Here is a 57,671-nt window from a genome sequence, read left to right on the forward strand (position 1 = left end):
GAACGTGTGGGCTACTTCTGCCCCGACACCGATTCGACCCCCGAAAAGCTGGTGTTCAACCGCACGGTGACACTCAAGGATTCGTGGGCCAAGATCAACAAATAACGCCCCTCAGGCATACGAGAAGAGACCCGGCAAATGCCGGGTCTCTTCTTATATCTCCGCCGCACTTTTCCGGACCGCAAACCGGTCTGTCCCGGCGGCACGAAGAGCCGCTTGCGAGACGCATCGGCGGTTACGGCCGTCTTCGCCGGAGGGGGAGGGTACAGACCTTTCCGTTCCGGCGCAGAGTAAGGATGCAGTTCTGCTTCTTCCACATCCCTTCGATCCAGTAGGCGTCCCAGCGCGTCGCCGAACGGAAAGCCTGCACGGCCGCCTGCAAACGCGGATCGGCAGCGTCCTCGATCTTCTCTCCTCCCGGCATCAACAACCTCGCCCGGTCGATCTGCGCGACCCGCCCCGTGGAATCGGGGGCAAAAACGACAGACAACGCCAACTGATCGGGCAACGTTCCGACATACAGGCTGTCGAACGCCGCAGCGACGCGCACGACATTGTCCATCATCTCCACACCGCACTTATACAGACGGTTCCGATAGGCTTTCGTACCTCTGCCCACACGCCCCTCGAATATCTCAGCGACCCACTCCCGCTCAAGATTCCGCTTGAATCCGTCGTGTTGATAATACACCAAAGCACCCGTGCCATAGCGGATTTCGCCGCTGAACCAGTCGGCCCGGGCCCGCGATCCTTCAGCCGATTTCGGGAACAACTCGGCACCCGTAAAAACCGGATCGCCCTTCGTGGTCTCCACCCGTTCGAGCCACAACCGCCCCTTATCCAGCCGCCAGACGCCGATATAGGCACGCCAGCACGCCGTACTCCACGGCGCGTCGATCTCCTTCAACCGTTTTTCGAGCCGGGCGAGCACAGTGGAATCCGCCTTCATCAGCGGCAAGGCATACAGAGACATCGTATCGCACCCGACGATCAGCCGCTCGGCAGTCTGCCCGGTCGCCGATGCCCCGGCAGGCAGCAGGAACGACACGGCCGCCAGGAACAAGGCAAGCACACGTTTCATAAGCGAAGTGTTTTCGGAAAGATAAGCAAAAACCGCGAATCGTGCAAGTCCCGCTGCGACAATGACATCGGCTCCGCATCAGCGCATCATGCCGCCGAACGTGCGCCGCCCGAAAAGGTAGCGCAGAACCACCGAACTGCGGTAGATATGCCCGGCGGCGGAGCCTTTGCGGTTCCCGCGGATCGCGCGCCGCTTGCGGGCCAAGTCCTTGTGCCAGCGGAAAAAATCGCGATAGGCGCGGAACACCGCCCGGAAATTGTCCCCGCGGCCCTGCGCCAGGTAGGAGAAAGCCGCCAGCAGGTCGAGCGCCGGACGTGCCACGGCCACAAAAAGCCGCTGCGCGGGAGAGGTGCATTTGTAGAGCATCGCCAGATTGTTCCGGTGATTGTAAAAGACCTTGGCCGGAGAATCCGTCTGGAGCGTGCCGCCGCCGAGGTGGTAGACCGTGCTTTGGGGAACGACCCGCACGCGGTAACCCGCCAGCTGCATCCGCCAGCAGAGGTCGATCTCCTCCATGTGGGCGAAGAAATCGGCGTCGAAGCCCCCCAGCGCCCGGAACACGTCGGCCCGGCAGCAGAAAGCCGCGCCGCTCACCCAAAAGACATCGCGGGCGTCGTCGTACTGCCCCCGGTCCTCCTCCACGCAGCGCAGGATGCGGCCCCGGCAGAAAGGATAACCCAGAAAGTCGATGAATCCGCCCGAAGCCCCGGCGTACTCGAACGTCGTCCGGTCGGTACAGGAGATCAGCTTCGGCGCAGCGACCGCCACGTCGGGATTCGCGTTCAGGCAGTCGAGAATCGGCCCGAGCCACCCCGCGGGAGTCTCGACATCGGAATTGAGCAGCAGGTAGTAATCGGCCTCGATCCGCTCCAGCGCCCGGTTGTAACCGCCCGCAAAGCCGTAGTTGCGGTCCATGCGCAGCACCGAGACCGTAGGGAATTCGGCGGCGAGAATCGCCACCGAATCGTCCGTGGAACCGTTGTCGGCCACCACGACCCCGACGCCTTCGGGCGCCGCGGCCACGACCGACGGCAGAAAACGGCGCAGGTGTTCGGCGCCGTTCCAATTCAGTATGACGATTTTAGCGACCGGCATTTCGTTTGTGTTTCCAGCGACGGTGCGACCACATCCAGAGTTCGGGACGCCGGCGGATCTCCGCTTCCAGCATACGAACGTAACGCTGCGTGATTTCGTATTCGGCGACCTCCTCTTTTCCGTCGTAGATCAGTTCGAAGGACATCTCGTAACGGCCCCGCCGCAGGCGCTCCATCTTCACGAAATAGACCGGAAGCTGACAGCGCAGGGCCAGTTTCTCGCCCCCGTCGAAGAAGATCGTATCCTGATTGAGGAAGCGGAACCAACGGCTGTCGGGACGCCGCGGGGGATTCTGGTCGGCGATAAGCCCCATCACGAGATTCCGCCCCCCGATACCCCCGGCCCGGTTGCGCAGGTAGAAGCGCAGGCTCTCTTTCATCGCAACGGTCGTGGCGTAATCCCCGTTGCGGAGACGCTGGTAGAACGCCTCCACGATCCGGCTCCGCAGCGGATGGTAAACGGCGACGACGATCTGCGTCGGGTCGTACAACCCCCAGAACGAACAATATTCCCAGCAGCCGAAATGGGCCGTCATGGCGATCCAGTCGCGGCCGCCGACCCGCTCCTTCTGCTCCTCCAGCCCCTTTACGGTCAGCAGGGAACGCCCCTTTTCGGGCGTCAGTCCGGCCAGGTTGATCGTATCGACGAAAATCTCGGCCAGCGTGCGGTAGAACCGCCTCCGGATGACGGCCAGTTCGCGCTCGTCCTTCTCGGGAAACGAGTTCCGAAGATTGGTCTTCACGACCTTCATGCGGTAGCGCAGACAGTAGCGGAGCAGCACGAAGATCAGGTTCTCGACCACGTAATACTTGAACCAATACGGCATTGCGGCGAATACGCGCGCCCCCAGCCAGAGAGCTTCCAGCCCGATTCGCTGCATGGGGGTCAGTTCCGTCGTTTTCATGCCTGCCGTGCGGTTAGGGTTCCACGAAAAGTTTCACGTTCTCGACCTTGGTGCGGATCTTCAGCCAGCGGGAGAGCGTCTCCCGGTCAATCGGCACCGCAGGGTCCTTGGGCGTCACCACGCACACGAGCGTCGTATCGCCGGGCGTGCCCTTCACGTCGAAGGTGATGCCCTTCGTCAGCGAAATGGCCCCGATGTTCTCCATCATGGCCCCCACCTCGCGCGAAATGTCGTCCACCTCGACGTTCGTCACCCGGTAACGTTTCAGCTGCGAGGCCATCTCCCCGATGCGGCGGTTTTTCTCCTCCAGCAGCTCCTTGTAGCTCTGCTGCAACGACGCCACGTCGATCTTGTCCTCGGTGTTGGCCTGCCGGACGACCAGTTCGGTATTCTCCAGCCCGAAACTGCGCATCTGCGTCCGGGCGTTCTCGATCACCTCCCCGCCCAGCGGCTCGCCCACGAGCAGCAACTCGATCTGCGACGGGTTCTTGCCCTGCGCGTAGTGTTTGTTGTACTCGATCACGCGCGTATGCGGGAAATTGAAGACCTGCGACACGTATTTGTCGGCCACGGCCTCGAACACCGAGACCCGGACCATGTGGAAGCCGATGACGACGCTCGGGATGAAGGTCACCAGCGTGATGACCATCATCAGCCGCTTGACCGTGCGTTCGCGGCCCTTGTCGATGAAGACTTTCTTCTCGTATTTCAGGAAGCGCACCATGGCGTAAGTCGCCAGGGCGATGAAGACCGAGTTGATGAAGAAGAGGTAGAACGCCCCGAAGAAGAACCGGAACTGCCCCGTGGCCAGTCCGAAACCCGCCGTACAGAGGGGCGGAATCAGCGCCGTGGCGATGGCCACGCCGGGGATCACCGTCGAGGTGCGGTCCTGCCGCGTCTGCGCCACGATGCCCGCCAGACCGCCGAAGAGGGCGATCAGCACGTCGTAGGTCGTGGGAACGGTGCGCGCCAGCAGCTCGCTGCTGTTCGACGAGAGGGGCGAGATGAAGAAATAGACCGTCGAGGTGATGATCGCAACGATGAACATCAGCGTCAGGTTGCGCAGCGACTTTTTCAGCAGGTCGAAATCGTTGATGCCCAGCGACAGCCCGACACCCATGATCGGTCCCATGATCGGCGAGATGAGCATCGCGCCGATGATGACGGCGGCCGAATTGACGTTCAGCCCCAGCGATGCGATCATCGTGGCGAAGATCAGCACCCAGAGATTGACGCCGCGGAACTCGACGCCCTTCGAAATGGCGGCCACGACCTCGTCGCACTGCGCCTGGTCCTCTTCGAGACTGAATCGTCCCTTCATGAATTCGCGCAACTCCCCGATCCAGGCCGAAAACGAGCGGCGCACCTGTTGCGTATTATCCGTACGATTACTCTCCATAACCGGTTTTTCCGTTTGAATTACTCCTCCTGCGGCTCCTGCGCACGGCGTACCTTGGGCTTTCCGGCCACGACGATCACGAACTCCCCCTTGGGCTCGGTCGTGCGGAAATGGTCCAGCACCTCGGCGACGGTGCCGCGCACGGTCTGTTCGAATTTCTTGGTCAGCTCCCGCGACACCGAAACCCGGCGTTCGGGACCGAAAACCTCGGCGAACTGCTCCAGACACTTCACCACGCGGTAGGGCGACTCGTAGAAAACCATCGTCCGCTCCTCGTCGGCCAGCGTCTGCAACTGCTTGCTGCGGCCCTTCTTCTGGGGCAGGAAACCTTCGAAGCAGAAGCGGTCGCAGGGAAATCCGCTCTGCACCAACGCCGGGATCAGCGCCGTGGCCCCGGGCAGCGTCTCGACTTCGATCCCCGCCTCGACGCACGTGCGCACGAGCAGGAACCCCGGGTCCGAAATGCCCGGCGTACCGGCGTCCGACACCAAGGCCGCATCGCGTCCGGCGGCGATCGACTCGGCGACCAGCCGCACCGTCGCGTGCTCGTTGAACTTGTGGTGCGAACGGAGTTTCTGCTCGATGCCGAGATGCTTCAGAAGAAACGACGTTGTGCGCGTATCCTCCGCCAGAATAAAATCCACGCTGCGCAGGACATTCACCGCACGCAGCGTGATGTCGTCCAGATTGCCGATCGGCGTAGGCACGATATAGAGTTTGGCCATCGCTGTCAGGCAAATTTGCGTTCGAGCAGGTCCATCAGCAGTTTCACCCCGTCGGAATTGGGGTTCCACGCATAGTTCTCGGCGATATAGATCATGCAGTCATCGAAATCGGCGCAGTCGTTGAGCACCCCGATCGCCTTCTCGTAAGCCTCGCCGTCGCCCCCGAACAGGTCGCGGATCAGCAGGAATTTATCGTTGATGCCGATAGCCCTGCGCAGATCGGTGACAGGTTCGCTGCGGCGCAGTTCCGAAGCCCGGTCGCGCGGCGCGGCGAGCGTGTCGGCCAGCGTCTGCACGTCGTGGTTGATGATGTCGCCCAACACGGTTCCGGCAGGAGCGGCAGGTTCCAACGTGATCTCTTCGAAGCCGGGTTCGTCCTCCTCTTCCGGTTCGGGCACCGTTCCGAAGACGGGCTTGCGGAATTCGGGCGCCGCGGCTGAAACTTCCGGAACTGCGGCAGGCTTCCCGGCCGCGACTTCGGGTTCCGGAGCGGAAACCTCCGCGGGAACGGGAGCCCCAACTTCGGGGGCTGGAGTCTCCACGACGGGAGCGGGAGCCGGGGCTTCCGCAGGCGCCGGAGCGGGCTTCGGAGCCGGTTCCGGGCGGGCGGGCGTCTCGACAGCCGGATCGTAAAGCGACATGATGACACGCTGTTTGTTGCGGTGGCGGATGGTCTCCTCCTCCAAGCCGAACAGCGTAGGCGCCACATAATGAGATTTTTCGGATTCCTCCTCCGGTTCAGACGCCGGCTCTGCGGCTGCGACCGGCTGCGGGTCAGACTGCGGCTGCTGTTCCAATTCCGGCTCCGGGTTCGGTTCCGGTTCCGGTTCCGGCTCAGCAGAGAAAGGCTCCGAAACGAACTCCCCGGACAGCTCTGCGACCGGCTCCGGCTCGACAGGCGCGGGTTCGGCAGGTGCGGGCTCAGGCTCGGCAGGTGCAGGCCCGGCAACAAACTCGGGTTCAGGTTCGGGCTCTGCCTCGGATTCCGCAACCGGCTCCACGACGGGTTCCGGCTCCATAACAGGCTCCGGCTCGGCGACGGGTTCGGGATCCATTACGGGCCCGGATTCCGGAATCGCCTCTTCGGCGGCCGGTTCCGCGGGTTCCGGTTCCGGCTCCGGTTCCTCCTCCCCGGCGAAAGGATCGAGCGAAAGCACGTCGCCCAGGTCGATGACCTCCGCGACGGCCGTGTCCTCCTCCCCGGCGGGAGTCTCCGTAACAGGTTCCGAAGCGCCGAAACGCACCTTATCGTAGACCGAACGCAGCTTTTCGAGCGCCAGATCGCGTTCGAGGGCCGGAATGTCGTCGGCCTGCACCCACCCTTCGACGAGTTCCGAAAGCTGCTGCAATTCGCCTTGTATCGTTTTCAAATCCATAGTTCCATCCAATTTCGACCTCCAAAGATACGAATAAGCGAGGGCAAAAGCAAGTTCGCTTGCATTTTGCCGGGCGAAAGTATCTAAGACGCAGCCAAAGATAGAAAAAAATTCAGGAATGTCCAGCGTCCGCGGAAACCTTTTGTCCGAAACGGATGCGGAACGGACTTTTCTGGTGCCCGCACGCTCCGAAATAAAAAGAAATTCCTATCTTTGTGGACTGTTTTCAAGTGAGACGATTTTTATTAAACGAACAACGAACCAATGGCATTACAATGCGGCATAGTCGGTTTGCCGAACGTAGGTAAATCGACCCTTTTCAACTGCCTGTCCAACGCGAAGGCGCAGGCGGCCAACTTCCCGTTCTGCACCATCGAGCCCAACGTGGGCGTCATCACGGTCCCCGACCAGCGGCTGATCCGGCTGGCCGAGATCGACAACCCCAAGCGCGTGATCCCCACGACGATCGAAATCGTCGATATCGCGGGACTGGTGAAAGGAGCGTCGAAAGGCGAGGGACTTGGCAACAAATTCCTCGGCAACATCCGCAACACCCACGCGATCATCCATGTCCTGCGCTGTTTCGACAACGGCAACATCACCCACGTCGATGGCTCGATCGACCCCGTGCGCGACAAGGGCATCATCGACACGGAATTGCAGCTGAAAGACCTCGAAACCGTCGAAGGACGCCTGGGCAAGATCCAGAAGCAGGCCACCTCGGGCGGCGACAAGAACGCCAAACGCGCCGTGGAACTGCTGCTACAATACAAGGCGGCGCTGGAACAGGGCCTTTCGGCCCGCACGGTCGAACTGGAAAAAGAGGACCGCAAACTGGTCGCCGACCTGAATCTGCTGACCGACAAACCGGTGCTCTACGTCTGCAACGTCGATGAGAAGAGCGCCGCGACGGGCAACGTCTACACCGAGGCCGTCCGGGCCGCCATCGCCGGGGAGAAGGCCGAAATGCTCGTCATAGCCGCCGCCACGGAGGCCGACATCGCCGAGCTGGAGAGCTACGAAGAACGCCAGATGTTCCTCGAGGACCTCGGGCTGGAGGAGTCGGGCGTGGCGCGCCTGATCAAATCGGCCTACAAATTGCTTAATCTCGAAACGTTCTTCACCACCGGAGCCGACGAGACCCGTGCGTGGACCTACTCGCGCGGCATGAAAGCCCCGCAGACGGCCGGAATCATCCACACCGACTTCGAAAAGGGATTCATCCGCGCCGAGGTCATCAAGTACGACGACTACGTGACGCTGGGGTCGGAGAAAGCGTGCCGCGATGCGGGCAAGATCGGCATCGAGGGCAAAGAGTACGTCGTGCAGGACGGCGACATCATGCACTTCCTGTTCAACGTCTGACACACGGGAGAGAACCTAAAAAAACATACCGTCATGAAAAATTCGAAGTACATTCTTCTGGGCATCGCAGCCGTCGTCTGCGCCGTCGTACTCGCACGCGCCTACACCTATAAATATCGGTCGCAGGACACCATCGTCGTGACCGGATTGGGCGAAACCGAATTTTCTTCGGACCTGATCGTCTGGTCCGGAACCCTGACCGCCGAGGCGCAGAACGTCGCCGCAGGCTACGCCGAAATCGAACAGAGCAAGCAGAAAGTGCAGAAATACCTCGAAGACAAGGGCATACCCGCCGCAGCGGTGGTCTTCGAATTCGTGAACGTCGATAAACAGTACACCCCGGTCTACAACGCCTCGGGCAACTGGGCCGGACAACGTTTCACGGGGTACCAGCTGCGCCAGCGCTTCACGGTGGAGTCGCCGGACGTGGAGAAGGTGGAGACCGTCTCGCGCGAAATATCGTCGCTGATCGCCCAGGGCGTGTCGATCGAGGCATACGCCCCGGACTACTACTATACGAAACTCGACGACGTGAAGATGGGGCTGATCGAGAAGGCCTCGGCCGATGCCCGTCTGCGGGCCGAGAAGATCGCCGTGAACGCCGGGACGAAGATCGGCAGCGTCGCGTCGGCGCGCATGGGCGTCTTCCAGATCACGGGAGCCAACTCCAACGAGGAGTTCTCGGCCGGAGGATCGTTCAACACCGCCAACCGCAACAAGAAGGCCCGCATCACCATGCGGATCGAATACCGAATACGATGATCGCAGTCGTCATTGCGAGGCATCGCAGATGCCGCGGCAATCCGGCCGGAACGCTGTGACGTTACCATAACCATCGGATTGCCACGTCGTTTCAACGCTCGCAATGGCGGAAATACGGCAAAAACGAAACGGGAACAAACTGTCAAAAGCAAACAATATAATCATGGAAAGACCCGTTCGGGTGCGTTTCGCACCCAGCCCCACCGGGCCCCTGCACATCGGGGGCGTCCGCACGGCACTGTATAACTACCTGTTCGCCCGCCGGCACAAGGGCACGATGATCCTCCGCATCGAGGACACCGACTCGCAGCGGTTCGTGCCGGGCGCCGAGGACTACATTCTCGAATCGCTCAAATGGTGCGGCATCGAGATCGACGAGGGCGTCGGTGTCGGAGGCCCCCATGCCCCCTACCGCCAGAGCGAACGCCGCGAAATATACCTCAAATACGCCCTGCAACTCGTGGAGGCCGGATGGGCCTACTACGCCTTCGACACCGCCGAGGAGCTCGACACCCTGCGCAAGGAGGCCGAGGCCCGCGGCGAGGCTTTCGCCTACAACTATGCGGTGCGCGAAAAGCTGGCGACATCGCTGGCCCTGCCCGCCGAGGAGGTCAAGGCCCGCATCGACCGCGGGGACCAATGGGTCATCCGCTTCAAGATGCCCGAAAACGAGGTGGTCGGGATGGACGACCTGATCCGCGGCCACGTGGAGGTCAACACCTCGACGCTGGACGACAAGGTGCTCTACAAGTCGGCCGACGCGCTGCCCACCTACCACTTGGCGAACATCGTAGACGACCGTCTGATGGAGGTGTCGCACGTCATCCGCGGCGAGGAGTGGCTTCCGTCGCTGCCTCTGCACTACCTGCTGTACCGGGCTTTCGGATGGACGGACGTGCAGCCCGCATTCGCCCATCTTCCCCTGCTGCTGAAACCCACGGGAGGCGGCAAGCTCTCGAAGCGCGACGGCGACAAGATGGGATTTCCGATGTTTCCGCTCTTCTGGAAATCGCCCGCAACGGGCGAAACCGCCCGCGGATACCGCGAAGACGGCTATTTCCCCGAGGCGTTCATCAACATGCTGGCGCTGCTGGGATGGAACCCCGGCACGGAGCAGGAGATCTTCTCGATGCAGGAGCTGATCGACAGCTTCTCGCTCGAACGGGTTTCGAAATCGGGAGCCCGCTTCCAGCCCGACAAGGCCAAGTGGTTCAACGCCCAGTACATGCACCGCAAGACGGACACCGAACTGGCGGCCCTCTACCAGCCGATCCTGCGCGAACACGGCATCGAGGTGTCGGACGAAACGGCCGGCCGGGCCGCAGGCATCATGAAGGAGCGCGCGACGTTCACGACCGACCTGTGGGACCTCACGTCGTTCTTCTTCGTGGCTCCCGCGGAGTACGAGGAGAAGCAGGCCAAAAAGTACTGGAAAGGCCAGAATCCCGCCATCCTGCGCGAACTGCGCGGCGTATTGGAGGGGATCGACGACTTCTCGCTGGAAAACACCGAACGCATCGTCCACGCCTGGATCGAGGAGAAGGGTTACGGCATGGGACAGGTGATGAACACGCTGCGTCTGGCGCTCGTGGGGGCCGGAAAAGGACCGGGCATGTACGACGTAACGTCGTTCATCGGCAAAGCCGAGTGCCTGAAGCGTATCGACAACCTGCTGAACAATCTGAAACCGGCGGAATAATCCCTCCTCAAAGCCCCCGCCGAGGCGGGGGTTTGGGGGTGGGTCAGACTTGTATACGACGCCAAAGGCGGCGAACAACAACGACCGGAAGCCAACAGAGGTAGAAACACTAAAACTGCTATAGCTAATGGTAACTATCGAACAACACGTCTGGGGCATGACCCCGGAAGGCGAGGCGATCATCCTCTACACGCTGCGAAACGACTCGGGAGCCGAGGTCCGGCTTTCGAACTACGGCGCCGCGATCGTCTCGGCGACGATGCCCGACCGCGAGGGCCGCATGGCCGACGTGGTGCTGGGCTACAAGCATCCCGAAGGCTATTTCTTCGACGGCGCCGCCTCGGGCAAGAGCGTGGGCCGCTGCGCCAACCGCATCGCTTTCGGGCAGATGACCGTCGAGGGAAAGGAATACCGGCTGGAAGTCAACAACGGCGTGAATCACCTGCACGGCGGCACGAAGGGATTCGCCAACCGCATCTGGGAGAGCCGCGTGGAGACCAACCGCGTGGTGATGTCGCTCGTCTCGGAGGACGGCGACCAGGGCTATCCCGGAGAGCTGTGCGTCGAGGCCGTCTTCGACTTCGACGACGACAATGCGCTGGAGATCACCTATCTGGCCAAAACCGACAAGACGACGGTGGTGAACCTCACCAACCACGTCTATTTCAACCTCGCGGGCGACGGCAGCGGATCGGTCCTCGACCACGAACTGCGGCTCAACAGCTCGAAAGTGCTGGAGATGAACGACAAACAGATTCCCACGGGCAAGCTGCTCGACGCAGCCGGCACGCCGCAGGATTTTCGGGAGTTCCGGACGTTCCGCCCCGGCATCTCGTCGGAGTTCAACCACATCCGCGACTTCAAGGGGTACGACCACCCCTTCGTGATCGACAACTGGAAGCCCAACATCCTGGGCGAGGTCGGCGAACTGCGCGAGGCCGCGTCGGGACGTTCGGTGAAGGTGCTTTCGTCGCAGCCCAGCGTGATGATCTACACTGGCAACTGGCTCGCGGGCGGATGTCCCGAAACCAAGACGGGAGGTCGTTACGCCGACTACGACGGCGTGGCGATCGAGTGTCAGAACTACCCCGACGCCGTAAACCACCCCGAATTCCCCTCGCCGCTGCTGAAGCCCGGCGAACTCTACTGTCAGAAGATCGTGTTCCGCTTCGGAACGTTCTGAAAAAAAGCGGCGGCCCCGAGGGACCGCCGCTTCGCTTTTATTTTTCCGGCTCCGCGACGAGCTCCGCGGCCCGTGCCAATGCGGCGTGAATGTCGGGGCAAACATTCTCCCCGCCCAGCAGGGAGTAGATGCCCGAGCGTTCGAGCGCCGCGCGGACATCGTCCTTGACGCCCGAGAGCACTACCGTAATCTTGCTCCGGTGGGACATCTCGCAGAGCGTCGTGAGGTTGTGGATACCCGTGGAGTCGATGAACGGCACCTTGCGCATGCGGATGATCCGCACCCGGGGACGGTCGCCGATCTGGGCCATCAGCTCCTCGAAACGGGTGGCGATGCCGAAGAAATAGGGACCGTTGATTTCGTAGACCTCCACGCCCTTGGGCACCGCGAGGGGCTCTTCGTGCAGGTGCATGTCGAGGCCGGCCGAGGGGTCGATCTCATCGCGGATCACCGAGATCTCGGTGGTCTCCATCACACGCTTCATAAAGAGCACGCAGGCGATCAGCAAGCCCACCTCGATGGCGATCGTCAGGTCGAAGACCACCGTCAGGAAGAAGGTCAGCAAGAGCACCGCGACATCCGAGCGGGGATTGCGCAGCAGGGCCCGGAAGGTCCGCCAGCCGCTCATGTTGTAGGCCACGACGGCCAGCACGCCCGCCAGGCAGGCCATCGGAATATACTGCGCCAGAGGCATGAACAACAGCAGGATCAGCAACAGCACGACGGCATGGACGATGCCCGCGACGGGCGTGCGGCCGCCGTTGTTGATGTTGGTCATCGTGCGGGCGATGGCGCCCGTGGCCGGGATGCCGCCGAAGAGCGGCGTCAGCAGGTTGGCGGCGCCCTGCGCGATGAGCTCGGTGTTGGAGTCGTGGCGGTCGTCGATCACGCCGTCGGCCACCGTCGCCGACAGAAGCGATTCGATGGCGCCCAGGATGGCGATGGTGACGGCCACGGGGAAGAGGTTGCGGATCGCCTCCCAGTCGATGGCCGGAAGGGCGGCGGCAGGCAGTTCGGCATGGATGGTGAAGCGGTCGCCGATGGTGTCGATGCCCTCGATCCCGGCATAGGTGCGCAGGAGCCACACGGCGAGGGTCATCACCACGATCGCCACGAGCGACCCGGGAATGCGGCGCATGACGCGCGGCGTGAGGGCGATCAACAGGATGCTCGCAACGCTCACCGCCACCTCCCAGCCGTTCACCGAACCGAAATGGCGGAAATAGAGCATCCACTTCCCGGCGAAATCGCCCGGAACGGCCTCACCCCCGAAGTCGAGCCCGAGGAGGTCGGCGACCTGCGTGGTGAAGATCGTCACGGCGATACCGCTCGTGAAGCCCACGATGATCGGATAGGGGATGAACTTGATGACCGTGCCCAGCCGGCAAAGCCCCATGACCAGCAACAGAACGCCGCCCATGAGCGTAGCGACGAGCAATCCCGCTTCGCCGTATTGCTGGACGATGCCGTAGACGATGATGATGAAGGCGCCCGTGGGGCCTCCGATCTGCACGCGGCTGCCGCCCAGCAACGAGACGACGAATCCGGCGATAACGGCGGTGATGATGCCCTTTTCGGGCGACACGCCCGAGGCGATGCCGAAGGCGATGGCCAACGGCAGGGCGACGATGCCGACAATGACGCCGGCCATCAGATCGCGCAGGAAATCCGCGCGGGAATAGTTCTTCAGCGTATCGAAGAGCTTGGGTCTGAATGACATGACTTTCATTTGCAACGGGTAATTTTCAATGAAGCCGCAAAATTAAGCAAAAAAGGCGAGAAGTAAAAATCGAAACCCGACACGGGATATTTTTAATTTATAATTCCTAATTCTTAATTTATTTTCTACCTTTGCACCCGATATTTCAAAGGGGTGCCTTACTGTCAGGCTGAGATTATACCCATTGAACCGGAGACGGGTAATGCCGAGACCGGGACGAAGCGTAATCAACAACTCATACCCCTTTTCAGTCTATTAACTCAAAAAGTTTAACGATGAAAAGGATTTTTCTGTTTCTTGCGGCTGCCGCGCTCTGCCCGGCCGCACAACTGCACGCCGAAGCGAACTCCGAACAGAGCGGACGCGGAAATGCGGCTCCGAATGCCGACATGGCTCCGCAGCCCCGAAAAGCGGCCTCCGACGCCGACGACTCGGTGCGGATGTACCGTTTGCAGGAGGTCGAGGTGACCGCCACGCGCGCCACGCGGAACACGCCCGTGGCCTATTCGGACATTCAGCGCGAGGCCATCGCCCGCAACAGCTACGGATTCGACATTCCCTCGCTGATCGCCCTCACCCCCTCGGTCGTGGCGACGAACGAGACCGGCATCGGCATCGGCGGCACGGCCATCCGCCTGCGCGGAACCGACGCCACGCGCATCAACGTCACCATCAACGGCGTCTCGATGAACAACCCCGACTCGCACTCGATGTACTGGTACGACACCCCCGACCTGATTTCGTCGGTGGGCACCGTGCAGGTGCAGCGCGGCGCGGGCATCTCGACCAACGGCACGGGAGCGTTCGGAGGCGCGATCACGATGTCAACCGACGCCCTGCAAACCGAATTCGGAGGCGACGCATCGCTCTCCTACGGTTCGTACAACACCAACAAGCAGGCCGTGCACCTCTCGTCGGGCCTGCTGGGCGGCCACTGGACCCTCGACGCACGGCTGACGCACATCGGGTCGGAGGGCTACATCGACCGCGGAGCCACGGACCTCAAATCCTACATGTTCCAGGCGGGATACTACAACGGCAACACGATGCTCAAGCTGATTTCGTTCGGCGGCAAGGCCAAGACCGGCCTCACCTACACCGGAGTAACGAAGGAGGAGATGCGTCTCAACGGCCGGCGGTTCCAGACCGAGGGCATGTACTACACCTCGAACGGTCCTCACTCCTATTATTATATGAAGGACGACAAGGTGGAGCGCGCCACAGTCGGCTATTACGACGACCAGACGGACAACTACCTGCAAATCAATAACCAACTGGTGCTCTCCCACCGTTTCAACGAAAAGTGGACCCTCAACGCCACGGGATTCTACACCTACGGCTACGGCTTCTACAAGCAGTATAAGGACGGGCGCACGCTCTCCGAATACCTCAATATCCCGACCGACGTTGCCGCCGGAAAAGAAGCCGATCTGATCCGCGAGAAGATCATGCGCAACCACCTCGGAGGTCTGAACGCCTCGGCGGCCTACTCGGTGCGCAACCTCGACCTCGCCTTCGGCGGTTCGTACAGCTACTACTCCTGCCCCCACTGGGGTACGCTCGACTGGGTGGACGGACTGGAAAGCAGCCAGATCGGCGGCCGCTGGTACGATAACGACGTAGACAAGCACGACGCCAACCTCTTCGCCCGCGCGTCGTGGACCGTAGCCCGGGGGCTGCGCCTTTTCGGCGACCTCCAGTACCGCTATGTCAGCTATCAGGCATGGGGCGTCAACGACAACTTCGTTTCGGAGGAGGTCGGCATGCAGCCCATCGACGTGGACAAACAGTATCACTTCTTCAATCCCCGTGCGGGCGTAAGCTACACGCTCGCCGAGCGCAACAACTTCTACTTCTCGTTCGCCGTGGCCCAGAAGGAGCCCACGCGCGACGACTTCACCAACCGCTACATGTTCGCCGAAGCCAACACCTACCCTTCGTCGGAGAAGCTCTATGACTGGGAGCTGGGCTACCAGTACACGGCACCGCGCCTCTCGCTGGGTGTGAATTTCTACTACATGAAGTATAAGGACCAGCTGGTGCCCACGGGACGCATCAACGACGGTTACGACGCGCTGAACGACAACGTTCCGGACAGCTACCGCCGGGGTGTGGAACTGTCGGCCTCGTGGCGTGCAACGGGATGGTTCACCGTGGGAGCCAACGCCACCTTTTCACAGAACCGCATCGAAAACTACACGCACCGGGTGGTGGATTACGGTCTCACGGGCGACGTGGCCGGGTATTACGGCTACCACACCGTCGAGATGGGAACCACGCGGCTCTCCTACTCGCCCAAGACCATCGCCGCGCTGTTCCTGGATTTCCACCACAAGGGCTTCGAAGCCGTATTCCACACGCAGTATGTGTCCAAGCAGTATTTCACCAACTACGAGAATCCGAATATGATGCTCGACGCCTATTGCGTGACCAACCTCAACCTCGCCTACACATTCCGCACCCGCTCGGCGCGCAGCGTACGGCTGGGACTGATGGTCAACAACCTCTTCAACACCGAGTACGAGAGCAACGGCTACGGATGGTCGGAAGCCTATGAAGGCACGCAGACCGATCACGCTTTCTACTTCCCCCAGGCTCCGCTGAACGTGCTGGCGAACGTGACGGTGAAATTCTGACGAATTTCACAATTAAAAATGAAAAATTAAGAATTAAAAATTGGACTGGAAACTCATCCTGCAAATCGCAGGGGTCCTGCTGGGATTGCTCTACCTCTGGCTCGAATACCGCGCCGACATCCGGCTGTGGATCGTGGGCCTCGTGATGCCCGTGGTGCACGGCACGCTCTACTTCAAGGCGGGGCTCTACGCCGACTGCTCGATGCAGGTATACTACGTGCTGGCGGGGCTGTACGGCTGGGCCGTATGGCACCGCACCCGGCACACGACCCCGGAAACGCCGAAAAAGGCCCCTGCGGCTATCGTCCACACGCCCCTCAGGCAGGTTCCGGGGCTCGTGGGGGTCTACCTCGCGGCACACGCGGCCATCTACCTGTTGCTCGTGCACTTCACCAACAGCACCGTGCCCTTCTGGGACGCCGCGACCACGGCTGCGAGCATCGTGGCGATGTGGATGCTCTCGCGGCGGCAGGTCGAGCAATGGCTCGTATGGCTGGCCGTGGATGTCGTGACGGCAGGGCTCTATCTGTATAAGGAGATTCCGCTTACCGCAGGGTTGTACGCCCTCTACTCGGCGCTGGCCGTCGCGGGTTACCTCCGCTGGCGGAGGCAGGCCGCCCTGCCCGCGTAAGACGCTGGTTTTAGGGGCGATGGCATGTCGGAACACTCTCCGACCTCATCTGCGCCCGCCTAAGAAGCAGGATTTAGAAATCCAAAAACACAAGAAACACGGGAGTTCGTCCCGTGTTTCTGCGTTATTCGGGCAGACCGTGTTCCTCGATATAGCGCAAAATCTCCTCGCGGCGGGCCCGGGGCGTGACGCTCTGCCGCAGGACCAGCAGGTAGGAGTTGCGAATCTGCTCGCGGATGAAGGCGTCGGGCAGGTCGCCCGCGGTGCCGATGCCGTTCCAATGCACCTTGTTGAAATGGAACGCCGGATTCACCTCCTCATACTGCTCGCGCAGCGCGATCGCCTCGTCGGGGTCGCACTTCACGGCGATCCACTCGAAAGTCTCCATATCGGCGCAGGCATACATCTTGCCGCCGATCTTGTAGACCAGCGTCGTTTCGTCGAAAGGGGTCGTCTCCTCGGTCAGCGGCAGCGACAGACAGTAGTCGCGGAAACTCAGAACATCCATAACAAGCTATTTTGTGCGAATATAGCGATTTTTTTGGCACACGGATTGCGTTCCTTCAGAAGTAAAACCAAAATCAAGGTAAAAAATGAAAAAAATTCTCCTCTGTGTCCCCCTGCTGGCCCTGTTCGCCGCAGGTCTGATCGGCTGCTCGCAGCAACGCCAATGGAATCACGAACAGCGCAAAGCCATGCGCGAAGCGCTGCGAAGCTACCGCCAGATGGTTTATCTCGACGACCTGACCGACGCCGAATTCGTATTGTTCACCGACGACGTGGCCGGTCAGCTCGAAAACAGCTATCCCGTCTATGTGGAATTCGTCGAGATGCAGGGCGTGGACGACACGGTCGATATGGTCGTCGTATCGACCATCGTCGATGAACTCGACGCCGACGCCCACAACATGCGCCACATCTATCCGTACAGGGCCCTCGTCGCGCAAGGCGTGCTTCCGGCGGGTCTGGACCACTCCCAGCAAAAGGCTTTCTACACGTGCTTCGCCGGGAAGGTCAACGCGGCCTACGCCACGACGGAGCAGTTCTTCAACGCCATTCTGGCCGACACGACCGACCAGTCGCAAATCCGTCAAATGGAAAGCCAGTGCGCCAACGACCTTTTCAGCTGGGTGGTGACCGAGGTGGACATCACCGAAACGGTCCCTGCCGCCCCGGCAGCAGCTCCGGCCCAAAAGAAATAATCCGCATAAGACGCGGATTTTAGGGGCGGCGGTTGCTTCAGGACGCTCTCCATCCAGTCCTGCGCTTCCGATCCGCATAACGCCATAACATGAGGTACCCTCCCATGTTATGGCGTTATGATGTTATATCCATACCACAGTCGAAGCGGAAATAAGCTCCTGATCTGCAAAATGCCACAGCAGCCGCTAAATCCCAGCTCTTAGCCGGGCGTCATTCCGAGCGAACGAAGTGAGCGCGGGAATCCGATGAATGCGCCGTAAGGGTTCGACTTCTATTCAGATTGCCGCGTCGCTGCGCTCCTCGCAATGACAGATAGCGGAAGCGCAAACCTGGGCCGGAAACCAAATGGCAGACCGTCGCAGCTAAATCCCGACTTTTAGTCGGGTGTGTGCGCGCACACTTGCGATTTCAGAAAATTATGCGTAGATTTGCGGTAGAAATTCCAAACCCGCTGCCGAATCATGGCTGACAACGAAAATACGACGGTCCGCATCGTCGATATCGCCCGCATGGCGGGGGTGTCGGTAGCCACCGTTGACCGCGTGATCCACAACCGGGGCAAGGTCTCGGAGGAGAACCTCGCACGCATCAACGAAGTGCTGCGCGAGGTGAACTACCGCCCCAACCTGATCGCCCGTTCGCTGGCCTCCGGCCGCCAGTACACGCTGGCCGTGGTCATGCCCCGCTTCGCGCAGGGCGAATACTGGGCCGACTTCGACGCCGGGATCGTCCGCGCCGAGGCCGAGGCCCGGCGTTACAACATTTTGGTCCGCAAATTCTTCTTCGACCAGTACGACCGCGCATCGTTCGAAAAACTGCTTGCAGAACTCCGCGACGAAGCGTTCAACGGCGCGGTGATCGCCACGCTCTTCGCCGAGATGGTCACTCCCTTCGCACGGGAGCTCGACAAACGCGGCATTCCCTACGTCTTCGTCGATTCGAACATCCCGGAGTGCAACCAGCTGGCCTACTTCGGCACGTCGTCGTTCGACGCCGGGGTCGTCGCCGCAAGGCTGCTGTCCGACCGCCTCGACCCGGGCTCCGACATCGTCGTGGGCAACATCATCCACCGAGGCGACGGAGGTTCGAACCAATGCCGCAGCCGCGAGGAGGGTTTCCGCAGCTACCTCCGGGAGAAAGGGTTCCGGGGACAGCTCCACTACGCCGCGCTGAGGCTCGACGACGAGGGCTACAACCGCGAAGTGCTCGACGAGCTGTTCCTCAGACATCCCGCCATTGCCGGCGCCGTAACCTTCAACTCGACGTGCTACATCCTGGCGGGCTATCTCGCGGCACGCCGCCGCACGGACGTTCGGCTGGTGGCCTACGACGTAATCCGCCGCAACGGGCAGATGCTCGGCGCGGGTGTGGTGACGGCGCTCATCGCCCAGCGCCCCGAGGCGCAGGGCTACCGCGGAGTGATGGCCCTGTGCGAATGGCTGGTCGAAAGACGCCGCCCCGAAACGACGGTCAACCACATGCCGATCGACATCCTGCTGAAAGAGAACATTCAATACTATAAAAACAACCTTATCTGAAAACCATGAAAAATCTGTTTGACATCCGTGGCCGCGTCGTCGTCGTGACGGGCGGGGCCGGCATCCTGGGCCGCTCGATCTGCGAATACCTCGCCGAACAAGGGGCGAAAGTCGTCGTTCTCGACCGCGACGAGCAGTCGGGCGAAGCATTGGCGGCTTCGATCCGCGAAAAAGGCGGCGAGGCGCTGTTCCTCGTGACCGACGTACTGAACCGCGAAGTGCTCGTAACGAACCGCGAGGCGATTCTTGCGAAATACGGCCAGATCGACATCCTCCTGAACGCCGCCGGCGGCAACATGGGCGGTGCGACGATCGCTCCCGACAAGTCGTTCCTCGATCTGGAGATCGACGCCTTCAAGAAAGTCGTGGACCTCAACCTTTTCGGCACGGTGCTCCCGACGACGGTATTCGGCGAGGCCATGACGGCCCGCAAGAAGGGCGTGATCGTCAACTTCTGCTCCGAATCGGCCCTGCGTCCGCTGACGCGCGTGGTGGGCTACGGCGCCGCGAAGGCCGCCATCGGCAACTACACGAAATACATGGCAGCCGAACTGGCCATGAAGTTCAGCCCCGAAATGCGCGTCAACGCCATCGTCCCGGGCTTCCTGCTGACGAACCAGAACCGCACGCTGCTCACCAACCCCGACGGTTCGTACACCGACCGTGCGCGGACGATCATCGCCCACACCCCCGCAGGCCGTTTCGCCGAACCCGAAGAACTGCTGGGCACGATCCACTACCTGATCAGCGACGCTTCGTCGTTCGTGACGGGCGCCCTGGCAGTCGTTGACGGCGGTTTCGACGCTTTCTCGATATAACCCGCCAGTATATTGGGCGACGTCATTCCGAGCGAACGGCAGTGAGCGTGGGAATCCGATGGAGACGTTGTGAGGTTACGATTTCCGATCAGATTGCCACGGCATCTGCGATGCCTCGCAATGACGGAAAAGGCGCAGATGAGGATGGAGAGCGTCCCGACATCCCGTCGCGCCCTAAAACCCGGCTCTTAGCCGGGCCTCGCAATGACGGGAAAAGCGCGAACGAGGATAGAGAGTTTTTGGTACTTTTTGCGGAAAAAAGTACTGGTGAAATTGAATTTGAAAATTAAAAAACACATTCTGTCATGTATCTATGTAAGCAATCCTGGCGGTGGTACGGTCCCAACGACCCCGTATCGCTGGCAGATATTCGTCAGGCAGGGGCCACCGACATCGTGACCGCCCTGCACCATATCCCCAACGGCGAAGTATGGACCGTCGAGGAGATCCAAAAACGCCAGCAGACGGTCGCCGACGCGGGCCTCACATGGTCGGTCGTCGAGAGCGTCCCCGTCCACGAGCACATCAAGACCCGCACGGGCGATTTCCAACGCTACATCGAGAACTACAAGCAGTCGATCCGCAACCTCGCGGCCTGCGGCATCAAGGTCATCACCTACAACTTCATGCCCGTGCTGGACTGGACGCGCACGAACCTCGCCTACGAACTGCCCGACGGGTCGCGCGCCCTGCGGTTCGAGCGTGCGGCGTTCCTGGCCTTCGACCTCCACATCCTCAAACGCCCCGGCGCCGAGAAGGAGTACACCGAGGCTGAGCGCGCCATCGCCAAGGCCCGTTTCGAAAAGATGGACGCCGCGGAGATCGAGCTCATCACCCGCAACATGATCGCCGGTCTGCCCGGCTCGGAGGAGAGCTTCACGCTGGAGCAGTTCCAGCAGGAGCTGGACCGCTACAAGGGTGTCGATGCGGAGACCCTGCGCGGCAACCTGATCGCATTCCTCAAGGAGGTGGCCCCCGTCGCCGACGAGGCGGGCGCCGTGCTGGCCATCCACCCCGACGATCCCCCCTACCCGATCCTCGGCCTGCCGCGCATCCTCTCCACGGAATCCGATTTCGAGAAACTGGTCGCAGCGGTTCCCAACGCATCGAACGGTTTGTGCCTCTGCACGGGATCGTTCGGCGTGTCGGCGAAGAACGACCTGCCGGGAATGATGCTCCGTCAGGGCGACCGGGTGAATTTCGTGCACCTGCGCTCGACGCAGCGCGACGCCGAAGGCAACTTCTACGAAGCCAACCACCTCGAAGGCGACGTGCCGATGTACGACGTGATGAAAGCCCTGCTGGAGATTCAGCAGCGCCGCCGCATTTCGATCCCGATGCGTCCCGACCACGGGCACCAGATGATCGACGACCTGAAAAAGAGGACCAATCCGGGTTATTCGTGTCTGGGCCGCCTGCGCGGACTGGCCGAACTGCGCGGACTGGAGCTGGGCATCGCCAAATCACTCTACCCCGACCCCGCCTAAGAGGCAGGATTCAGGGGGGGGGCGACGAAGTTTCGGATGATTACCTATCCGCTCCGGCCCCCCCCCTCGATCGAAGTAATTATAGCAACGCCGGGAACAGGAACAATCTCTGTTCTCGGCGTTGCTATGCTATATTTCCGGGAATGGGCCCTATCCGCAAGTTTCCCCGAGGGTAGCCCTCTCATAAAACTCGCGCCCCACGACGATCCGGACGGCCTGATGGAGCACCGAAAATTCCAGGGGCGTATGTCCCAGCGGCTCGCCGTCGATCTCCACCGACACCTCGGGCGAAGACTCGATGCGGATGCGGCTGCCGCGCTCCTGCAAGATGTGGCGGATGCGGTAGATGCCCCCGTTGAAGAGGTAGTGGAAGCGGAACAGCAGGTGCCAGAAATGCACCGGGCGGATCAGCGAAAGGTCCAGCATGCCGTCGTCGGCGACCGCCTCGGGCAGCTGCTGGATGCCGCCGCCGTTGAACTTGCAGATGCCGACGGCCGCCGACAACAGCAGATTGTTGTAGACCAGCCGGTCATCGACCCAGACCTTGACGCCCGTGGATTTGTAGCGGAAGAAACTCCTCACCAGACACCACGTATAACGCCAGCGGCTCTTGTGCCCCTTCTTTTTCAGGTGCGAGAGCTTGCGCACGACGTGGGCGTCGAATCCGGCCCCGGCGACATTGGCCATGTAGCGGCTCTGGCGGTAGTGCGCCTCCTCGTAGGAGACCACCCCGACATCCTGCAGGAACGAATACCCCTCGCTGATGGCCTTCGCGGCATCCTGATAGCGGTTCGAGATGCCGAACGTGCGGACCCAGTCGTTGCCCGTGCCCACGGCCACCACGGCCAGCAGCACGTCGCTGGGACACACCTCCTGCTGGATGAACAGCCCGTTCACCACCTCGTGCAGCGTGCCGTCGCCGCCCACGACGATGATGCGGCGGTAGCCCTCGCGCACGGCCCACACGGTGAGTTCCGTAGCGTGGAACTTGTGCTCCGTGAAGACCGGTTCGCAGAGGATGTGCGCGTCGCGCAGATGCTTCGAGATCTGCGGAAAGTGGTCGAGCCCGCGGCCGCCTCCGGCCACGGGGTTGACGATGACGAACCAGGTTTCGGGATTGGCTGCCACGCTGCGCTTATTTTTCGGGAATGTTGCGCAGCGTGTCCACCAGGAAGTCGTAGAACTTGCCGACCGAAGCGATCTCCACCTTCTCGTCGGGCGAGTGGGGGTAACAGATCGTCGGACCGAACGAGATCATGTCCATCTTGGGGTATTTGCTGCCGATGATGCCGCACTCCAGTCCGGCGTGGATGGCCGTCACGGCGGGTTTCTTGCCGTAAAGCGCCTCGTAGGAGGCCGTCATGGCCTTCAGGATCGGCGACTCCATATCGGGGTTCCAGCCGTCGTAGGAGCCCGTGAGCTCGGTCTTGGCCCCGGCCAGCGCGAAGACGGCGGCGATGGCCTCGCCCAGCGCCTCTTTCTCCGTGCCCACCGAACTGCGCAGCAGGCACTGGAGCTTCACGGTCTTGCCGTCCGAGACCACGCGCGCGAGGTTCGTCGAGGTCTGCACCAGTCCGGGCATCGCCATCGACATCCTCTGCACCCCGTCGGGGCAGGCGACCACGGCCTTGATCAGATTCGCGGAAACCTCCTTCGGAAGCATCTCGGCGGGTTTCTCGACCTCTTTGACCTTGACCGACACGGCATCCTCGATGCCGGCATACTCCGCCTTGACGACCTTTTCATAGGCTTTCAGCGCCTTGACGAGCCCGTCGTACTCCTTGGTACGGACCAGCACCACGGCCTCGGCCTCGCGCGGAATGGCGTTCCGGAGGCCGCCGCCGTCCACCGACGCCAGCAGCACGTCGCACGGCGCAGCGTTCAGGAAGCGGAACAACACCTTGTTGGCGTTGGCGCGCTGGCAGATGATCTGGATGCCCGAGTGGCCGCCCTTGAGCCCCTTGACGGAGATTTTCGCCGCCGTGTAATTGCGGGCGGGCGTCGGCTCGGCCTTATACTTAAAGGCAATGTTGGAGTCGAGACCTCCGGCGCAGCCCACGTAGAGCTCGCCTTCCTCCTCGGAATCGAGGTTCAGCAGGATGTCGCCTTTGAGAAGCCCTTTTTTCAGTCCGAAAGCGCCGTCCATGCCGGTCTCCTCGGTGGCCGTGAAGAGCGCCTCCAGCGGGCCGTGCTTCAACGTCTTGTCCTCCAGCACCGCGAGGATCGCCGCCGCGCCGATGCCGTTGTCGGCGCCCAACGTCGTGCCGTCGGCCGTCACCCACTCGCCATCGACATAGGCGTCGATGGGGTCCTTCGTGAAGTCGAACTGCTTGTCGTTGTTCTTCTGCGGCACCATGTCGAGGTGCGCCTGTAAGATCACGCCCTTGCGGTTCTCCATGCCTTTCGAGGCGGGTTTCGAGACATAGACGTTGTGCGCCGAATCCTCCTTGCATTCGAGGCCCTGCGCGCGGGCGAAATCGAGGATGTATTTGCGGATCTTCTCCTCGTGGTGCGAGGGACGCGGAATGCGGACGATCTCCGCGAAATGTTTCCAGACGAGCGCCGGTTTCAGCGCAGCCAAATTCTTGTCCATAACGTAATTTTTAATTTTTATCGTTCAATTTTTCACAAATTTGCCTTAAATCCTTATCACGTCTCCATCCGGTTCTGCGCCTTCCCCGTCATTGCGAGGCATCGCAGCCGCCGTGGCAATCTGAGCGAAAGTCGTGACCTCACAACGCTTCCATCGGATTCCCACGCTCACTCACGTTCGCTCGGAATGACATGCCCCTCACCCGTCACCTTGTCGAACGCATCGACGATGTATTTCACCAGCGGGTGCCGCACGATGTCGCGTTTGTCGAACTCCACGATGCCGATGCCCGGAACGCTGCGCAGGATCTCCATCGTGCGCACCAGTCCGCTGTCGCTCCGGCGGGGCAGGTCGATCTGCGTCACGTCGCCCGTGACGATGAACCGCGCATTGCGGCCCATGCGCGTGAGAAACATCTTGATCTGCGACAGCGTGGTGTTCTGCGCCTCGTCGAGGATGACGAAGGCATTGTCCAGCGTACGGCCGCGCATGTAGGCCAGCGGCGCGATCTGCACGGTGCTGTCCTCCAGGAATTTCTGGAGCTTCGCGGGCGGGATCATGTCGTTCAGCGCGTCGTACAAAGGTTGCAGGTAGGGATCGAGCTTCTCCTTCATGTCGCCGGGCAGGAATCCCAGCTTCTCGCCCGCCTCGACGGCCGGGCGCGTGAGGATGATGCGCCGCACCTGCCGCTCCTTCAGGGCGCGGACGGCCAGCGCAATGGCCGTGTAGGTCTTGCCCGAACCGGCGGGCCCCACGGCGAACAGCAGGTCGTTCTTGTCGTAGAGTTTGACGAGCCGCTGTTGATTGACGGTCCGGGCGCGGACGATGTTGCCGTTGTTGCCGTAGACGATCACGTCCTTATCGACCGGAGCGTCGTCCGGCACGATGCCGCCCGAGAAACACTGGTCGATGACCTGCGACGAGATGTGCCCGTATTTGAGGTAATAGGCCACCAGCGAATCCATGCGTTTGGCGAAACGCTGCGTCTCGGCCTCGGAGCCGAGGACCTTGAGCGACGAGCCGCGGGCCACGATCTTCAACGCGGGATAGAGCGATTTGATCTGTTCGAGGTAGGCGTTCTGCGCCCCGTACAGCTCGCGGGGATCGACGCCTTCGATGAGAATTTCCTTTCCGACAGTTTCCGTCATAAATCAGAATAGATAGCCGAAGCTGAGCGCAACATTATAGGTACGGAGTTTATCGAGCTGGCTCCCGTCGGGCAGCACCACCTCGTGCTTCGAGCGGAACTGGCCGTTGTAACGCAAATCGATCAGCAGGTGGCGCATCAGCACCACCCCGGCCCCGACCGTGTAGGAGAGCGTCGGACGGACGCGCCCGAAGAAGTCCTGCAAATCGCCGCCCGACTTCTGCTTGCAGTCGTTCATCACCGTGAAGACCGGACCGGCATAGATGCGCACGGGATTCAGCAGGCGGAACGACGCCAGCACCGGCACGTCGATCGAATTGGATTTGAGGTTGATCTCCTTGCCGCCCTCGGGACGGATGCGGAGCCCCTGTCGGACGTAGAGTATCTGCGGCTCGACGGCGAAAGCCCCGAGATTGACGGCCGTGACGATACCGGCCTGCCAGCCCAGTTTGTTCTTGACATCGGTCTTGTCCATATTGGTCGTGTAATCGGGGATGTTGATACCCCCGACGACGCCCCACTCCACCCGGGTGCGGGGCCGCTGTGCGGCGGCGCTCAGCACGGCGGCCGCAAACAAAACGCTCAGCAGAATTTTTCGGGTCATAAGTAATTTTTAATTCTCAATTTTTAATTCTCAATTTGAAGGAGGCCCAGAGCATGTAGCCGATGCAGGCTGCGACGAACAGCATCCCCGCATGCGGATTGCCCGAGAGGCGGATGATCGCGCCGCAGACGGGTCCCGAGACGGCTCCGGCAGCGATGGCCATAATCATCAGCCCGGCCACCTCGTTGGCCTTTCCGGGCACGGCCTTGGTGGCCACGGCGTAGAACGTGGCGAAGACGCACGCCATGCCGAAGCCCAGCAGACCGACGGCGGCATAGATTGCCGCCTCGTTGCGCACGAACAGCAGCGCCGCGCACAGCGCCAGCGCCCCGGCCATGTTCCAGGAGAGGTATTTCACGTCGGAGACACGCACCAGCACCCAGGCGCCGACGATCGTACCGACGATGCGGCAGGCGTAGAATCCCGTGGTGGTGAGGATCGACGAGGGGTTGTCGATCAGCCGCACCGAGAGGAACCCGATGCCCACGTCGGCGGCGATGAAGCAGGCCACGCCGAGCGTCGAGAGCAGCACGGCGCGGTTTTTCAACAGCCGGAAGCAGTCGGCCAGCGACGCCGAGCGTCCCGTCTGCACGGGTTCCGGCACCGAGGTCAGTTGCAGCCAGACGCCGCCCGCGACAGTCAGTCCGGCGTAGATCGGCAGCAGAAGCCGCCACGAACCCGTCAGGGCGACCAGCCCGGTGACGATCGGGGCCAGCAGCAGGAGCGAGGTGTTGCGGAATATCTGCCCGACGGTCAGGTAACTGGTCATCCGCTCGCCGGGAACGATGGTCGCCAACAACGGGTTGACGGCCACCTGAATCGCCGTGTTGCCGATGCCCAGCAGGCCGAAACCCGCGAAATACCACCCCAGGGCGCAGTCGGCGCCCGCGGCGAAGGGCACCATCAGCCCCGCGATCGTGAAGCCGTAGCCGATGAGCGCCGTGGCCTTGCGCCCCCAGCGGTTCATCAGCGCGGCGACCGGGGTCGAGAGCACCAGGAACCAAAGGAAAACCATCGTCGGCAGGAAGCTCACGGCAGCCTGCCGGTCGGCCGGGAACTCGGCGGCGATGCGGCCCGTGATCGGCGCCACCATGTCGCAGAACCCCATGATGAAAAAGCCCGCAAGCACGGGACCGAGCAACTTTCTATCGACTTTGTCTACGCTCATCCGAGACGGAATTTCGGGTTTCAAATTTTTCAAAGTTACGTTTTTTTCCTTAAAAAACGCTTTCGGGACACCGATTATTTCCCGATTGCGTATCTTTGCAGCCGGCAATGAACAAAAAACGTGCAAGATACGCCCCGTCCGCACAAAGCCTCCCGTCCGTTTGGGAATAACCGCGGATTTTATTATATTTGGTGTCGTAACGACACTTTTATATATCAATCGGAGCGTTTCGCCGAACCGCACGCACCCCGGGTTTGGCGCTGTCCGTTCTTTTCGCTATATTTGATTCGTAACGACACTTTGACTTATGCCTATGCTGTTGCTCGCACATATAAACCTGACGCTGCCGCTCGAAGACCCGATCCTGAAATTCATGCTGATCCTGGTCATCATCCTCACGGCTCCGCTGCTGCTGAACAAACTCAAAATCCCCTATTTGCTGGGGCTCATCATCGCGGGCGCGGTGATCGGCCCCCACGGCCTGAACCTCGTGCTGCGCGACAGCAGCATCATTCTCTCGGGAACGGCCGGCCTGCTCTACATCATGTTCCTCTCGGGATTGGACATGGACATGTCCGATTTCAAGAAAAACAGCTGGCGAAGCCTCGTCTTCGGCCTCTACACCTTCTGCGTGCCGCTCGCCCTGGGCATCCTGGCCGGGCATTACGTCCTGGGATTCCCGATCTACTCCTCGATCCTGCTCGCCGGGCTCTTCGCCTCGCAGACGCTCATCGCCTACCCCATCGTCAGCAAACTCGGCATCGCCCGCGACAAGGCCGTCACCATAGCCGTCGGCGGCACGGTCATCACCGACACGCTGGCCCTGCTGCTGCTCACCGTGATCGTCGGCATGGCCACGGGCAACGTGGACGAGATGTTCTGGTGGCGGCTCGGCGGCTCGGTGCTCCTCTGCATCGCCATCATCGTCTTTCTCTTCCCGCTGCTGGCCCACTGGTTCTTCAAACAGTGCAGCGACAACGTTTCGCAGTATATCTTCGTGCTGGTGATGGTCTTTCTGGGCGCCTACCTCGCCCAGCTGGCGGGATTGGAGCCGATCATCGGCGCATTCCTCTCGGGACTGGCCCTCAACCGTCTGATCCCCCGCACCTCGCCGCTGATGAACCGCATCGAATTCGTCGGCAACGCCATCTTCATCCCCTTCTTCCTGATCGGAGTGGGCATGCTCATCGACTACCGCGCCTTCTTCCGCGACTGGGAGAGCCTCGAGGTGGCGGCCGTCATGATCGTGCTCATCACCACGGCGAAATTCATCGCGGCGTGGCTCACCCAGAAGACCTTCCGCCTCTCGCGCGACCAGCGGACGGTGATTTTCGGCCTGAGTTCGGCCCACGTGGCGGCGACGCTGGCCGCCGTGATGGTGGGCTACAACGTCATCCTGGGCCACACGCCCGACGGCGAACCGATCCGTCTGCTCAGCGAGAGCGTGCTCAACGGCACGATCCTGATGATTCTGGCCACGTGCACCGTCTCGACTTTCGCCACGCAGCGCGGCGCCCACAACATCGCCATCCGCAACACGCACGATCCCGAGGAGAAGAGCCCCAAACGGGAGGACCACATCCTGATCCCGGTGGCCGACGAAGGCACGGCCAACGAACTGGTCGGGCTGAGCGCCATGCTCAAACGGGCCAAGGAGCCCAACGGACTCTACGCCCTGCACGCGGTGGACAACCAGATCGAGGACCCCAACGTCGAAAAACGGGCCCAGAAGATCCTCGATGCGGCGGCCACGGCGGCTGCGTCGGGTGACATCTATTTGCAGGAGCTGCTGCGCTACGACGTGAACATCTCCAACGCCATCGTCAGCGTGGTCCGCGAACGCAACATCACCGACATCGTGATGGGCATGCACCACGGAGCGCCCGCCGTCCCGGGCATACCCGCGATTCCGGGCATCCACGGCGGCACGGGCCCGGGCATCGGCAAGATGGCCGCCGACGTGCTGGCGCGGAGCAACGTCACGACCTTCATCTACCACCCCGCACAACCCCTGACGACCATCAAACGCCACCTGATCGTGGTGCCCGAGAAGGCCGAGCAGGAGGCGGGATTCCAGATGTGGCTGCGCCGCATCCGTTATCTGGCCGAGAATTCGGGCGTCAAGATCGTGGTCTTCGCCCCGGCGACGACGATGGAGTACCTGCGTCCGAAAGGCCGCAAACGCACGGCGAACCTCGATTTCGTGCCGTTCGAACTGTGGGACGACCTGCCGTCGCTCGAACACGACCTGCGCGACGACGACTGTCTGTGGTTCGTGATGAGCCGCCGCGAAAGGGTCTCCTACCACCCCGCCATGAGCCGCATCCCGGCCATGCTCGAACACGTTTTCGCCGCATACAGCTCCGTGCTGCTCTATCCCGTGCAGGCGGGCGACACCGAAAGCCGGTATATCTGACGGAAATAAATTTGGCATTCCCCCCGGTTTGCGCTATCTCTTGGTGCCGTAACGGCACTTTTAGAAAGAGTAAGGGCGTTTTGCCTTATCTGTTTTTCGTATCTTTGGCTTCGCCTTAGATACTCCGCCTCGGAAAAAATGCAGGAGAGCTTGCTTTTTTCTCTCGGCTTATTCGTATTTTGGCTGCCGCCGAAGATACTTTCGCTCGGCAAAATGCAGGTAAACTTGCTTTTGCCCTCGCTTATTCGTATCTTTGCCGTAAAATAAAAAAGGAATATGAGCCTTGTAGCAATCGTTGGCCGTCCGAACGTCGGCAAAAGCACCCTCTTCAACCGCCTCGTGGGCGAGCGGAAGGCGATCGTCGATGCGACGGCCGGAACCACCCGCGACCGCCACTACGGCAAAACGGACTGGAACGGCAAAGAGTTCTCCGTGATCGACACCGGCGGGTACACCGTCAATTCGGAGGACATCTTCGAAGACGAAATCCGCCGTCAGGTGCTGCTGGCCATCGACGAGGCCGACGTGATCCTCTTCCTCGTGGAGGTCCGGACAGGCATCACCGACCTCGACATGATGATGGCAGACATCCTGCGCCGCACCTCGAAAAAGGTGATCCTCGTCTGCAACAAAGTCGATAACAACGACCAGATCTATTCGTCGCACGAGTTTTACGCACTCGGGCTGGGCGATCCCTACTGCATCTCGTCGATGTCGGGAACCGGCACGGGCGACCTGATGGACGCCATCCTGGCCGCCCTGCCCGCCGAAGCCGCCGCCGAGGAGGACGACGATCTGCCCCACATCACCATCGTAGGGCGTCCCAACGTCGGGAAATCGTCGCTCACCAACGCCCTGCTGGGCGAGGAGCGCAACATCGTGACCTCGATCGCCGGAACCACCCGCGACTCGATCCACACGCGCTACAACAAATTCGGGATGGATTTCTACCTCGTCGATACGGCCGGCATGCGCAAGAAGGGCAAGACGATGGAGGACCTCGAATTCTACTCGGTGATGCGCTCGATCCGGGCCATCGAGAATTCGGATGTCTGCATCCTGATGATCGACGCCCAACAGGGGCTCGAATCGCAGGACCTGAACATCCACAACCTGATCGTCCGCAACCGCAAGGGATGCGTCATCGTGGTCAACAAATGGGACCTGGTTGAGAAGGACAGCAACACGATGAAGGAGTGGACGGAGTTTCTGAAAAAGAAGTTCGCGCCGTTCAACGACATTCCGATCATCTTCACCTCGGTGCTGAACAAACAGCGCATCTTCGATGTGCTGCAAACCGCGATCCGCGTCCACCAATCGCGCAAACGGCGCATCCCGACCTCGGAGCTCAACGATTTCCTGCTGCCGCTGATCGAGAACTACCCGCCCCCCGCGACCAAGGGCAAATACATCAAGATCAAATACGTCACCCAGCTGCCGACGCCGACGCCCCAGTTCGCGTTCTTCGTCAACCTGCCGCAGTACATCAAGGAGCCCTACCGCCGCTTCCTCGAGAACAACATGCGGGAAAAATGGGATTTTTCGGGAGTGCCGATGCAGATCTACTTCCGACAGAAATAAGGCGGCCCCGCGCACGGGCAACCGTCAAAAACCTCTCCTGTCACGGGAGAGGTTTTTTCATGCCTGTTCCGTCCGGACACAATATTGGCTGTTATCAGCTTAAATCATTGTGCTATCGATCATTCGATTGCCATTCACAGAATCATGCCGTATATTTACACGAAACCATCCTGTCTCCGTTAAATGAAAAGCATTATGGACAAAAAGAAACTGACAGCCGAGAACGGCCGGCCGATCGCCGACAATCAGAACATTCAGACCGCAGGCGTCCGGGGACCCGTGACGCTGCAAGATCCGTGGTTCCTCGAAAAACTCGCTCATTTCGACCGCGAGGTCATTCCCGAACGGCGCATGCACGCCAAGGGTTCCGGTGCATTCGGCACCTTTACGGTCACGCAGGACATCACCCGATACACGCGCGCCTCGGTCTTCGCCCAGGTCGGCAAAAAGACCGAATGCTTCGTGCGCTTCTCGACCGTGGCCGGCGAACGCGGCGCAGCCGATGCGGAGCGCGACATCCGAGGCTTCGCCATGAAATTCTACACCGATGCGGGCAACTGGGACCTCGTGGGCAACAACACCCCGGTATTCTTCCTGCGCGACCCGCTGAAATTCCCCGACCTGAACCACGCCGTGAAACGCGACCCGCGCACCAACCTGCGCTCGGCCAACAACAACTGGGATTTCTGGACCCTGCTGCCCGAAGCGCTGCATCAGGTGACGATCACCATGTCGCCGCGGGGCATTCCGGCCTCGTACCGCCACATGCACGGATTCGGAAGCCACACATACAGTTTCTACGACAAGGACAACCGGCGCACTTGGGTGAAGTTCCACCTCAGGACCCAGCAGGGCATCAAAAACCTGACCGACGCCGAGGCCGAAGCCCTCGTAGGCAAAGACCGCGAATCGCACCAGCGCGACTTGTACGACGCCATCGAACGCGGCGATTTCCCGCGCTGGACGATGTACGTGCAGCTGATGACCGAAGAGGAGGCCCGCAACTACAAACTCAATCCGTTCGACCTGACAAAAGTATGGTATCACAAGGATTTCCCGCTGCACGAAGTCGGTGTCCTGGAGTTGAACCGCAATCCGGAGAACTACTATGCGGATGTCGAGCAGTCGGCGTTCAACCCCATGAACATCGTCGAGGGCATCGGTTTCTCGCCCGACAAGATGTTGCAGGGCCGTCTGTTCTCCTACGGCGACGCGCAGCGTTACCGACTGGGCGTGAACCTCATGGAGATTCCCGTGAACAAGCCCCGCTGTCCGTACCACGCGTTCCACCGCGACGGGCGGATGCGCACCGACGGCAACTACGGTTCGGCCAAAAGCTACGAACCCAACAGCTACGGCGAATGGCAGGACAATCCCGCCCTCAAAGAGCCGCCCCTGGCCGTGAACGGCGACGTATTCAACTACGACGAACGCGAGCTGGACGACGATTATTTCACCCAGCCCGGACTGCTGTGGCGCATAATGTCGCCCGAGGACCAGCAGGCGACCTGCGAGAACACGGCGCGCGCCATGAGCGATGCCGAACTGTTTATCAAACAGCGCCATGTGCGTCACTGCTACTACGCCGACCCGGCCTACGGCAAGGGCGTGGCCGAAGCGCTCGGGATCTCGCTCGAAGAGGCGCTCAAAGCCGAAGACCCCGCACATCCCGCGTGGGACCCCCGCCGGCGTAAGACGCCGGTATTAGAGGGCGAAGGACAGTATTAACGCTGGTCCACCTTCCTGCGCCACCGGCGTAAGACGCCGGTATTAGAGGGCAAAGGACGGTATTAACGCGGGGTTCACCTTTCTGCGCCACCGGCGTAAGACGCCGGTCTCAGAATAATCCCGCACCCGCAAAAAGAAATCGGGGCGGTCTGAAAATATCAGACCGCCCCGATTTTTACTGCTGCGAACTCTCGCCCCCTGAAACCGGCGTCTTACGCCGGCGGTTGCGTCCGCCGCGGTGACGACGGCGGTCGCGCGTGCCGCGGTTGCCCTCGCCGCGCCCCGAAGCGTGATCGCTGTCCGGGGAGGCAGGCTGTGCGGCGGCAGAAGCCGCGTCCCCGGCTGCCGGGCGTTCGCTGCGGCGGTTCCGGTCATTGCGCCCCGAACGGTCACCGCGTCCGCCGCGCCCACGCCCGCCGGAACGTCCCCCGCTACGTCCTCCGCGTCCGAAACGGCCGCGGTTCTCGTCGGGAGCGTATTTCGGTCCCTCACCCACGCTTTCAGGAAGCTCAGCCTTGCGGATGTCGCGCTCGATGAACTTCTCGATCTGATGGAACTTGCCCTGCTCCTCCTCGCTGACGAACGTCACGGCGCTGCCCGTGGCCGCCGCGCGGGCCGTACGGCCGATGCGGTGGATGTAATCCTCGGGATCGTGCGGCACGTCGTAGTTGAGCACCAGACCGATGTCCTCGATGTCGATGCCCCGGGCGACGATGTCCGTGGCGACGAGTATCTTGACCTTGTTGTTCTTGAAATTGAGCATCACCTCCTCACGCTGGGCCTGCTCCAGGTCGGAGTGCATGGCCGCCACGTCGAGTTTCATCCGTTTGAGCGTATGGGCCAGCTCCTTGACCTTGAGCTTCGACGACGAGAAGATGATCGTTTTCGAATCGGTCGGCTCGGCGAACAGTTCGCGGATGATGCCCAGCTTCTGATTCTCGTAGCAAATGTAGGCCGACTGGTCGATGGCCTCGTTGGGCTTCGAAATGGCGATGTTGACCTCCGCGGGATTGCGCAGGATGGTCTTGGCCAGCTCGCGGATCTTCGGGGGCAGCGTGGCCGAGAACATGATCGTCTGCCGCTCCCTGGGCATGTACGAAACGATCTTCATGATGTCCTCCGAGAAACCCATGTCCAGCATGCGGTCGGCCTCGTCGAGAATGAGGTATTCGACGTGCGAAAGGTCCACGCCGCTGTTCTGCAAATGGGCGATCATGCGGCCCGGAGTGGCGATCACCACGTCGGAACCGCTCAGCATGCCTTTCTTCTGGATGTCCCAGCCCTTGCCGTCGCCGCCGCCGTAGACGACCGTCGTCGAGATCGGGGCATAGTAGGAAAAACCCTGGAACTGCTGGTCGATCTGCTGCGCCAGCTCGCGCGTGGGCACGATGATCAGCGATTTCACCACATTGTCGGGATTCCCTTCCAACAGCAGTTTGTTCAGCAGCGGCAGCGTATAGGCCGCGGTCTTTCCCGTTCCGGTCTGGGCGCAGCCGATAATGTCGCGGCCATCCAGAATCACCGGAATCGTATGCTCCTGCACGGGAGTCATCTCGTGGAAGTTCATATCTTCGAGACCGTCGAGAATTTCATCTTCCAGATCGAGTTCATCGAAACGCATAAAACAGAAATTTTTAATTCTTAATCGTTTAATTCTTCACTGCGCTTTTCGGTGACGACATCCCCGAAAAGCGTCGCAGGCGTGCAGCCCGTGATGCGGACGTGAACATAGTCGCCGACCCCGTGGTCCCCGCGGTCGAACACCACCACCTTGTTCTGCGAAGTGCGGCCCGAAAGCTGGTTCCGGTCGCGCTTCGACTCGCCCTCGACCAGCACCTCGAACTCCCGGCCCACGTCGCGCAGGTTGCTCGCATGTCCCAGTTCGTTTTGCAGGGCGATGATCTCCTGCAAGCGGCGCGACTTCACCTCGTCCGGCACGTCGTCCGGCAGGTGCTTTTCGGCGAAGGTCCCGGGGCGTTCCGAATACTTGAACATATAGGCGAATTCATACCCCACCTCGCGCATCAGCGAAAGGGTCTGCCGGTGCTCCTCCTCGGTCTCGCCCGAGAATCCCGCGATCAGGTCGGTGGTGATCGCACAGTCGGGCAGATGGCGGCGGATGGCGGCGATGCGGTCGAGATACCACTCGCGCGTGTATTTGCGGTTCATGCGTTCGAGCATCGACGTGGCGCCCGACTGGGCCGGAAGATGGATCGAACGGCAGATGTTGGGCATCTCGGCCATGACTTCCAGCAGTCGGTCGCTCATGTCCTTGGGATGCGACGTGGCGAAACGCACGCGCAGCAGCGGCGAAACCTCCGCCACACGGCGGATCAGCTCGGGAAAGCCGGTCTCCCCGGCGCGATAGGAATTGACGTTCTGCCCCAGCAGCGTCACCTCGCGGTAGCCGTTCTCGAAAAGGCTCCGCACCTCGGCGACGATGGTCTCCGCATCGCGGCTCCGCTCGCGGCCCCGGGTATAGGGCACCACGCAGTAGGAACAGAAGTTGTTGCATCCGCGCATGATCGCCACGAAGGCGCTCACGCCGTTGCGGTCGAGACGCACGGGAGCGATCTCGGCATAGGTCTCCTCGGTCGAGAGCAGCACGTTGACGCCCTTGCCGCCGGCCTCGGCCTCGCGGACCAGGCGCGGCAGATCGCGGTAGGCGTCGGGCCCGGCCACGACATCGACGCCGTGGGGCCCTTCGACCAGCTTTTCGCGCAGACGCTCGGCCATGCAGCCGATGATGCCCACCACCAGCCCCGGACGTTCGCGCCGGTAGCGCTTCATCTCGGCCAGCCGGCCCCAAATGCGCTGCTCGGCGTTGTCGCGGATCGAACAGGTGTTGATGAGTATGACATCGGCCTCGCCGATCCGGTCCGTATAGACGTAGCCCTCGCGCTGCATGATGGCGACGACCGTCTCGGTGTCGCTGACGTTCATCTGACAGCCGTAGGTCTCGATGAACAACCTGCGTCCCGCTCCTTCGAGCGGCCTCAATGTATTGATATTAAACCCCAATTTTTAATTCTTAATTTTTCATTCTTAATTGCGAAGCCCGCTATTCCGCGTGTATCTCGTTCTTCTCGGGGAACTGCTTGAAGCCCTCCCCGAAGGTTTCATAGGCGTCCGTCACCACGACGAAAGCCTTGGGGTCGATCTCCCGGATCTTGTGCTGCACCAAGTGAACCTCCTTGCGGCTCACCACCAGGAAGATCATGTCGCGTTGCGAATCGGTGTACATGCCCTTCGACTTGATATAGGTGGCGCTGCGGTCCAGGTCGTCGATGATGAAGCGTTTCATCTCCTCGTGGTGGTCGCTGATGATGAACAGCAGCTTGTCGTACGACGCGCCGTCGAGCAGGTAGGCGACCACCCGCGAAGAGATATAGATCGTGATGAGCGAATAGAGCGTCAGCATCCAGCCGTTCGCGGCCGCCTCGTCCGTGCCGATGCCGAAGCCGATCACCGCCAGTCCCGACAGCACGACGAAGCCGTCGGCCAGCAGGATGCCCGTCGAGAACTTGATCCCGGCGAACTTCTGCAACAGCATGCCCACGATGTCGGTACCGCCCGTGGTCGCCTGCTGGCGCACGACGATACCCAGCCCAACGCCGATCACCACGGCGCCGATGACGCACGCCAGCAGCAGGTCGTTCGAAAGGTCCAGCCGTCCGCCCAGCAGCTGCGACGGGTCCAGCGCCTCGACCGCCTCGGGGCTCGGGTAGACCAGCCGCGTGAGGATGTTCATGAAGCCCGGCGTGTAGAGCGCCGCCAGCACCGTGCGCGTGCCGAACCCGCCGCCGAATACGAGCGCGGAGATCAGCATCAGCGGAATGTCGAACATGTAGCCGAACGTACCGACCTGGATCGAGGGGAAGATGTTGTGCAGCACGATGCCCATGCCGTAGACCCCGCCCGGCACCAGTTTATAGGGATTGATGAAAAGCACGAATCCCGTGCCCATGATCGAGCAGCCGAGAAAAATCAGAAACCACGAGCGCCACCACGCCCACGAGCCCATCGGTTCGAGCAAAGCCTTTGTGTTCATATCGTTGTCCGTTTATCCGGCAAAGACAGCGCAAGCCGAGAGCAGAGGCGAATTTATCCGAGCTATGCCGAGGCGCCGCCTGTCCAAGCGGAGATTTATCCCACAAAGATACTAAATTCTCCGGAAATGCAGGCGCCGGGGCAGGAATTTTCGGCCGCACGGTCCATATCTGAAATTTTTTATTACATTTGCATGAACAATCAACAGCCAAGAAAAAGATGATTCTGACTATTTATACGGCTACCACCATGATTATCATCGCCTATCTGCTGGGCTCGATTCCGAGCGCCGTGTGGATCGGCAAGAAATACTACGGCATCGACATCCGCGAACACGGCTCGAAAAACGCCGGAACGACCAACATGCTCCGCGTGCTGGGCCGCCGGGCCGCCCTGCCGGTCTTCGCGCTCGACTTCCTGAAAGGATTCGTGGCCGTGACCTTCATCGAACTGATGCAGTACGACGACCTGATCGGCATGAACGACATCATCAACCTCAAGATCGGAGCCGTCTTCGCCGCCGTGCTGGGCCACATCTTCCCGATCTTCGCGGGATTCCGCGGCGGCAAGGGCGTGGCCACGCTCGTCGGAGCCGTGACGGGCATCTATCCGCCGGTGGCGCTGCTCTGCTTCGGCGTCTGGTTCGTGATGCTGATGGTGTCGCACTACGTGTCGCTCTCCTCGATGGTCGCCGGATGCTGTTTCCCGGTCTTCACGCTCATCTCGCCCAAGGTCAACGGATCGACCCCCTTCGTGGTCTTCTCGTTCGTGATCGCCGTCCTGCTGATCTACACCCACCGCAAGAACATCGAACGCCTGAAAGCCGGCACCGAATCGAAAATCTACATCTGGAAGCCCCGGCGCATGAATCCCGGCGACGGAGCGGAACGGAAAGACAAGGACCACGGCCCGAAATAGCCCTGCGCCCGTTTCGGACGGAATCTTCGGTAAAACAGGATATTTTTTCACCGACGACATGCGTCAGGAACGTTTTTTTGCGTTATATTTGCGCCGCGATCGGCATTCATCAATGCAAGAGATATGTTACAGGAAAACCTGCTGAAAATATACGAAACGAGTTTTCGGGAAAACCGGGAAATGTCGGCCCTCACCGACTATTTCAAGAACGAAACCTTTTCGTATTACGAAATGGCCAAGGAAATCGCCAAACTGCACCTGCTTTTCAAGAAAGCCGGGATCAAACAGGGCGACAAAATCGCGCTGATCGGCCGCAACAACCCCCGCTGGTGCATCACCTACATAGGAACCATCACCTACGGCGCCGTGATCGTGCCGATCCTCCAGGATTTCACCCCCGCAGATGTCATCCACATCATCAACCACTCGGAAAGCCGCCTGCTGTTTCTGGGCGACAACTTCTGGGACGTGATCGAAGAGGACCAGATCAAACAGATCGAAGCCGTCTTCTCGCTCACGGACTTCCATGTGGTGTACGAGCGCGACGGGAAATCGCTCACCAAGTTCCAGCGCGACATCGTGAAGAACTACCGCGCCAAATATCCGCGCGGATTCAGCATAAACGACATCAAATACGCCGAAATACCCAATGACCAGGTCGTCCTGCTGAATTACACCTCGGGGACGACGGGCTATTCCAAGGGCGTGATGCTCACGGTGAACAACCTCACGGGCAACGTGGTGTTCGCCATGACGATGATCAACACCCAGACCGGACAGCACTATTTCCAGAAAGGCGGACGCACGCTGTCGTTCCTGCCGCTGGCCCACGCCTACGGCTGCGCCTTCGATTTCCTGGCGCCGCTGGCCGTCGGCGGGCACATCACCCTGCTGGGCAAAATCCCGGCGGCGAAGATCCTGCTCGAAGCGATGGCCGTCGTGAAACCCACGGTCATCTGCTGCGTGCCGATGATCCTCGAAAAGGTCTACCGCAAGCAGGTGCTCCCGATGCTGGAAAAGGGCCCGATGTCGATAGCCATGAAGATTCCGCTGCTCAACTCGGCCATCTACTCGGTGATCCGCAAGAAGCTGATGGACGCTTTCGGCGGCAACGTCGGGATTTTCATCGTCGGCGGCGCCCCCATGAACCAGGAAACCGAATCGTTCCTGATGAAGATCAAATTCCCGATCACCATCGGCTACGGCATGACCGAATGCGCCCCGCTCATCAGCTTCACCCCCGACAACGAGTTCAAGGCGGGTTCGTGCGGCCGTTATCTGAAAGGGCTGCTCGAAGTGAGGATCGACTCGGGGGACCCCGAGCACGAAGCCGGAGAGATTCTCGTCCGCGGCGAACACGTGATGAAAGGGTATTACAAGAACGACAAGGACACCCGGAAAGTTCTCGACGAGGAGGGATGGCTCCACACGGGCGACATGGCCACGATGGACCCCGACGGCACGCTCTACATCCGCGGCCGCTCGAAAACCATGATCCTGTCGGGCAACGGACAGAACATCTATCCCGAGGAGATCGAGGACAAGCTCAACAACATGTACCTCGTGCTCGAATCGCTGGTCCTCGAAGGCGACAACGGCCGCCTCAAAGCGCTGGTGGTCCCCGACTACGAACAGGCCGAGAGCGAAGGCGTGGACAAATCGGAACTGCCGCAGATCATGCAGAACAACTTGCAGGAACTCAACGCGCAGCTGGCCGCCTACGAACGGGTCGCGGAGATTGCGATCTACCCCACCGAATTCGAAAAGACCCCCAAACGAAGCATCAAACGCTACTTATACGCACCTTCGCTATTGAGCAAATAACACGCGCCGCAGGCAGGTAACCACTTGGATTCTCTATCCCAAATTCTTCATAGTCACTTGAATCCAATTTCTAACAAATGAGGCGTCACTGATTAGTTCGGTTACCTGCTTTTTCACTCCCCGGCTCCTGCGGAACCGGGGATTTTTTTGCTCCCGTCCGGCTTTTTTCCTATCTTTACCCCATGAAGATCCAGAAAAAACAAGCCATCGGCGAAAACCTGCTCTACGTGATGGTCTGGGCGGCCATCATCCTGGTTCCCGTGCTCAACTCCCAGATGATGTCGGAGATGCACGTCAATCTGGAAAACGTGCTGATCGCATGGCGGCAGATAGCCCCCTATCTGATCATCTTCCTCATCCACAACGCCATCATCGCTCCGCGCTACGTGCTCCGGCGCAAGTACGGAAAATACCTGCTGAGCAACCTTGCGCTGATCATCAGCGTCTTCTGGCTGGTGCAGATCTACGAGGCCCATCTCTCGGACCATCTCCCCCAACAGGCCGATTCCGAAACGCTCGACGCCTACCGCAAGGCGTCGTTCTCCAATCTGGAGATGTATTGGAACGTGGTGCTGGGCTTCTTCATGACCGGCGCCAACACGGGCATCAAGCTCATCTACCAGTCGATGCGCGACGAACAGCAGATGGAGGTGCTCAAACGCCAGAACCTCCAGGCCGAGATGGACTACCTGAAATACCAGATCAACCCGCACTTCTTCATGAACACGCTCAACAACATCCACGCGCTGATCGACATCGACACCGAGTCGGCCAAGAACGCCGTGATCGAGCTCTCGAAGATGATGCGCTACGTGCTCTACGACTCGGGGCGCGAGATCATCTCGCTGAACCGCGACATCCAGTTCCTGAAAAATTACATCGAACTGATGCGCATCCGCTACACCGACGACGTGGACATCCGCGTGGAGTATCCCCGCGACCTGCCCGAGCAGGTGTCGATCCCCCCGCTGCTGCTGATCGTGTTCGTCGAGAACGCCTTCAAGCACGGCATCAGCTACAACCGTCCGTCGTTCATCCACCTGCGGATCGAATATGCCGACAAGACGGTCACCGGCACGCTCTCGAACAGCCGACACCCGGCTGCCGCGGCCAAACAGGCCGGCATCGGGCTGGAAAACGTCCGCAAGCGCCTGGCCCTGATCTACGGCGAAAAAAACTACACGCTCGACATCCGCGAGGAGGAGCAGACCTATACCGTAAAACTCGTAATCCCGACGCTCAATGCTTAAATGTATCGCCATCGACGACGAGCCGCTGGCTCTGCGTCAGCTGACAAGCTATATCTCGAAGATTCCCTATCTGGAACTCGCGGCAACGTTCAACAACGCCCTCGAAGCGCAGCAGATGCTGACCGGGCAAAGCGTGGACCTGATCTTCGTGGACATCAACATGCCCGACCTGAACGGTGTGGACTTCGTCCGCGGGCTGATCGAGCGCCCGATGATCATCTTCACGACGGCCTATTCGGAGTACGCCGTCGAGGGCTTCAAGCTCGACGCCGTGGACTACCTGCTCAAACCCTTCGGATTCGCCGACTTCAACCGTTCGGCCGCCAAGGCCAACTCGCTCTACGAACTGCGCCACAACCAGCGCACGCCCCAGGAGGGCGAATCGGAAGCGCTGCCCAAGGACAAGGAATACATCTCCGTCAAGGCCGACTACAAGGTGTCGCTGGTGAAAATATCGGACATCGTCTACCTCGAAAGCGAAGGCGAATACGTGCGCATGCACCTCATCGACGGCTCGACCATCACCACGCTGTTCCGGCTCAAAAACATGGAAGCGGCGCTGCCCTCGGAACTGTTCATGCGCGTACACCGCTCGTATATCGTCAACCTGCGCATGATCAAAGCCTACGTCAAGGGGCGCATCTTCCTGAGCGACACGGAATACGTGCCGATCGGCGAGAATTACAAAGAGGCTTTCCAGGGGTATATCGACAAGAATTTCAAGAACCTCTGAGCGGGTTCGCGGACTACGGGCGGGAGGGCTCTCCGGAGAGGTCCGGGAATCCGTCGAGCTGGACGTATCCGCCGTCGCGGCACTCGCAGCAATAGTGCCGGAGGCCGTTGGTGAGGATGATATAACGGGCGCCGAGCACCGAATTGTAACGCACGGCCTGCGCGAGCGTCTGCCGCCCGACGGGGATGCCCGGAGCCTTGCACTCGGCCAGCAGCAGCGGCTCGGCCCGGTCGCCCACAACCACCACGTCGGCCCGCTGGGGCTGTCCGTTGAGCGCCACGGCATACTCCTGAACGACGCGCTTGGGCAGCACCCCGCAGTGCGAAACGAGATAGGCGATCAGGTGCTGCCGCACCCACTCTTCGGGCGTCAGCACGAGGTAGATTCCCCGCAGGGCATCCCACACCTCCACAGCGTCGCCACGGCGGCGGGCACGCAGCCGGATGGCCGGAAAATTGAGTTTAGGCAGCTCGGACATCGCAGTATCGAAAAATTTCCGTAACTTTACGCAGGACAAATATACGAACTTATGCGGACTATCCTTTCGACCATAGCGCTTTTTTCCCTCTGCGGACTCTTCGCCCAGGAGTATGTGCCCACGCACGGACGCGAACTGCCCCGCGGCGAACTGCTCGCATACCCCTCGGCCGAAGCGGCCACGGCGTCCGACGGCGGCGACAACCGCTATTTCACGCGGCTGACGGAGTGGAGTCTCGACGGCAACGTCTTCTCGACCGATTTCACCGTGCCTTTCGCATGGGCCAACCGGCAGGTTCTTTTCCATCTGGGATGGGCCTCGGGCGACTACGAACTGCGCGTGAACGGCCGTCCGGCAGCCTGCAACGCCGACGGCAACACCCCGGCGGAATTCAACCTGACCAAGCTGACGAAGGAGGGACGGAACTCGCTCGAAATCGTCGTCGCGCAACCCTCCCCCACGGCGCCGCTCGAAAGCTGGAAAGAGGCGCCCCGGCCCGCCATCGGAGGGGCCTGGGTGATGAGCCAGCCGACGCTGCATATCCGCGATGTCATTACCCGGACCCGGCTCGCCGAGGACGGCAGCGCCACGGCCGAAGTGGCCGTCGTGCTGAAAAGCGACGCCCTCAATCCGCGCACGTCGCGCATCCACTACGAACTGCTCGACCCGACGGGCGAACGCGCCGCCGCAGGCCACAAGGATTTCACCCTCGACATGCGGCGCGAAGATACGCTGCGTTTCCTGACCCGCATTCCCCTGAACATGCTGTGGTGCGCCGAACTGCCCACGCAGTACACGCTGCGGCTCAAAACCCAGCACGAAGGCCGCTATGTCGAGTTCCTCGAATTCCGACCCGGATTCCGCGCGGTGGAGATGCACGACGGCCGGATGTCGGTGAACGGACAGCCCGTGACGCTGCGCGTGCGCGAAGTGCCCGCCTCGATCACCGAGAACGAAATCGCCGCACTCCGCGAACAGGGATACAACACGCTCAAACTGCTTCCGGGTCCCGTACCCGAATCACTGCTGAATTTCTGCGACATGCAGGGACTCTACGTAATCGCGCAGGCCCCGATCGACACCCGCCGCAGCGGGGATTCGCGCCGCCGGGGCGGCAATCCGTCCAACGCTCCGGAATGGCTCGGAGCCTACCTCGAACGCACGGAGAACAGCTACCATACGACCAAGCGCCACCCTTCGGTAGTGGCGTTCTCGCTGGCCGTGAAGTCGTCCAACGGCATCAACCTCTACGAAAGCTATCTGAATATGAAGCGTTTCGACGATACGCGGCCGTTCATCTACCCCGATGCGGGCGGCGAATGGAACAGCGACAAGCTGACGCTGGAATAACCCTTTGAAACGGAAAAAGCGGAATCGCAGTGAAATTTTTCCGGCAAAATTTTTGGAGATAAAAAAATTATAGCTACCTTTGCACTCGCAATCGGATAACGATTGATGCCTCTTTAGCTCAGTTGGTAGAGCACGACACTCTTAATGTTGGGGTCCAGGGTTCGAGCCCCTGAGGGGGTACAAAACAAAAAGACTGATAATCACACGATTATCAGTCTTTTTTTATATACCAATCTCTGAAATTCCAGCTAAAACAGACCAAAAACAGGTATTTTCAATGATTTTGTGTTACCTATTGTGATACCTGTTTAGAGGTAACACAAACTTTCCTATTTCATCTGATAATCCGACAACATTATGATTATCAGCATTCAACCAATATGCAGAAAAGATAAGATCAGACAAGATGGAACAGTCTTGGTATATCTCCGGTTTACCCATAACCGGGAAAGGCGTTATGTAAGCACCGGAATCTATATCCAAGCTAAGGACTGGAACTCCGAGACCCAGCACTTTATAAATGAAAATTCAGAAAATGAAGAAATCCGGCTGCAAATCGAGAGCATCAGATATAAGTACATCAAGCGGCTGAAACAACTGGAGGTATTGGATAAAGAAATCACATTGGATGCCCTGCTCGACGAGAAAAAGATAAAGACTGCCGCATATACCGTGAAAGAGTGTCTGGAGCAAACTATCAAACGGTTGGAAACTTTGGGAAAATACAACTCTGCTTCCAAGCACAAAACAGCATTATCCCTATTCATGCAATTCAAATCCACCCCAACCCGGTTGGAAGAAATCAACTTTCAGCTTTTGGAAGAATTTGAATTATTCCTTATTCAACGGGGCAACCAAAGCAACAGCATTGCCACAAAATTCAGCCTATTGAAAGCAGCCTATAACAAAGCCGCAGAAGAAGGAAAATTCACGCCTAAAATCAATCCATTCATCAAATTCAAGGTAGGCAAATTGTGGACCTCCACCCATAAACGAGCTATTGCCAAACAACACATTATCCTCATAGAAAACTACTCCCCGCAATGCACCAACACAGAATACATCCTATTGGCCCGTGATATTTTTCTTTTCAGCTACTATACTGCCGGAATCAATTTCGGTGACATGGCACGGCTGAAACAGGAAAATATTGCAGGCGGGAGGCTCTATTACACGCGGCATAAAACCGGGAAATTACTTTCTTACAAATTGATGCCTAAAGCATTGGAGATAATACAACGATACCAGAATCCAGCTTCTGAGTATCTATTTCCAATCCTTAACAGCAGTCACAAAACAGAGTTGCAGAAATTCAACCGGATTCACAAAGCCCTTGCTAAAACCAACAAGGCCCTGAAACAAATCGGCGAGGAGTTGAAAATACCAAATAAACTGACCACTTATGTAGCAAGGCACAGTTATGCAACAGTCCTTAGAAGAGCTGGGGTTGCAACCTCTATTATCAGTAGTTCTCTGGGACACAGTTCTGAAAAAGTCACCCAAATTTATCTGGATAGTTTTGAAAATAAACAGATTGACGAGGCAATGCAACATCTTGTATAAAGTTAAGGGGAACGGCAATATTCCCCTTAACTTTTGCTATATTTGCTCAGATAGATAGGTTTTGTATTAAAATGTTAAGTGAGCAAATATGATTGATTTGGAAGATATGGATGATATCGCAGCAGAGGTTGCAGATATCATGGGAAATGGGAATTTAGACCTTTCCAATTTGAATTTTTCTGTTTTACAGGAGTTTCCTGATGAGGTCGAGATCAACGTACCAGCAGTAAAGGAGGAGGAGAAGACGATTTTAGTAGCAACACCTCAACTTTCTGCACCAACAGTTACAACCAAACAGTCTGTTCCTAATACTTATAAAGACCTGCATGATTCAGCGGATGGGTGGATATCACTATCCGCTGAGGATAAGGAGGCTCTTATGGATCAGGAGATAAATCAGCTATCAGACCTGCCCTTGGAGATAGGCTTCCCAGGCAATGTGGATGAAATAATGAATGCCCTTGAACAGGGAACACCTGTCCCCATTCCTGTTGGAAGCGATAGTGTACAGTTGAAGCTATCTTTTTATATGGATAAGATGCCTCACGGCATTGTGGATAAGCAGTTAGCAGGCATTGGAGCAACTTCATTGGAAATTGATTCAAAAAGAAATTCCATCATTGTATTTCCGACCAAGATTCTGGCCTACAACAAATGGCAGCGGAATAAGACCAAACTTCTTTATGTCGGAGGAAAAATCAATGACGAGAGAGATACGACGAGCATAAAAGAAATCCAAGATTATCTGTCCGACGATAAAGTAGTATACAAGAAATTCCTTGTAGTGGCTGACAGTCTATACAAACTATTGCAGATCATCGAAAAAGAGCGCTACAAGGATTATTTTCTGATGATTGACGAGGTGGACATGATTCAGTCGGAGAGTAATTACAGGCCCCGTTTGGAATCCCTTATAGACCATTACTTTGAATTTCCTCCCAAGAACAGATGTCTTGTGACTGCAACGATGAGGGAGTTTTCCAATCCCCGCCTGCAACAGGAGTGTCGGTTCAATATATCATGGAAAGATGCTCCCAAACGCAAGATACAACTCTATTACACGGATAATTTGGATGCTTTGACCGCACAGCAGATTCAGTCAATCGACAAAGCCGAAAAAATAGTGGTTGCATTTAACTCGATTCGTCATTGTAAGAACATCATAAAACTGCTTTCCGAGGAAACCCGAAAAGAGTGCACAATTATGTGTAGTGACTCCTCTCAAGACGAGGCAGGAGATTACTATGGAGAGTTAAGTTCGGGAAACAAACTACCTAACAGGATTAACTTTATTACGAGTTGCTATTTTGCAGGAGTAGATATTAAGGACTGCTACCACCTTATTACAGTTTCCAATGCACAGCAAAACTACCAGATGCTTTCATTGGATAAAATGACACAAATATATGGGAGATGCCGAATTACCGGAGGAATATTAAGTGATATTATTATTTTCAACTCTCGAGAAAAATGGAACACAGATACAGCAAAAGACTATCAATCCTCTTTACTGAAACAGGCATCTGCTATTCTCCGACTACAACAAATTGCAACAGAACTGGGAGAATCAGACCAAGATTTACAGGTTTTATTTGAATTGGTTAAATCAGGCATCCGGGAAAAGGGCGTGATTAACATACCTAAAGAAGAAGCTGTCAGATTGACCAGAAGAAATATCTTCAAGAAAGATGTTACAGCCTATATGAATATAGACTATCTGGTTGAGCGTCAAAAATTAGGAAATACTATTTATGATTCATACAATCATTTGGAATTTGCATTGAAAAAATTGGGACATAATGTTGAATTTCAATATAAATACGGCTCAATCCCTATTTCAGAGGAGCAGAAAAAAATAGAAACAGCAAGTAAAGATGAATTACATGCTTTCATTGATGCCCAACTCTCTGAAATGATAGAGGACCTAAGAGAGATTACCAAATCAAGACACCTTACAGGAGGAGAAAAGCAAGAACTTCAGTCCAAGAAAGGTTGTTCTACATTTGTGTATAGGTTCTATCAACTTCAAGAATATGCAGATGCCGACACCCTTATTAGCCATCTATGGGAAATCCGGCATAGCGATAAGAGAGCTTACAAAAATCTGCAAAATGCCGCTGTATTCTGGGCTTTAGATGATAAGCACCCATTCAAACGGGATTTACTCAGGGTATTCAAGATCGGCAGAAAATATAAAGCCTCGGAGATACACGAACTGATGGCTCCACTTGTCAAATATCATCTCCACAAGACTATTAAACAGCGGGCGGCAGTAAGTCTGCTTAAAGCCTTGTTCTTGATAGAAAGACCTAAAACTTACCTCATAAAGGGCAAAAATCCGGCAAGGTTTAAAAAACACGGGAGCCTGAGAATAGCAAAGACAGAAGAAAATCTGCTAAAATATTTTATGCTATAAAATGCTGATTATCTAAAAAATAGCCACCAAAATATTTGCAAAAATCAAAAATTTTACTTATATTTGTATTGTCTTTCAGGAGGTTATTCCCTCCGAAAATCCGAATATAAGTTTTAATTTTTAAGTGTGTTCGCATTTTATGCGAATCTATACTACCTACCTTTATTTACTATTAAATAATAATAGTAGGTAATATAGAACAGCCTAAAATACGGACACCATTTTTGCAATCTATGAAAAATTATACGGTTATACCCAATGAGGCAGCCGAAAAGTTGTCTTCAAATGATTTATTCGTCTTTACTGTCTTATCCCTGACAGCCCACGATGATAACACGACGGATGTTACCTATGAGCAATTAGCCGGATTTACTGGAAAATCCATCGGCTATATAAAAGATCATTTTGCCAAAAGATTGGAAAGTAGCGGACTTTGCACCATTGAGGGCTTTGTAAGAGCGGGTAACAGGCGGAAAAAATATACTCTGCCCTCTGTAACAGACAATTTCCGCATCATCCGCAGGGAAATATTGGAAGATAGTAACCTATCATCCGAGGAAAAGGGATTTCTGATAGCCCTCTATTGCATTTCTGTCAACAACACATTCAACATGGGTTTATCTGGAACACAAGCTATAAAGAAATTGGGTATTTCAAGAACTGCCTATTACAAGCATTTAAAGGCTCTGCAAGAAAAAGGTTATATAGATTTTGTCGGAGATTATCCCCAAAATCCTCAATTTGCCAATAACCCCGAGTCGTTAATGCTAACCTGTGATTGGTTAGGGCATCGGAATTATAAAGAGTGGTTACATGGGCATGAACCGTTTGAGCATGAAACATCTAAAACGCTATTTATCTTTTACCGAAATTGCTCAGATAACTTACCATATAATCATAAAACTAAGTGCGCATAAGGGCGGGAGTATCCAACTCCTGCCCTGTTTTTTAAGTAAATGAATCTGTTATAGTTGACAAACATTATTATTAACAAGACATTATTTCCTGACCTCTAAGTTATAACTATTTTATTTTTTAATTTTTTTCGGTTTTATCCGCATAAATCCGTTCCAATCCACTCTCGACCCCTCCCCGCCTTTGGCGGTGGGGATAGTTCCCCTGCACAACTATTCAAAATCAACTTTGTGATATGGAAAGCAATCTGAAATTCATTAAGACGTGGGAGGTAGCCCAGTTCAAGGCCCAGCAGGGCGTCGAGAAACTGGAGGTAAAACAGAATCCTCACACAGGCAAGGTGTTCTTTGTCTATGGCCTTGAAACAGGCCCTTGCAGTCGGAAAGTAGAGACAGGACAGCTGACAGACCCGGTAGTGTCTCAGGTGTGCAACTCCGAGACAGGAGAGATGTTTATGATGCTCCATCAGCGGGGCGAGGGAGGAGCACCTACATTGGCCGTGTTTTAGACTGATTCTCTTTTATACATTATACAGGCAGGAGGCTTTGGGGCTTTCTGCCTGTTTTTTATTCATCGAACCAATTAATACGCTATGTTACACATCCGCCCCTCTACAAGGAAACAGGCCAAGATCAAATTGGCTCTCCAAGGCTGTGCAGGTTCGGGCAAAACCTATTCAGCCCTCCTGTTAGCCTATGGCATGACCTCTGACTGGTCTAAAATTGCCGTCATAGATTCAGAAAATGGCTCTGCCGATCTCTATGCTCACCTCGGGGCCTATAATGTGGTCTCCCTCGGTGGTGATTATTCCCCGGAGAATTACATCGAGGCCATCACCTTATGTGAAAATGCAGGCATGGAGGTAATCATCGTGGATTCCATTTCCCAATGCTGGGACTACCTGCTGGATTTCCATGCAGGACTGCAAGGCAACTCCTTTGCAAACTGGGCCAAGGTCACACCCCGTCAGAATGCCTTTGTACAGAAAATCCTGCAATCTGCGGTGCATATCATCTGTACCATGCGCACCAAACAGGATTATGTGCTCAATGAAAAGAACGGCAAGATGGTCCCGGAGAAAGTGGGCCTTAAAGCCATGCAAAGGGATGGCATGGACTATGAATTTACCGTCGTTCTGGATATAGACCTCAAACACCATGTGCAGGCTTCCAAAGACAGAACAGGTCTGTTCATGGGCCGTCCCGAGTTTACCATCACTCCTAAAGTAGGCCAAGCCATCCTGAACTGGTGCAACCTCAATCCTCAATCAAACATCATTCAACCCCAAACCCCTCAAAACTATGGAAACAGCGCTCCGACTCCATCCCGTTAGACAAGAGATCATTCCTCTGCCGGCACAGCATCCTATCAACATTACACAGCCGCTCAGGACGGATAAAACCACACCCTTTATAGAGGCCAATACCAAAGAGGTTTCACTCCGCCACCTGCAAAGTGATTGTGTAGTCCCGGTTTTCTCCAAAGATAATGAGGTAACCATTTCTCACCCTGCCTTTGTGGAGACAGTCCATGAGGCTGCCCAGCAGTTCTTCCGGGGAGAGGCCATCGACAGCCCCGAAATAAGGGTGAGCCATATCATCAAGGGCCGAATCCCCGAGGCCATCCACAAACCCGTGAACCAGCTTTTGGAGACAGACAAGACCATCTACTATGAGCGAATGATGTTCTGCTTTGAAATCCCCACTATCCACGAGGACATCGACGGAAATCCCTTAAAGCTGACCATAGGAGGAGTAAGGGCCTACAACCATGAAAACCTCTACAACAAGAAATCCACGGAGAAATTCAAGGTCTTTGTAGGTTTTCAGAATAGGGTCTGCTGTAACATGTGTGTAAGTACGGACGGCTACAAGAGTGAGATCAAGGTAATGAATACACAGGCCCTCTTTCAGGCTGTCATGGAGCTGTTTCAGCTCTATAATCCCGAGAGACACACAAGGCAGATGCAAACCCTCGTGGACTCTTCCATGACAGAACATCAGTTCGCTCAGTTCTTGGGAAAGTCGAGGCTTTATCAATGCCTGCCCCAGGAGGATAAAAAGAGACTGCCCCAACTGCTGATAACCGACACCCAAATCAATCTGGTGGCAAGGGCTTACTACCAAGACGAGGCTTTCGGGGTGGATGCACAGAGCCGAGAGATTTCCATGTGGAAGGTCTACAACCTCCTGACAGGGGCCAACAAGTCCTCCTACATCGACAATTTTCTGGACAGGGCTCTCAATGCCTCGCAACTTGCTGAGGGTATCAACAAGGCTCTTTATGGAGAGTGCGAGTACAAGTGGTTTGTGGAGTAAGACAGACTGTCGGATTTTAGAGCCTGCACCTTATAGGGAAATGGGACAAAAAAATTCGACAGCTTGAAACTTTTCCGCACTTACTTTCTAAATAATTCAAAAGTATGTGCGGAATATTACTCGGGATATTCAATCAACAGAGGCAGCCCCGAAGTATTCCCATATTTTTATGGAATACAACTCTCTCTACCCCCCCCCTGCCTTTTTCCTCCATTATGATATGAAAGTTGAATGATGCGCACTTAGTTGCTTATATAACACAAACTATCTGCGCGGGAGTTGTACATCTATCTTCCTTTATATTATGGAAAGATAGGTGTACAGACTCTCTAAAAGAGCGCCGGGAATTATCTTTTGTCTGAAATTTGTGTATTTTTGTGCGTATGGATGACAAGTTGCAACAGATCGACACCCTTTTAGGTGAACTGAATCAATACAGGGCTAATGAGAATTACCGCATCACAGAGGCTCTGGAGATTGAGTATACCTATGACAGCAACCGCATTGAGGGAAATACCCTGACCCTCCATGAAACGGATATGGTGGTCAACAAAGGTATTACCATTGCAGGCAAAGGACTGAGGGAGCATTTGGAAGCTATCAACCATAAAGAGGCCATTGATTTTATCAAGGACATAGCCCAAAAGAAAGAGCCGATCTCGGAACGTGTGCTGTTGGATATTCATGCCATTGTCCTGCACAGCATAGATAAGGACAATGCCGGGAAATACCGCCGTGTACCTGTCATTATCAGCGGCAGCAAGCATATTCCTCCCCAGCCTTACCTGTTACAGCCCAAAATGGATGAGTTGTTTCAATGGTACGAGGCAAACAAGGATTCCATGCACCCGGTTGTATTGGCAGCTCAAATGCACGAGAAACTGGTGTCTGTCCATCCCTTTATTGATGGGAATGGCAGGACAGCCCGTCTGTTGATGAATCTGATATTGATGCAACATGGCTATCCTATTGCCAATATCAAAGGAGACAATGAGACGAGGCGACGCTACTATGAGACTTTGGAGGAAGCATCCTCGGGAGATAACTCGGCCTTTGTGGAGTTTATCGAAGATGTGGTAATTCAAAGTCTGACGTACTACCTGAAAATCATCCGGGGATAAACCGGAGATTTGAATACCAACGGGAGGTGTGGAAAAATCCATGCCTCTCTTTTTTTAATCATCCGGAAGTCACGAAGTAGAACTGTCTGAAATTTTTACATTATTCAATTTAATAATCCATGAACGATTTATGGCAAATCCTTATAATTTGGTTGATTATATGCCTTGTGATCTACATCCGGGCAGACCCCCGCAAACAAGAGTAAACATTTCTGAATTTCAATCTTGATTTTCTGAAACTTTAAGCCGAAATTTGTTTCTGCAACAGTCCTAAAAAGAAGGATGAGTTATTGCATTTTCCAAGTTAGTTTCCTACTTTTGTGAGACATACTAACTGACACGGAAAGTGTAAGTTTATTCCCATAAAGCGAATCTGGAAAATTCATTGATGGTGAGAATAAGCGGACTTATCCTTTCGTCGTATACTTACCCAAGTATATAGGCGTAGGGCTGTTGCTTGTTTTATCCATCGAGGTATTCCAGAACCCGCTTTAATAAAATAGGCTTTCAGTCCTGCGCTTTCTTTTTTACTACTAATCCATCTGTTAGGGACGGCAGAAGAAAAAACTACTATTATGGGATTGAAAGATTTACTCAACAAGTCAAATTCAACTTCACAAGAGAATAATGAGTTGCGATGCCGATTACGTGATTTACTGACATTAGCTGCTATTGATGGAGAAATTACAGATAAAGAATCCTTGTTTATATTTAATTTATGCCGTCAAGACGGAATCCAAGTTGAAACTATATCTGGAAATGTAATGAATGCTCCTGATGCTTATCCAAACGACTTTAACCTAAGAGGGAAACACTTGACACAAATGGTTGCTTTGATGATGATTGACGGGGAATGTGCTGAATCTGAAATTAAATACTGCAAGAAAATAGCATCAAAATTAGGCATTGAAGAACAGGCTATTAGTAAACTTGTCGCAGGAATTGCAAATGGTAAAAATAATCTATTAAATGAGTCAGAACGAGAAAGTGCAGTTATAAGTTTTTTATCAAATGGAGGATTTGAAGAATTTACAAAACCGCAAAATAATAACGAAGATACCATTAGACAGAAAATTAGAGCCGGATTTGACCAAAATGTAAAGATAATGACAACTCAATCGCAATACAACGATCCTCTCATGTTGGGATTGGTAGTGAAATCTGCTATCGCAACTTTTTATCAACAGATGAAAAATGATAGCACACTTTTATCTTTGTGTGAATTATATGGTCTTAATTATCAAAGCATATTGAAAGAGGAATGCAACTATGCCCTCCATCGGTACTTAGAGGAATAATCTTTTTCTTTAACACACATAAATAATTGAAAATGATTTGGATTTTAATCTTGGCTGTCATTGTATGGCTGTTGTTCAAATTTGTAAAAGAGCACAATGAACATATTCAAACTCGTGTGACGAATTATGGGGGCATGGATGAAAAATATAGCGTCCTAATAGAATTTTTACAAGGGGCAGGAATGCATATTACTAAATTAGGAACAAGCAGTATTGAATTAAAAAACAAAGCAGAATCCGCTAATTGTGTTATGTATTATATAGGTACACATTTAGAAATCTTGTTTATTACGAATATGCCGCTGTTAGGATACCAGAAAAAGAAATGGGTATTCCCTGACGGTTATCCACAAGAAAAAATGATTGAGGAAATAGATAATTATGCCAATTGGCAAGTTCAACAAATGATGAAAGTATCCGATAATAGTCAATATATAAATTATGATGAACGGGATTAAGGCGGGACTGGAATTGCAGAAGATTTCAATATCCATGGGAAAGGTATATAAAACTTTATCTACTCTTTCTGGGAAAATACAGGATAATTTAGATGTCTATGATAATAAAGAAGATTTCTATGTCCTTGCATACACTTGTCGAGTTGCAATATTAGACAGAATCCAAGCTAATGATTGGATTCAAATGCAAATCCCGATAAGGATTCCAACAAGTATGTTTACCTCCCGCAAGGAAACTATTGCGACGGGGTTGAATTTAACGATTGGAAAATTGAAAGAGTTGGCTTCATCTAATAGTACTGTAGCATATAACATTGAAGAAATTTTGCAGAAACGCAAGTTATTTTATGATTTTGAAAAAATGTTACCACCTAATATAAAAGATAAATTATAATTCCCCTCCCACTTACTTTTCTATAAACTACACAATCTAACTGCGCATATAGTATAGCTTAAAACGACACTGAGCGAAGATAATCCGGTATGTCCTAAATGTAGAGGAGTGATGCAGAAATTCGATAAATAAGATAGATCTACTCACTTACTTATAGTATATGTTCAAAAGGAAATGAGTGTAATGCACAATGTAAGTGCTATTACATTATAAAAAATAATCAAGATATGGTAGATAATAAGAATATAGCGACAGTAGCTCCAATCTTTGGTATTAATAGACTTCGGCTTGAAATTGATGGCCCTGGGATTACGACATTGGTAGCTTTCATGAAATGTCCGTTGAAATGTAAATATTGCATCAACGAGAAATGCCATGAACCATTATTAGAGCCGGAATCTAATCATTTATCGGGTGAAATTAGGTACCTTTCACCAATAGAGCTCTATGATGAAGTCAAAATCGACAATATCTACTTTCAAGCTACGAATGGAGGTATTACATTCGGGGGCGGTGAACCCGCTCTTTACAGCGATTTCATTACCGAATTTAGAAAAATATGCGGCGATAGCTGGGACCTAAATATAGAAACATCATTAAATGTAGATCTTAAACATATAAAAGCTATCTCTCCCGTAATAAATCATTTCATTATAGACATAAAGGATTTGAATCCAAGCATCTATAAAGAGTATACGGGAGTGAATATAGATCAACTTATTCAAAATCTACATTATCTAAAGGATATAGGTAAGGCCAAAGATATGATAATCCGAGTTCCGCATATACCCGGATTTAATAATCAAGAAAACATTACAGAAAATATCCATCAACTTAATTTAATGGGCTTTGAAAATATAGACGAGTTTGAATACAGGCCAGACTATTATTTATATGCTCAAGAGAGCCATCGACTAAATTGGGCGATAGGAGGGATGATGTGTAACATTTTATCGGCTATCCGAAAAGAAATTGCTTCCACTAATGGTATAGGATATGAACTGAGCAAATGCAATAACGAGAAATATTGTGCAGGAACATGCCCGAAATGTGATTGGGAATTAAAAAATTTACAAGAGCAACTTGACGCAAAATGCCTTAAAGGAGCAAAACTTAATTTTAATCTAATAAATAGTTTTCCAACGAAGGAAATAGCAGTAACTATAAATACGTCCTCCGAATGGCTCTTAGGAGTACTCGAGATCGAAGATGACGAAGAAATTTGAATACTAAAATACGTTTGTGAGTTCTCGAAATTTAGAAAATAATACCCATTTACTTATATACAATAAAAGGTAAGTGAGTAGGCAGGATTGCCCCTGGTTATATTACCCCTCCCCTCAGAGCCGAGTTCTTGTAGAATAGTAACATATATTGCTGTTAAGTAGTTTATTACAGAGATTTGAGTATCAAAAATGAGAAATGAAGAATACCTTATCCATATTTATTGCATTGCTGATATTCGGGCAGATATATGCCCAAAATTCGTATGAGACAAAAGCCTTAGAGCAACAAACTGATAATCTACTGCATATCACAGGCTGTAAAATGAAGCATTACTACGAGCCGATGTGTCAACTTTATACCTATGGTCCTCATCAGTTTTTAAGATGTGATGGCGGCGATTTTATGATTGGATGCCCAGTCTCTTATTTGGTACGACAAGATTCGCTTGGCACCCATAGAAGCTATCATGCGATATATTTTCAATCCCCAGATTCGAAAATAACTATTATCCCAGCTAATTATGCTGCTGTCTTTGATAAGGAAATAGGTTCAGTTTATCAGTTTGAAAGGCAAAGGTGGCAAGATGAGGGATGGGAACTATTAAATACTTCTTTACAAAGGGGTTTTTATTTGATTGAGGCTTCCAAGAACGGAAACAGGCTTTACAAAAAGGTAATTTGCACACAAGATACTGATTGCCTGTCATTGACAGAGGTAATTGTATATTATTTCAATGATAATGTTTTAGATGCACAACGAATTATTAAAACCTACGTATCAAAATTTCCGAATCAGCCTTTCTAACAGATTACACCAATGAGAAAATTACCTATAATAGGTTTACCCCAAGTAGGATTACCCCTCCTCATAGTAAAAGCACAGGTCAAAAGCTTGTGCTTTTTGCTTGATACGGGGAGTAACATCAATGTCCTTGATAAAAGAGTAGCTGAGTTCTTCCAGCTTTCGGGTGGAACAGCCCAACAGCAACAATTCGGGATAGATGGAACACTCCAAACCACAGATGTTGCTAAATTGACTTTCTCTCTGGAAGAACGGGAGTACAAAGCAGATTTCTCGGTGATGGATTTATCCTCGGCTTTTGGAAAAGTGGAGGAAGAATCGGGCATACAGATTCATGGTCTGTTGGGATGTTCTTTTATGGAGCAACAGAAATGGGTGCTTGACTTTGAGAAACTATGTCTATTCACCCCCTAATCCTCTACCCTCTCAACGCCCACTTAAATTTATTATTTATTAAAAAATAAGTGCGCAACTACCCTATTTCAATCACATTTTTAATCTCGGATGAAAAGGCAATTTGTGTTACCTGTTTGGTTACCTATTGAGTTTCACAGAGGCCCCAGCAATAATAAATATCTGATTTACTGATTGATGCCTCTTTAGCTCAGTTGGTAGAGCACGACACTCTTAATGTTGGGGTCCAGGGTTCGAGCCCCTGAGGGGGTACAAAGTAAAAGACTGATAATCAATGATTATCGGTCTTTTTGTTTTTGAGCGTCTGCCCTGTCGTCGGGCATTTTCGGGTGGGAAAGAGGGCGTTTTCGGGGAAATGTTTAACACTTTGTTTAACACTAAATCGGTTGGTTAAACTTGTTTGCGCAACAATGCAAACAAATGAATATCAGCATTAACGCCGTCTTTCGCAAAGACAGACTGAACAGCCAAAACGCCGCGCCCGTTCACCTGCGTTTAACACAAAACCGAAAACTTAAACACATCAGCACGGGTGTAACACTCAATATTAACGAGTGGGATTTTGAAAATCAGCGTGTTAAGGGCCAAACTCCCGAATTGCAGGCGTTACAACTCCGCATCGACACCAAAATCGACGAACTCCGCCGCAAAATCAAACGCTTGGAAGCATTAGAGGTAGAGGTTACTCTCGACAATCTTTTGGAAACCCACGGGCGGAAAATCAACTGCACGGTCGGCGAATATCTGAAACAGACCATCGAACGGCTGGAAACACTCGGTAAATACGGTTCGGCATCCAAACACCGCTCTTTGTTATCCCGTTTGTCGCAATTTAGGTCGCTGAATATCCGATTTGACGAAATAGACCTTGCATATCTTCACGATTTTGAACTGTTCCTGCGTAAAGAGGGCAACACAAACAACAGCATAGCCACCAAATACGCCATCTTTAAGGCCGCCTATAACAAGGCACTCGCCGAGGGTTTATTCGTGCCTAAAACTACCCCATTCACCAAATACAAGGTCGGGAGCCTATGGACACGGACAAGGAAGCGAGCCATCACGAAAGAGGATATACAGAAACTCGTTGCATTGGAGATAGCCCCTAATTATAGGACGGACTATGCCGAGTTTGCACGGGACATATTTCTATTCTCCTACTACACGGCAGGCATCAATTTTACAGATATGGCGACCTTGCGTTACTGCGATATTGTGGACGGCAGGATTTACTACTCCCGCCACAAGACACAGAAACTATTATCCTTTCAGCTCGTCCCGAAC

General features: G+C 55.8%; 50 protein-coding genes and 2 tRNA genes (2 of these 52 running past the window's edge). 35 read left to right on the forward strand and 17 right to left on the reverse strand.

Annotated elements, in window-relative coordinates:
• On the forward strand, positions 1 to 105 hold the 3' portion of the coding sequence (locus NQ519_RS00870) for a glutamine--tRNA ligase/YqeY domain fusion protein (RefSeq protein ID WP_019149957.1). 1,572 nt of this gene lie to the left of the window's left edge; 105 of the gene's 1,677 nt are visible here — the last part of the coding sequence; its start codon lies beyond the left edge, outside the window; it ends in the stop codon at positions 103 to 105.
• 130 nt (positions 106 to 235) lie between these two features.
• On the opposite strand, the gene NQ519_RS00875 is transcribed toward NQ519_RS00870, so the two are convergent.
• The 6 genes from NQ519_RS00875 to NQ519_RS00900 all read right to left on the reverse strand — a co-directional run bounded on the left by NQ519_RS00875 (position 236) and on the right by NQ519_RS00900 (position 6,580).
• A complete protein-coding gene (locus NQ519_RS00875; RefSeq protein ID WP_019149956.1) occupies positions 236 to 1,081 on the reverse strand; it encodes a hypothetical protein in 846 nt (281 codons plus the stop codon).
• A 78-nt stretch (positions 1,082 to 1,159) separates the two neighbouring features.
• Positions 1,160 to 2,176 carry a glycosyltransferase family 2 protein gene (locus NQ519_RS00880; RefSeq protein ID WP_019149955.1) on the reverse strand — a complete coding sequence of 339 codons (1,017 nt, stop codon included), beginning with the start codon at positions 2,174 to 2,176 and terminating at the stop codon, positions 1,160 to 1,162.
• On the reverse strand, positions 2,163 to 3,080 hold the full coding sequence (locus tag NQ519_RS00885; RefSeq protein ID WP_019149954.1) for a lysophospholipid acyltransferase family protein: 918 nt from the start codon (positions 3,078 to 3,080) through the stop codon (positions 2,163 to 2,165). Before NQ519_RS00885 ends, NQ519_RS00880 begins: the two co-directional genes overlap by 14 nt.
• 13 nt (positions 3,081 to 3,093) lie before the next feature.
• On the reverse strand, positions 3,094 to 4,479 hold the full coding sequence (locus NQ519_RS00890) for a TIGR00341 family protein (RefSeq protein WP_026076358.1): 1,386 nt from the start codon (positions 4,477 to 4,479) through the stop codon (positions 3,094 to 3,096).
• A gap of 20 nt (positions 4,480 to 4,499) precedes the next feature.
• Complete coding sequence (gene rsmI, locus NQ519_RS00895) at positions 4,500 to 5,204, reverse strand: 16S rRNA (cytidine(1402)-2'-O)-methyltransferase (protein ID WP_019149952.1); 705 nt, start codon at positions 5,202 to 5,204, stop codon at positions 4,500 to 4,502.
• Positions 5,205 to 5,209: 5 nt separating this feature from the next.
• Positions 5,210 to 6,580 carry a hypothetical protein gene (locus tag NQ519_RS00900; protein WP_019149951.1) on the reverse strand — a complete coding sequence of 457 codons (1,371 nt, stop codon included), beginning with the start codon at positions 6,578 to 6,580 and terminating at the stop codon, positions 5,210 to 5,212.
• Between the two features lie 264 nt (positions 6,581 to 6,844).
• Here NQ519_RS00900 and ychF point away from each other — a divergent pair, with 264 nt between their 5' ends.
• The 4 genes from ychF to NQ519_RS00920 all read left to right on the forward strand — a co-directional run bounded on the left by ychF (position 6,845) and on the right by NQ519_RS00920 (position 11,589).
• Positions 6,845 to 7,945 (forward strand): redox-regulated ATPase YchF, encoded by a 1,101-nt coding sequence (ychF, locus tag NQ519_RS00905; protein ID WP_019149950.1) that lies wholly within the window; start codon positions 6,845 to 6,847, stop codon positions 7,943 to 7,945.
• Positions 7,946 to 7,978: 33 nt separating this feature from the next.
• Positions 7,979 to 8,707, forward strand: a complete 729-nt coding sequence (locus NQ519_RS00910) for an SIMPL domain-containing protein (protein WP_019149949.1) — start codon at positions 7,979 to 7,981, stop codon at positions 8,705 to 8,707.
• Positions 8,708 to 8,870: 163 nt separating this feature from the next.
• Positions 8,871 to 10,406, forward strand: a complete 1,536-nt coding sequence (gene gltX, locus NQ519_RS00915) for a glutamate--tRNA ligase (protein ID WP_019149948.1) — start codon at positions 8,871 to 8,873, stop codon at positions 10,404 to 10,406.
• Between the two features lie 127 nt (positions 10,407 to 10,533).
• Positions 10,534 to 11,589 carry an aldose epimerase family protein gene (locus NQ519_RS00920; RefSeq protein WP_019149947.1) on the forward strand — a complete coding sequence of 352 codons (1,056 nt, stop codon included), beginning with the start codon at positions 10,534 to 10,536 and terminating at the stop codon, positions 11,587 to 11,589.
• Between the two features lie 37 nt (positions 11,590 to 11,626).
• Here NQ519_RS00920 and NQ519_RS00925 read toward each other — a convergent pair whose 3' ends face one another.
• Positions 11,627 to 13,318: a SulP family inorganic anion transporter gene (locus tag NQ519_RS00925; RefSeq protein ID WP_019149946.1), complete on the reverse strand. Its 1,692-nt coding sequence runs from the start codon at positions 13,316 to 13,318 to the stop codon at positions 11,627 to 11,629.
• Positions 13,319 to 13,584: 266 nt separating this feature from the next.
• Between NQ519_RS00925 and NQ519_RS00930 the strand changes: the two genes are divergently transcribed.
• Both NQ519_RS00930 and pnuC read left to right on the forward strand, forming a co-directional pair.
• Positions 13,585 to 15,945 (forward strand): TonB-dependent receptor, encoded by a 2,361-nt coding sequence (locus NQ519_RS00930; RefSeq protein ID WP_019149945.1) that lies wholly within the window; start codon positions 13,585 to 13,587, stop codon positions 15,943 to 15,945.
• Between the two features lie 40 nt (positions 15,946 to 15,985).
• Complete coding sequence (pnuC, locus tag NQ519_RS00935; RefSeq protein WP_019149944.1) at positions 15,986 to 16,576, forward strand: nicotinamide riboside transporter PnuC; 591 nt, start codon at positions 15,986 to 15,988, stop codon at positions 16,574 to 16,576.
• 124 nt (positions 16,577 to 16,700) lie between these two features.
• Here the strand turns inward: pnuC and NQ519_RS00940 are convergent, their stop codons facing one another.
• Complete coding sequence (locus NQ519_RS00940; protein ID WP_019149943.1) at positions 16,701 to 17,084, reverse strand: MmcQ/YjbR family DNA-binding protein; 384 nt, start codon at positions 17,082 to 17,084, stop codon at positions 16,701 to 16,703.
• Between the two features lie 85 nt (positions 17,085 to 17,169).
• On the opposite strand from NQ519_RS00940, the gene NQ519_RS00945 reads away from it, so the two are divergent.
• From NQ519_RS00945 to uxuA, 4 genes are all read left to right on the forward strand, one after another.
• A complete protein-coding gene (locus NQ519_RS00945; protein WP_019149942.1) occupies positions 17,170 to 17,778 on the forward strand; it encodes a hypothetical protein in 609 nt (202 codons plus the stop codon).
• A gap of 462 nt (positions 17,779 to 18,240) precedes the next feature.
• Positions 18,241 to 19,317 (forward strand): LacI family DNA-binding transcriptional regulator, encoded by a 1,077-nt coding sequence (locus NQ519_RS00950; RefSeq protein ID WP_019149941.1) that lies wholly within the window; start codon positions 18,241 to 18,243, stop codon positions 19,315 to 19,317.
• 5 nt (positions 19,318 to 19,322) lie between these two features.
• Complete coding sequence (locus tag NQ519_RS00955; protein ID WP_019149940.1) at positions 19,323 to 20,135, forward strand: SDR family oxidoreductase; 813 nt, start codon at positions 19,323 to 19,325, stop codon at positions 20,133 to 20,135.
• 305 nt (positions 20,136 to 20,440) lie between these two features.
• Positions 20,441 to 21,622, forward strand: a complete 1,182-nt coding sequence (uxuA, locus tag NQ519_RS00960) for a mannonate dehydratase (protein WP_019149939.1) — start codon at positions 20,441 to 20,443, stop codon at positions 21,620 to 21,622.
• Between the two features lie 150 nt (positions 21,623 to 21,772).
• Here the strand turns inward: uxuA and NQ519_RS00965 are convergent, their stop codons facing one another.
• The 5 genes from NQ519_RS00965 to NQ519_RS00985 form a co-directional block, all read right to left on the reverse strand.
• Positions 21,773 to 22,750: a diacylglycerol/lipid kinase family protein gene (locus NQ519_RS00965; RefSeq protein WP_019149938.1), complete on the reverse strand. Its 978-nt coding sequence runs from the start codon at positions 22,748 to 22,750 to the stop codon at positions 21,773 to 21,775.
• A 7-nt stretch (positions 22,751 to 22,757) separates the two neighbouring features.
• On the reverse strand, positions 22,758 to 24,215 hold the full coding sequence (locus tag NQ519_RS00970) for an aminoacyl-histidine dipeptidase (protein WP_019149937.1): 1,458 nt from the start codon (positions 24,213 to 24,215) through the stop codon (positions 22,758 to 22,760).
• A 167-nt stretch (positions 24,216 to 24,382) separates the two neighbouring features.
• Positions 24,383 to 25,363: a PhoH family protein gene (locus NQ519_RS00975; RefSeq protein WP_019149936.1), complete on the reverse strand. Its 981-nt coding sequence runs from the start codon at positions 25,361 to 25,363 to the stop codon at positions 24,383 to 24,385.
• Positions 25,364 to 25,366: 3 nt separating this feature from the next.
• The gene (locus tag NQ519_RS00980; RefSeq protein ID WP_019149935.1) at positions 25,367 to 25,966 is read right to left on the reverse strand and encodes a porin family protein; all 600 of its coding nucleotides are present in this window, start codon (positions 25,964 to 25,966) and stop codon (positions 25,367 to 25,369) included.
• A 16-nt stretch (positions 25,967 to 25,982) separates the two neighbouring features.
• The gene (locus tag NQ519_RS00985) at positions 25,983 to 27,134 is read right to left on the reverse strand and encodes an MFS transporter (RefSeq protein ID WP_019149934.1); all 1,152 of its coding nucleotides are present in this window, start codon (positions 27,132 to 27,134) and stop codon (positions 25,983 to 25,985) included.
• 313 nt (positions 27,135 to 27,447) lie between these two features.
• Here NQ519_RS00985 and NQ519_RS00990 point away from each other — a divergent pair, with 313 nt between their 5' ends.
• The 3 genes from NQ519_RS00990 to NQ519_RS01000 all read left to right on the forward strand — a co-directional run bounded on the left by NQ519_RS00990 (position 27,448) and on the right by NQ519_RS01000 (position 32,859).
• On the forward strand, positions 27,448 to 29,550 hold the full coding sequence (locus NQ519_RS00990; protein ID WP_019149933.1) for a cation:proton antiporter: 2,103 nt from the start codon (positions 27,448 to 27,450) through the stop codon (positions 29,548 to 29,550).
• Positions 29,551 to 29,826: 276 nt separating this feature from the next.
• Complete coding sequence (gene der / locus NQ519_RS00995; RefSeq protein ID WP_019149931.1) at positions 29,827 to 31,131, forward strand: ribosome biogenesis GTPase Der; 1,305 nt, start codon at positions 29,827 to 29,829, stop codon at positions 31,129 to 31,131.
• A 195-nt stretch (positions 31,132 to 31,326) separates the two neighbouring features.
• A complete protein-coding gene (locus tag NQ519_RS01000) occupies positions 31,327 to 32,859 on the forward strand; it encodes a catalase (RefSeq protein WP_044118687.1) in 1,533 nt (510 codons plus the stop codon).
• A gap of 175 nt (positions 32,860 to 33,034) precedes the next feature.
• Here the strand turns inward: NQ519_RS01000 and NQ519_RS01005 are convergent, their stop codons facing one another.
• Genes NQ519_RS01005 through NQ519_RS01015 form a run of 3 tightly spaced genes read right to left on the reverse strand, consistent with a single transcriptional unit; the run spans position 33,035 to position 36,910 of the window.
• On the reverse strand, positions 33,035 to 34,480 hold the full coding sequence (locus NQ519_RS01005; protein ID WP_019149929.1) for a DEAD/DEAH box helicase: 1,446 nt from the start codon (positions 34,478 to 34,480) through the stop codon (positions 33,035 to 33,037).
• Positions 34,481 to 34,500: 20 nt separating this feature from the next.
• On the reverse strand, positions 34,501 to 35,880 hold the full coding sequence (miaB, locus tag NQ519_RS01010) for a tRNA (N6-isopentenyl adenosine(37)-C2)-methylthiotransferase MiaB (RefSeq protein WP_044118591.1): 1,380 nt from the start codon (positions 35,878 to 35,880) through the stop codon (positions 34,501 to 34,503).
• 40 nt (positions 35,881 to 35,920) lie between these two features.
• Positions 35,921 to 36,910: a YitT family protein gene (locus NQ519_RS01015; protein ID WP_019149927.1), complete on the reverse strand. Its 990-nt coding sequence runs from the start codon at positions 36,908 to 36,910 to the stop codon at positions 35,921 to 35,923.
• A gap of 218 nt (positions 36,911 to 37,128) precedes the next feature.
• On the opposite strand from NQ519_RS01015, the gene plsY reads away from it, so the two are divergent.
• The 4 genes from plsY (at position 37,129) to NQ519_RS01035 (ending at position 41,634) form a co-directional block, all read left to right on the forward strand.
• A complete protein-coding gene (plsY, locus tag NQ519_RS01020; protein WP_019149926.1) occupies positions 37,129 to 37,827 on the forward strand; it encodes a glycerol-3-phosphate 1-O-acyltransferase PlsY in 699 nt (232 codons plus the stop codon).
• A 123-nt stretch (positions 37,828 to 37,950) separates the two neighbouring features.
• Positions 37,951 to 39,651 carry an AMP-binding protein gene (locus NQ519_RS01025; RefSeq protein WP_019149925.1) on the forward strand — a complete coding sequence of 567 codons (1,701 nt, stop codon included), beginning with the start codon at positions 37,951 to 37,953 and terminating at the stop codon, positions 39,649 to 39,651.
• A gap of 182 nt (positions 39,652 to 39,833) precedes the next feature.
• The gene (locus NQ519_RS01030; protein ID WP_019149924.1) at positions 39,834 to 40,901 is read left to right on the forward strand and encodes a sensor histidine kinase; all 1,068 of its coding nucleotides are present in this window, start codon (positions 39,834 to 39,836) and stop codon (positions 40,899 to 40,901) included.
• Complete coding sequence (locus NQ519_RS01035) at positions 40,894 to 41,634, forward strand: LytR/AlgR family response regulator transcription factor (protein WP_019149923.1); 741 nt, start codon at positions 40,894 to 40,896, stop codon at positions 41,632 to 41,634. The genes NQ519_RS01030 and NQ519_RS01035 overlap by 8 nt, the downstream gene beginning before the upstream one ends.
• 13 nt (positions 41,635 to 41,647) lie before the next feature.
• On the opposite strand, the gene NQ519_RS01040 is transcribed toward NQ519_RS01035, so the two are convergent.
• Entirely contained in the window at positions 41,648 to 42,112 is a 465-nt protein-coding gene (locus tag NQ519_RS01040; RefSeq protein ID WP_019149922.1) for a type I restriction enzyme HsdR N-terminal domain-containing protein, read from the reverse strand.
• Positions 42,113 to 42,163: 51 nt separating this feature from the next.
• Here NQ519_RS01040 and NQ519_RS01045 point away from each other — a divergent pair, with 51 nt between their 5' ends.
• The 17 genes from NQ519_RS01045 to NQ519_RS01125 form a co-directional block, all read left to right on the forward strand.
• The gene (locus tag NQ519_RS01045) at positions 42,164 to 43,462 is read left to right on the forward strand and encodes a glycoside hydrolase family 2 TIM barrel-domain containing protein (RefSeq protein WP_019149921.1); all 1,299 of its coding nucleotides are present in this window, start codon (positions 42,164 to 42,166) and stop codon (positions 43,460 to 43,462) included.
• 107 nt (positions 43,463 to 43,569) lie between these two features.
• Positions 43,570 to 43,642: transfer RNA gene (locus NQ519_RS01050), tRNA-Lys, on the forward strand.
• A gap of 177 nt (positions 43,643 to 43,819) precedes the next feature.
• A complete protein-coding gene (locus NQ519_RS01055) occupies positions 43,820 to 45,025 on the forward strand; it encodes a site-specific integrase (protein WP_019149920.1) in 1,206 nt (401 codons plus the stop codon).
• A gap of 88 nt (positions 45,026 to 45,113) precedes the next feature.
• Entirely contained in the window at positions 45,114 to 47,441 is a 2,328-nt protein-coding gene (locus NQ519_RS01060; protein ID WP_019149919.1) for a DEAD/DEAH box helicase family protein, read from the forward strand.
• 233 nt (positions 47,442 to 47,674) lie between these two features.
• On the forward strand, positions 47,675 to 48,358 hold the full coding sequence (locus tag NQ519_RS01065; protein WP_019149918.1) for a hypothetical protein: 684 nt from the start codon (positions 47,675 to 47,677) through the stop codon (positions 48,356 to 48,358).
• Positions 48,359 to 48,591: 233 nt separating this feature from the next.
• Positions 48,592 to 48,864, forward strand: a complete 273-nt coding sequence (locus NQ519_RS01070) for a hypothetical protein (protein WP_019149917.1) — start codon at positions 48,592 to 48,594, stop codon at positions 48,862 to 48,864.
• 84 nt (positions 48,865 to 48,948) lie between these two features.
• Positions 48,949 to 49,689, forward strand: coding sequence for an AAA family ATPase (locus NQ519_RS01075; RefSeq protein WP_019149916.1), 741 nt, complete (start codon positions 48,949 to 48,951; stop codon positions 49,687 to 49,689).
• Entirely contained in the window at positions 49,658 to 50,674 is a 1,017-nt protein-coding gene (locus NQ519_RS01080) for a DUF3871 family protein (protein ID WP_019149915.1), read from the forward strand. The genes NQ519_RS01075 and NQ519_RS01080 overlap by 32 nt, the downstream gene beginning before the upstream one ends.
• Positions 50,675 to 51,057: 383 nt before the next feature.
• Entirely contained in the window at positions 51,058 to 51,795 is a 738-nt protein-coding gene (locus NQ519_RS01085) for a Fic family protein (protein ID WP_019149914.1), read from the forward strand.
• A 575-nt stretch (positions 51,796 to 52,370) separates the two neighbouring features.
• The gene (locus NQ519_RS01090; RefSeq protein WP_147513148.1) at positions 52,371 to 53,093 is read left to right on the forward strand and encodes a hypothetical protein; all 723 of its coding nucleotides are present in this window, start codon (positions 52,371 to 52,373) and stop codon (positions 53,091 to 53,093) included.
• 32 nt (positions 53,094 to 53,125) lie between these two features.
• Positions 53,126 to 53,551, forward strand: coding sequence for a hypothetical protein (locus NQ519_RS01095; RefSeq protein WP_019149912.1), 426 nt, complete (start codon positions 53,126 to 53,128; stop codon positions 53,549 to 53,551).
• On the forward strand, positions 53,535 to 53,945 hold the full coding sequence (locus NQ519_RS01100) for a hypothetical protein (protein ID WP_044118590.1): 411 nt from the start codon (positions 53,535 to 53,537) through the stop codon (positions 53,943 to 53,945). The genes NQ519_RS01095 and NQ519_RS01100 overlap by 17 nt, the downstream gene beginning before the upstream one ends.
• Before the next feature lie 227 nt (positions 53,946 to 54,172).
• Positions 54,173 to 55,171, forward strand: a complete 999-nt coding sequence (locus tag NQ519_RS01105) for a radical SAM protein (RefSeq protein ID WP_019149910.1) — start codon at positions 54,173 to 54,175, stop codon at positions 55,169 to 55,171.
• A gap of 196 nt (positions 55,172 to 55,367) precedes the next feature.
• Positions 55,368 to 55,976 (forward strand): hypothetical protein, encoded by a 609-nt coding sequence (locus NQ519_RS01110; RefSeq protein ID WP_019149909.1) that lies wholly within the window; start codon positions 55,368 to 55,370, stop codon positions 55,974 to 55,976.
• 12 nt (positions 55,977 to 55,988) lie between these two features.
• Positions 55,989 to 56,387 (forward strand): aspartyl protease family protein, encoded by a 399-nt coding sequence (locus NQ519_RS01115; RefSeq protein ID WP_019149908.1) that lies wholly within the window; start codon positions 55,989 to 55,991, stop codon positions 56,385 to 56,387.
• A 179-nt stretch (positions 56,388 to 56,566) separates the two neighbouring features.
• Positions 56,567 to 56,639 (forward strand) — tRNA-Lys (locus NQ519_RS01120).
• Positions 56,640 to 56,807: 168 nt separating this feature from the next.
• Positions 56,808 to 57,671, forward strand: partial view of a site-specific integrase gene (locus NQ519_RS01125; protein ID WP_026076356.1) — the 5' portion only. 354 nt of this gene lie beyond the right edge of the window; the window shows 864 of its 1,218 coding nt (coding positions 1–864); the start codon lies at positions 56,808 to 56,810; the stop codon falls past the right edge of the window.

Origin of the sequence: Alistipes senegalensis JC50, assembly GCF_025145645.1 — a bacterium.
Lineage (GTDB): Bacteria > Bacteroidota > Bacteroidia > Bacteroidales > Rikenellaceae > Alistipes > Alistipes senegalensis.

Coding starts and splice junctions, on each gene's coding strand:
- NQ519_RS00875 (WP_019149956.1), bottom strand. CDS start 1,081: ATGAAACGTGTGCTTGCCTTGTTCCTGGCGGCCGTGTCGTTCCTGCTG.
- NQ519_RS00880 (WP_019149955.1), bottom strand. CDS start 2,176: ATGCCGGTCGCTAAAATCGTCATACTGAATTGGAACGGCGCCGAACAC.
- NQ519_RS00885 (WP_019149954.1), bottom strand. CDS start 3,080: ATGAAAACGACGGAACTGACCCCCATGCAGCGAATCGGGCTGGAAGCT.
- NQ519_RS00890 (WP_026076358.1), bottom strand. CDS start 4,479: ATGGAGAGTAATCGTACGGATAATACGCAACAGGTGCGCCGCTCGTTT.
- rsmI (WP_019149952.1), bottom strand. CDS start 5,204: ATGGCCAAACTCTATATCGTGCCTACGCCGATCGGCAATCTGGACGAC.
- NQ519_RS00900 (WP_019149951.1), bottom strand. CDS start 6,580: ATGGATTTGAAAACGATACAAGGCGAATTGCAGCAGCTTTCGGAACTC.
- ychF (WP_019149950.1), top strand. CDS start 6,845: ATGGCATTACAATGCGGCATAGTCGGTTTGCCGAACGTAGGTAAATCG.
- NQ519_RS00910 (WP_019149949.1), top strand. CDS start 7,979: ATGAAAAATTCGAAGTACATTCTTCTGGGCATCGCAGCCGTCGTCTGC.
- gltX (WP_019149948.1), top strand. CDS start 8,871: ATGGAAAGACCCGTTCGGGTGCGTTTCGCACCCAGCCCCACCGGGCCC.
- NQ519_RS00920 (WP_019149947.1), top strand. CDS start 10,534: ATGGTAACTATCGAACAACACGTCTGGGGCATGACCCCGGAAGGCGAG.
- NQ519_RS00925 (WP_019149946.1), bottom strand. CDS start 13,318: ATGAAAGTCATGTCATTCAGACCCAAGCTCTTCGATACGCTGAAGAAC.
- NQ519_RS00930 (WP_019149945.1), top strand. CDS start 13,585: ATGAAAAGGATTTTTCTGTTTCTTGCGGCTGCCGCGCTCTGCCCGGCC.
- NQ519_RS00940 (WP_019149943.1), bottom strand. CDS start 17,084: ATGGATGTTCTGAGTTTCCGCGACTACTGTCTGTCGCTGCCGCTGACC.
- NQ519_RS00945 (WP_019149942.1), top strand. CDS start 17,170: ATGAAAAAAATTCTCCTCTGTGTCCCCCTGCTGGCCCTGTTCGCCGCA.
- NQ519_RS00950 (WP_019149941.1), top strand. CDS start 18,241: ATGGCTGACAACGAAAATACGACGGTCCGCATCGTCGATATCGCCCGC.
- NQ519_RS00955 (WP_019149940.1), top strand. CDS start 19,323: ATGAAAAATCTGTTTGACATCCGTGGCCGCGTCGTCGTCGTGACGGGC.
- uxuA (WP_019149939.1), top strand. CDS start 20,441: ATGTATCTATGTAAGCAATCCTGGCGGTGGTACGGTCCCAACGACCCC.
- NQ519_RS00970 (WP_019149937.1), bottom strand. CDS start 24,215: ATGGACAAGAATTTGGCTGCGCTGAAACCGGCGCTCGTCTGGAAACAT.
- NQ519_RS00975 (WP_019149936.1), bottom strand. CDS start 25,363: ATGACGGAAACTGTCGGAAAGGAAATTCTCATCGAAGGCGTCGATCCC.
- NQ519_RS00980 (WP_019149935.1), bottom strand. CDS start 25,966: ATGACCCGAAAAATTCTGCTGAGCGTTTTGTTTGCGGCCGCCGTGCTG.
- NQ519_RS00985 (WP_019149934.1), bottom strand. CDS start 27,134: ATGAGCGTAGACAAAGTCGATAGAAAGTTGCTCGGTCCCGTGCTTGCG.
- NQ519_RS00990 (WP_019149933.1), top strand. CDS start 27,448: ATGCTGTTGCTCGCACATATAAACCTGACGCTGCCGCTCGAAGACCCG.
- der (WP_019149931.1), top strand. CDS start 29,827: ATGAGCCTTGTAGCAATCGTTGGCCGTCCGAACGTCGGCAAAAGCACC.
- NQ519_RS01000 (WP_044118687.1), top strand. CDS start 31,327: ATGGACAAAAAGAAACTGACAGCCGAGAACGGCCGGCCGATCGCCGAC.
- NQ519_RS01005 (WP_019149929.1), bottom strand. CDS start 34,480: ATGCGTTTCGATGAACTCGATCTGGAAGATGAAATTCTCGACGGTCTC.
- NQ519_RS01015 (WP_019149927.1), bottom strand. CDS start 36,910: ATGAACACAAAGGCTTTGCTCGAACCGATGGGCTCGTGGGCGTGGTGG.
- plsY (WP_019149926.1), top strand. CDS start 37,129: ATGATTCTGACTATTTATACGGCTACCACCATGATTATCATCGCCTAT.
- NQ519_RS01025 (WP_019149925.1), top strand. CDS start 37,951: ATGTTACAGGAAAACCTGCTGAAAATATACGAAACGAGTTTTCGGGAA.
- NQ519_RS01030 (WP_019149924.1), top strand. CDS start 39,834: ATGAAGATCCAGAAAAAACAAGCCATCGGCGAAAACCTGCTCTACGTG.
- NQ519_RS01035 (WP_019149923.1), top strand. CDS start 40,894: ATGCTTAAATGTATCGCCATCGACGACGAGCCGCTGGCTCTGCGTCAG.
- NQ519_RS01040 (WP_019149922.1), bottom strand. CDS start 42,112: ATGTCCGAGCTGCCTAAACTCAATTTTCCGGCCATCCGGCTGCGTGCC.
- NQ519_RS01045 (WP_019149921.1), top strand. CDS start 42,164: ATGCGGACTATCCTTTCGACCATAGCGCTTTTTTCCCTCTGCGGACTC.
- NQ519_RS01055 (WP_019149920.1), top strand. CDS start 43,820: ATGATTATCAGCATTCAACCAATATGCAGAAAAGATAAGATCAGACAA.
- NQ519_RS01060 (WP_019149919.1), top strand. CDS start 45,114: ATGATTGATTTGGAAGATATGGATGATATCGCAGCAGAGGTTGCAGAT.
- NQ519_RS01065 (WP_019149918.1), top strand. CDS start 47,675: ATGAAAAATTATACGGTTATACCCAATGAGGCAGCCGAAAAGTTGTCT.
- NQ519_RS01070 (WP_019149917.1), top strand. CDS start 48,592: ATGGAAAGCAATCTGAAATTCATTAAGACGTGGGAGGTAGCCCAGTTC.
- NQ519_RS01075 (WP_019149916.1), top strand. CDS start 48,949: ATGTTACACATCCGCCCCTCTACAAGGAAACAGGCCAAGATCAAATTG.
- NQ519_RS01080 (WP_019149915.1), top strand. CDS start 49,658: ATGGAAACAGCGCTCCGACTCCATCCCGTTAGACAAGAGATCATTCCT.
- NQ519_RS01085 (WP_019149914.1), top strand. CDS start 51,058: ATGGATGACAAGTTGCAACAGATCGACACCCTTTTAGGTGAACTGAAT.
- NQ519_RS01090 (WP_147513148.1), top strand. CDS start 52,371: ATGGGATTGAAAGATTTACTCAACAAGTCAAATTCAACTTCACAAGAG.
- NQ519_RS01095 (WP_019149912.1), top strand. CDS start 53,126: ATGATTTGGATTTTAATCTTGGCTGTCATTGTATGGCTGTTGTTCAAA.
- NQ519_RS01100 (WP_044118590.1), top strand. CDS start 53,535: ATGATGAACGGGATTAAGGCGGGACTGGAATTGCAGAAGATTTCAATA.
- NQ519_RS01105 (WP_019149910.1), top strand. CDS start 54,173: ATGGTAGATAATAAGAATATAGCGACAGTAGCTCCAATCTTTGGTATT.
- NQ519_RS01110 (WP_019149909.1), top strand. CDS start 55,368: ATGAAGAATACCTTATCCATATTTATTGCATTGCTGATATTCGGGCAG.
- NQ519_RS01115 (WP_019149908.1), top strand. CDS start 55,989: ATGAGAAAATTACCTATAATAGGTTTACCCCAAGTAGGATTACCCCTC.